Source organism: Niallia sp. 01092 (assembly GCF_052318935.1).
Lineage (GTDB): Bacteria > Bacillota > Bacilli > Bacillales > Cytobacillaceae > Niallia.
On record NZ_JBQRKO010000019.1, the window covers coordinates 57,672 to 109,265 of the forward strand.

Below are 51,594 nucleotides of genomic sequence, written 5' to 3' on the forward strand. Positions count from 1 at the left end.
TTTCTTCTGAATGGCTGGTGAGTCTTTTTCTTGCGTACCTTCAGGAAGAATAGAAACTTTGATCATATCCTCAGATAACATATGGATATAACCATCATAGTTTCCTAGATCAAATTTAACACCGTCTTTGATTTTTTCTGTATCATTCACAGAAAGTTTTTGTAAATTATTCTTATTTAAAGGTGTATCTGGCTCCGGCTGTGCAGCGGAAGCTGGTGATATTACAGTCGATAACCCCATGATTAAAGCAAGTGACAGAGAAGCGATAACTTTAATTTTTGGTTTTAGAATGGACAATGACATTTACCTCCAACGAAATATAATAAAAAAACTCCAAAGGGAACCGGTTACCTTGGCTTGCTCTTAAATTAGCAATTAATGGAGCCCGTAACAATCGGGAAAAACTCCTACGAATATTTGAATGCACTTTTACATCAAAAAATGCTAAAAAAGTAGTTTTAAATAAAAGCATCAAAAAACAACATAGACATTGATTGCGCCTTGTTTTTGTTAATCCATTTCCATGTGGCAGATCACGTCTAGTTTTTAATAAATAGAAAGGATAATTTCAGAAAAACATAGACCGAGAGTACTATAGGACTTTGCTCTTTGTTTATATTCGTTTGAATTGTCACCATTTTTCTTCTCGTGTTTCCCTAAAAATAATACACTTATAAAAAGTAAAATTACCATATTAAGTATTAAATTAAAAATAATGGGTTTTTATCATTCGATTTTATGTTCCATTATCAGTGTTCTATTTTTCTCTTTTTGTTCAAAATAGAACACTTTGACATATAGTTGAAAAAAAAATGATATGTTAATTTTAAATAATAGGATAGACAGACATATTTTCTACAAAACTTAATTGGTCAAATGCCCTTTTGACCATTACAATAAAAAAAGGAAGATATGAAAGGCGGGGTTTTATGGTAAAACAACTTTTATGGCGAAAAAGCTTTTCATCTAAGATTATCGTTGCCTTTCTGCTTGCATTTTTAATTCCGACACTGTTTACTTGTTTGTCTTTCTACTTGGAGTCTAATTCCATATTGAAGAATAATGTGCGGATATCGACCATACAAATTGCTAAACAAACAGCAGATTCTCTCTCTTCCATTTTAAACGTTGGCATGGATTCCTCTGATTTTATCAGCAGTGATCCAAATATTCAGGATGCCGCTTTACAATTGAAGTATACTTCAGCATCCGAACAGAGGAAGAATTCCAATTATATAAATTCGCTCTTAAATAATTATGTTTACTCCAACTCCTTTGTCAAAATTGTTTATGTATTAAACGAGAAGGGAAATGGTTGGGGAAGCGGTACTTTTTCTGAAAAAAACCTAAAAAGAATACAACTCTATAACCAAAGCTGGATCAAAGAAGCCAAACAAAAGGATGGTGCATTGGTTTGGCAAGGAATTCAGTATGATCCTTTCGACGGCGGTGGTATAAATACCGATTTAGTTCTTCCCGTCAGCAGGGTGCTTAAAAATTTTGATTCCATGAAAAATATCGGGTTTGTTCAAGTTCACTTGGATGGGAGAACGATTCTCAAAACGATTGGCCAATTGAAACTCGGCAAAACAGGAACGTTTTTCGTTGTTGATACGGAGGGAAGAATCATGATAGATTCTAATCTTCATTTAATCAACAAAAAGGTGGATAACCCTGATTTATATAGGTATGTAGTGCAAAAGGATGCTGAAGAATTTGAATTTAAAATAAATGGTGTTCCCTACTATGGTGTCAAACAGCTTCTCAGCAATGGCTGGATGCTTGTAGGTACCGTTCCCGTGAATGAAATCAGCGGACAGTTGGACAGTCTGCAAAATCGGATTTTATTCTACTCTGCTATTTTTTCCTTACTTGCATTCTGTATTGGACTTTTCTTTGCAGCAAGGGTGACAAAACCAGTAAAACAGCTAACAAAAAAAATGATGAGCGTGCAGCAAGGAGACTTAAAAGTAAGAACAGATGTCCAATCTTCTGATGAAATTGGCTTTTTAGGGGAACAATTTAACAAAATGCTTTATGAGATTGAAAATTTAATGCAGCAGGTGGAAATGGAGCAAAGTGAAAAATATCATGCGGAACTTCGAGCAGTTATGCATCGAATCAACCCTCACTTTCTATTTAATACACTCAGCACTCTCCGTTGGCTTATCGATTCGAAACAAAACGACCGTGCTTCTTTAGTATTATCAGCATTAACTCATCTATTAGAAGCGAATATGGGGAAAAGCGGAAGTATTATAACTGTAGAAGAGGAACTGAATATTATCCAAAAGTATTTGGTTATATTGGAGCTTCGCTATGAAAAAAACTTTCACCTTCAACTGCATTTGGAAGCGGGAATAGAACAGACTCCTATCCCCCGAATGCTTCTGCAGCCTATAGTGGAAAATTCCATCTTTCATGGCATAGTGCCAAAAAATATAGATGGAGAAATCACCATTTTGATTCGTTCCTATCATGTTGATGGATTAGAATTGCTTATAACCGATAACGGGCTAGGAATCAATAAAGATAAGCTGCAGGAATTGAATAACCCAAAGACTGCTTTAGAAAAAGGAAAAGTTGGAATCGGGCTGCGCCATATTTTTGATACGCTCCGACTATATTATCCAGATAATTGGGATTGGGCTATTTCAAGCTGTCCAAAACAAGGAACAACAATTCGAATCCTGTTAAAAAAATTAGCAGAGCAGGGGGAATAACATGTATAAAATTCTTATTGTAGATGACGAGCCTGTTATCCGTAAAGGAATCTCTTCTTTTATTGAATGGGAAAAAGAAGGCTTAACAGTTGATGACAACTACGCAAATGGCTTAGAAGCACTTGATGCTCTTAAAAAAAATTCATTCGATATTCTCATAACGGATATCAAAATGCCATTAATGAATGGGATTGAACTTATGAAGCAAGCAATGGAGCTTTATCCTTGGCTAAAGGTGATCCTAATCAGCAACTACAGTGACTTCGAATACGTAAAAGAAGGACTTAAACTTGGTGCTGTTGATTATTTGTTAAAATTAACACTTAAAAAAGATGATCTTATTACCGTTCTGCGGAAGTGTATTTCCTCTTTGGAGGAAGAACGAAAAAAGAATTCTGAACTCATTCATTACCAGCAAGACGCAATCTATCTAAACCGCAAAAGAGTCGAACAAGAGATTAAAAGATTGATTGTTCAAGAGAAGATTTCCTCCTCTGATACAAGTTGGGCCCCAGCATGGCTGGAACAGCAATATTCTTGTGTTTATCTTATTCTCGATGGCGCAGAGGAATGGAGAGAAAATCATGGCTATCTCTATGTACAGTTCCTTTTAGAGGAATTGCAAAAAATGTTTTATGAACAAATGGAAGAAGGAGTCGCATTGCTAGTGTCTGAAAGCGGCCTGTTTTTTATCATGCCTAACAGCGACGGAAATGCACAGCACCTCTTTCTCGAGTGGAAACAATTAATAGAAAAGACATGGAAAATTTCCATGTCTGGAGGCTTTGTGACAGAAAGGGAAGCAAGCCATATTCTTGAAGGATTTTCAAAAAGCCATTCAGTCTGCCAAAGACGCTTTTTTGAAGGATTAGGCAGCCTTTATTCTATCCATTCATCCGATTATTCCACGAAGAATACTGTAATTATCAAAAAACAACAAGATGAATGGAAGCCTTTCTTTGATATGATCCGCAATGGAGACCCTGTTTCCTCTGCGATTGAAATTGCTTTTGATCGCTGGAAAAGCGGAGCATTAAATCCAGAACAAGTCAAACAAGAGGCGTGCAACCTTCTTAAAAGAACTTACGAATTAAATGCAGATACCGAAATACTGCTTTCTGAGCAGTTTGAACTTCTTTGTCGTGCTGAAACGCTCGAAAACATGACAGCTATTCTGATTAGTCAACTAGAAGAAATTTGGACACCCATAATACCAAAATTAGCGGATAAAGATTATAATGAGCAGTTGATTATAAAGGCTTTGGAATATATAGCTTCCCATTATACGGAAAATTTGACCCTACAGAGCGTAGCAGATACTGTCCACCTCAGTAAAAGTTATTTCAGTCTTTATTTCAAAAAGAAAACTGGCCGAAACTTTGTTGACTATTTGATCGATCTTCGTATTAGAGAGGCAAAGCGGCTTTTGGTGGAAAATGAAAGCCGCATCTATGATATTGCAACGGCTGCAGGTTTTAATGACGCAAAATATTTTAGCAAATTGTTTAAAAAAGTAACAGGATTAACTCCAAATGCGTACAGGGAAAAGCACCAAGCAACAAAATTGTCGATTTAAAGAAAAGCGGAAGCGCCTTGCTCAGCCCCGAAGAAAAATGTTCGCATGACTCAAAAAGCGTTTTTTACTTTTAGAGGCATGGGGTTATTTTTCACAAGAGATAGGTGCTTGCACTAGACACTCATCTAAGTTGAAAATTTTATATTTTCTTATCTTCTAAAGAAAGGATGATTAACGTTATGTTTTGGCGGTATGTATCCTTCGTACTGATTATACTATTAATGACCGGATGCAGTAACTTTTCCATGATCTCGAATCCAAATAAAGTGCGTAAGCTTCATGACAGTGAAAAACAGATCATCACTTTTTGGCACACTTACAACGATAAAGAAACCGAAGTTTTGGAAGAGAAATTAATTCCTGCTTTTGAGAAGGAGTATCCAAATATTCAAGTACGATCAGTAAACCTAGCCTTTGATATTGAATTAAAGAACAGCTTAATGGCACGTTCCTTTTCCAACCGAGGTCCTGACGTGGTACGAATCAATATATCGTGGATTCCAGAGTTCTCACAGAAAGGTTTTCTAGAACCTTTAAATACGTTCCCAGACTTCGAAAATATCCATAACAGGTTCAATCCAAAATTCATAAATATAGGCTTACGTAATAATATTTATTATTCTATCCCACTCAATATCTACACGAAAGCTGCCATTTTTAATCGTGAAATTTTGGAGAAATTAGGATATTCCAAGCCGCCAAGTACAATGAATGAGGTTCTAAATCTTGCCAGGCAGCATCACTTTTCCATTGGAATGGCTGGTCTAAGTTCTTGGGATAGCTTCGCATACCTATACAGCCTTGGAGGGACTGTAACTGACAAGAACTTCCATAAGGCTTCCGGCTATTTAAATGGAGATAAAACCCTCCATGCAGTGAAGCAGTTAACAGAACTTTACAAAGATAAACTGATTGATCTCCCTGTAGACAAATTGAGTGCTAGAGAAAACTGGAATAGAATGGAATCCGGAAATATGCTAATGGTGGATGATGGACCATGGTTTTATAGTTTATTGAGTGATGCGAGTTTAAATCAGGCTCACAAGTTGACCTTACCTGTACCGTTTCCCAATAATAATCGTCCTGTATCCATAATTGGCGGTGAAAATCTAGTGATCATGAAAGGAAGCAAACATCCAGAGGAAGCGTGGATATTTATGAAGTGGATGACAGCAAAGAAAGCTCAGCTTCTTATGGCACAGACAGGATTGATTCCAACTAATATGGAAGCCGCAAAAATATTAGAAGAATCCGGTAAATCCTACCCTTATTCTTCTTATGTGGAAGCTATGAATTATGCCTTCCTTTGGATATCTGATAAAAATTGGTATAAAATTGATAAGGTGTACACCGATTATTTAATTAAAATATTCGCTGGTGAATTGTCAGTAAAAGAAGGATTAGACCGTGCAGCAGCTGAAATAGATGAGCTGTTAGCAGAATAGAAATATTTTTGGGAAAAGGAAGGATCCTTCCTTTTCCATTTGTTTATTTGTGATACGGTTCACCTTAACATCTCTGCACTGAAATTCCGCTGTCTCCACAAAAAAACCTCATAAAAATTCCATTTTAAAAAAGAATAGTACGAAATCTATAAATTAATACTTTCTACACTTTAACTTTTTGTTATAATATATCGGTAAATTATATGGAAACGTTAAAGACATGACAAACTAGTATTAATTTGTCGCTATAGTTTCAAGCTTAACGCTTGCCAATCCTTCAAAGATTGGTAGTTTTTTGTTTTAGGCTCTGTTAAATTCCCTTGTTGATTTTCAAAAGGTCAGGGAATCTACTCCCTTTCCATAAACAACATTATCGTTAAACAGAGCCTTGTTTTAAAAGAAGAAAAATAGGATAGATTTGGGAGAAGACTGCATGTTTCTAAAGAATGTAACATTGGCAAAAAGAATTAATTTACTTCAAAGTGTGATATTAGCATTAGGATTTATTGCACTAATCTTAACCATTCTAAAAGTTGTTTATGGAAGCAGCCTTCAGAAAGCGGAGCAATATGCCGAGCAAAACTCTCTTTATTATGCAAGACACGTCGAAAATGAATTTAATAAATCCAAAAGGTCACTGGAACAGGTATTAGATACTATAATGCTGCTGAGAGACGATCATTCACTTACACGCGAGCAAGCTAATCAGCTCCTGATTCAACACCTTAAAAGGAATGAGAATGTAGTAGATAACTATATGGTATGGGAATCTAACGCATTTGATGGAAAGGACGAGTTTTATAAAAACAAGCCAGGGTATGATGAGACAGGCCGATTTCTTCCATGGTGGAATCGAATGGACGGGGATATAAAGCAGCAGCCGATTCCTGATTACAATGATCCAAAAGCAGACTGGTACCAGATTCCTAAAAAAACGTTAAAACCTTATTTTTCAGACCCCTATTATTATCCTATTAATGGACAAAAAGTATTAGTTACTTCGCTTATCCTTCCAATTATCGATTCATCCGGAATGTACTTAGGAGTCATAGGCATTGATTACAAGATGTCTACCATTCAAAATATGATGACGGAAATTCGGCCAATGGAGGGTTTTTCAGGACTGCTGACATCTGAAGGAAAATATATTGCTAATAGCCACGATAAATATTTAAATGGACAAGTAAATCCCGTCATTAAGAAGATTTCTCCAGCTTTAAAAGAAGGAAAAACGAAGTATATTTATGATGACTTTGAAGGCAAATCCGTCCTTCGAGTCTATCGATTGATACAAGTAGCAGGAATAGACGATTACTGGCTCTTCGAATCGGTTATCCCACAAGAAAATATTATGAGCGATTTTAATCGTATACTGAACTGGTCTCTTTTCTATGCAGTGATCATTCTTACGATTATGCTAATGATGATTTCTTATTTCATTCGCCGTTCGCTTCTTCCATTAAAACATACCGTTTTCTTAATGGGCGAAATAAGCAAAGGGAATTTTCATGTCAAAATTGATCAAAATCAGTTTACAAAAGATGAGTTCGGTACATTAGCAAAATCCGCTGATAAAATGGCGCGAAACCTTCATGATCTCATTGAAAATTTAGAAGCCCAAAATGAAGAGATTATTGCTCAAAGCGAAGAAATACAAGAACAACAAAAACACAAAGATCAGATTCTTATGGAACTAACTCAAGCTAAAGAAAAAGCGGAGGCAGCCAGTCTTGCTAAAAGTGATTTTCTCGCTAGCATGAGTCATGAAATTCGTACACCGATGAATGCCATTATTGGAATGGCAGAATTATTATATGAAACATCTTTGACGGAAGAGCAGAGATTTTACGTGGAAACGTATAAAAAAGCAGGGGATAACCTTCTGAATTTGATTAACGATGTATTGGATTTCTCTAAAATAGAATCCGGATATATCAAGCTAGAGCAAGCACCATTTGACCTTGAGGAAATGGTGGGAAAAACAGCTGAAATTATGGCGATCCGTGCTCATGCTAAACAGTTGGAGATGTTGATCCACGTCGACTCTTCCGTACCAAAGTTTGTACTTGGAGACGCTGATCGAATACGTCAAGTATTGTATAATCTTATTTCCAATGCAATCAAGTTTACGGAGCACGGTGAGATTGTTGTTTCCGTTAAAAAAGTAGAAAATGAATACCTATTCTCCGTGACTGATACAGGTATTGGAATCCCGCAAGAAAAACTAGCGGCCATCTTTGATAGATTTACACAGGCAGATACGTCCATTACCCGTAAATACGGTGGTACAGGACTTGGATTATCCATTTCCAAAAAGCTGGTCGAGCTTATGGGTGGACACATCGGCGTAGAAAGCAAAGAAGGTAAAGGAAGTCATTTCTATTTTAAAATTCCTTTAAGTCAATCTAGTAGTGAAAAACCAAAATCACTTTTGGATGAAACGCAATTAAAGGGGATTAAAACGTTGATTGTCGATGATAATCTAACCAACCGCATTATTTTACGTGGCTTGTTGGAAAAGTTAGACATGGAAGTCGTTGAAGCTGCAGACGCAGAACAAGGTTTAGAACGATTAAAAACAGCTTCTCAAAATGGAGCTCCTTTCCAACTTCTTCTGTTGGATTATCATATGCCATACGTAAATGGAATTGAAATGTTTGAGAAGATCCAAAAAAATAAGATATCTAAGAATCTAGCTATTATGATGCTTACATCAGATGATCAGCATCAAACGATTAAATCCTGCAAGAAGATCGGCCTACATTCTTATCTCATTAAACCAATCAAAAAAGGCCCACTTATTCAAATGATAAGAGAAACAATCGGACAGCAAACGATTGAAACTAAACCGTTATTCATACCGCAGCCTTCCTTATTGCCAGACACGAAATCTAACTTGAAAATATTGTTAGTGGAGGATCATGAAGATAATCAACTATTATTTACGTCTTTCCTAAAGAAAACGAATCATCAAATTGCTATCGCGGAAAACGGAATTCAAGCTATCAAAATGTTTAAGGCTGATCAGTATAATCTTGTATTTATGGATATTCAAATGCCAACCATGGATGGCTATACAGCGACTCGAGAAATTCGCCATTGGGAACAAACTCATCGGAAATTTAGAACACCTATTGTCGCCTTAACCGCTCATACGTTAAAGGAAGATCGAGATCGCTGCATAGAAGCAGGTTGTGATGATTATTTAACAAAACCTATTAAGAAGAAAGAGCTTCTTGCGTTTATTGAAAAGGCTGTTTTCTAAAAGTTTGTTGTTTTTGATAATAAACATGACTGAAGCACTGAGCAGCCTGAATACACGTAGACTCCTGCTTAGAAAAGCGAGAAAGACGAGACTTGCGCAGGAGCATAGCGGCGAGGAAGCTCGGCACTCGTCCGCGAAAAGCGAAGTGTATTCAGGCTGCGGGGTAAATAACAACAATCTATACGAAAAGAGCCATTGCAAAACAAAGTCGAGGTGAATAAATTGGAGCTAACTAAAGAGCTTTATACAGTACATATAGATATAGATCTTGAAGCACTCATCCCAGGATATTTGGAAAAAAGACAAAAAGATATACAAACAATAGAGACAGCACTTCACTCCGATAACTTCGAAACGATTAGAATGATAGGCCACAGTATAAAAGGCAGTGGAGAAGGGTATGGTTTTGACCTGATCACGGAGATTGGAGCTCAAATCGAATTAGCTGCTATAGAAAAAAATCAAGTACTCATTCAGAAAAGTCTAGAAACTTTGGCAGATTTCTTACATCATGTAGTGGTGGTTTTTTATGAAGAGTAGTTATGAAAATTTAGATCAATTATTTAAGCATATCGAAAAAGCGAATCCTGCTCATGCGGTTTCCATGAACTCGCGTATCATATTAGTGGACGATGATGAAGACTTAAGAAAATTAATTATCCATAAATTTAAAAAATCACCGCTTATTATTGATGAATCGAGCAGTGTACAAGAAGCTAAGCATATGCTATATGAAAACGATTATGAGTTGATTCTTTTGGATCTTATGATGGAGCCCGAATCAGGATATTTCTTGTTCGACTTTTTGAAGCACGATCCTAAATTAAAGTGGATTCCATTGATTGTTTTATCTGGGAGCAACGATATTAAAGACAAAGTAAGATGCTTAAACATGGGAGCAGATGACTATGTAACCAAGCCTTTCCATTTTGAAGATCTAAACGCACGCGTACAACGCATTTTGGCCAGATCGAAGCAGTTTGAACAAATGGCCTTCTGCGACGCGTTAACTGGCATATACAATCGGAGATATTTTGATAATCAGCTTATTATTGAAATGGAAAGAAATAAAAGGTATCCGGCCCCTATCACATTAGCACTTATTGATATTGATCACTTTAAGCTAATTAACGATATATATGGCCATCCTATAGGAGATCAAGTTTTACAGAGATTAGCTTATCTATTAAAACAAAATCTGCGTAATTCTGATTTAATAGCCCGATATGGCGGTGAAGAGTTTGTCGTGCTGCTCTCTAATACCACAGAGGAGCAAGCCACAGTTCTCATGAATAGAATTCTTGAAAAAGTAAGAACATTTTGTTTTGCCGAGGTAAACACTGAAACGATTAATATTACCTTCTCTGCAGGTATTGCCCCTTTAAGTCAGGACCTCAAGGGTCAAGAATGGATAAAAAGGGCTGACACCATGTTGTATCAAGCAAAACAATTGGGACGCAACCGTGTAATGGCATGGAGTGAGCTTCCTGATCTACTATCCGAGGAAAAAGGGATCCTCCAGAAAAAGTTATCCAAAACGATTCTCATCATCGACGCTGCTTCGATGATACACTCTATCTTAGATGTAAACTTAAAAAATGACGCCTTCTCCTTAACGCTATTAAACGTTAAAAACGAGGAGAATGCGATGGTTTATTTAGAACAGTATAAAGTAGACCTTTGTATTATCGATATCGGTCTACCTCAGATGACCACTTTAACATTCTTAGAGAAGATTAAACATAATAGCAGATGGAAGCATATGAAAGTGATGGCACTCACTAGCAGATCTTTAGAACCTACACTTCACAACCTTTCCAACTGGGTAGATGATCATATGGTAAAACCATACTCGATACTAGAATTCAACTTACGATGCAATAAATTGTTAAATTTAATCTAAAATAAAAATGGCTGTTTCCCAATCCTATGGGAACAGCCATTTTCATCATTTTGCTTCTTTATTCTTTTCTCAGCCAAACCATTGGGCTCTCTTAGTAGAACAATTAAACAAAAATATTAAATTATTAGATAATAACACCATTACATCCCTGGATATGTATAATTACCTGACCCATAAACATTAACGTTGTCATATGGATTTGGCTCGTAAGGAGTCGGCTCATATGGATTATTGTTTTCTGGAGATTCTGGATTTTCCGGATATTCAGGTTCTTCTGGAACTGGGCTTGTTTCCTCCGTGCCATTTCCGCTAACGGTGATGGATTCACTCCATAATACTCCTGTGCCTGGGTGATCTTCTCGCTGATATGCTTTAAACATATAATTTCCATCTACAATCTTATCAGGGTTATAAGTTAAAACCTGTGTTTCTCCAGGCGCTAACGGTTGAACAACTCCTGAATAAACAATAACTCCATCCTTTGGATTTCCACTTTCTGACCAGTAAACTTCGTACCTTACTTCTCCTTGCATAGCTTCAGAATCTTCACCATTTTTAATGGAAGCAGAAATGCCATCTGGAGTTTCATCTGCTGTTGTAAAAAATAAGGAGCTTCTATCCCACACTGGTTGACCTTTTTGTTCCTTTTGTTGTTTATCTTTATGTAATTGTTCTTGCTTTGCCTTAGCCGCCAGTGCAGTATGTCCAGTTTGTACGAATGGAAAAACCAACAATGATGCCGTAAGAATTCCAGCCGTTACTTTAGATGCCTTTTTCATCATTCTCCCTCTTTTCATTTGGTTTGATTGAATGGTACTTATCTCTTCATTATTTGCGAGAATATAATAAAGTTAGCAACAAAAGTACTGTTTAACAATAGGAAATAACTCCTAGCAAATCCTTAAAATAGGCCATCATCCTTTTTGGAAACAATTACAATATCTTCCGAAAATAACCTTAAAACTAGCATCAGACTTCGTTTAACATGATGCTTATTATTTCTTTTTACGATACAAAATTCCCACCAGATCGATAACAAAAATAGTTCTATAGAACCAAATAATTTTTATATTGCCATTTCTGAAAGAAACTAGAAAGGCAAAAATCATAAACTAAAATAATGCTGCCTCAAAGAGGCAGCATTATTTTAGTTAAAGATTAGCACAAAAGACAGCCCTAATTTCCAAATGACTTCTATATCAAGTACCACAAAAAGTTCGGTAAGGGGTGGTTGATACAGGTACGGTACAATACTCGGCTTGTTCAGTGAAGTAGGCGTAAGGATTTGAAAGAACAGCCAAAAGCCTTTCCATCACGCTGTAGTCTCCTTTTTCCACTGCAGCTTCTAGCGCCTCTTCCACCCTGTGGTTACGCGGGATGATCGCAGGATTGGTGTTCCGCATCAATTCGTTAGAGGCGTCTTTCGATTCCTGCTGTCTCTCCAGTCTCTCCTGCCAGAGCTTATGCCACTCCGCAAATTCTGATGACCCAAACAAATCCGCATCCTTCAGCGTATTTAAAGTTAATGTGCGGAAGGTATTGGTATAGTCCGCACGATACTTCTTCATCATACTAAGGAGGTCATTAATAAGTGCTTCATCCTCTGCCTCTTCGTTAAATAGCCCCAGTTTTGCTCTCATTCCCGCTAGCCAATTAGATTGATACATTGCAGTAAAGTTTGAAATTATTTCCTGGGCAAGTTTTACTGCCTGATCCTCGTTATCATGCAACAGCGGCAATAAGGACTCAGCGAATCGAGCAAGATTCCATCCGGCAATTACCGGCTGATTGCCATAAGCATAGCGGCCTCGACGGTCAATGGAGCTGAATACCGTTTCCGGGTCATAAGCATCCATAAATGCGCAAGGACCATAATCAATCGTTTCTCCGCTAATCGTCATGTTGTCCGTGTTCATCACCCCATGAATAAAGCCGACCAACTGCCATTTGGCAATAAGCTCAGCCTGTCGCTTAACCACTTCCTCAAGCAGAGCAAGATATCTGTTTTCAGTGGCTTCCACTTCTGGATAATGGCGCTTTATCGTATAGTCAGCTAGGATTCGAATTTCCTCTACTGAGCCCCAGTTTGCAGCGTATTGAAAAGTACCTACGCGCAGGTGACTAGCAGCCACACGGGTTAGAATGGCACCAGGTAGTTCGGTTTCGCGAATTATGGTCTCACCAGTTGTCACCACCGCTAGACTGCGGGTCGTAGGAATACGAAGGGCATGCATTGCTTCGCTAATAATGTATTCGCGCAGCATCGGTCCAAGTGCAGCGCGGCCATCACCCCCGCGGGAATATGGCGTTCTACCTGGACCCTTAAGCTGAATATCCACCCGCTCACCTTGTGGGAGGATGTGCTCACCTAGCAGCACCGCGCGGCCATCACCCAACATATTAAAATGACCAAATTGATGTCCTGCATAAGCTTGAGCAAGAGGCGAAGCATCTTCAGGAATCTGATTTCCAGCAAAAACTGCTGTGCCATCTTCACTTTGCAGCGCCTCAACGTCCAAACCCATGGATGCTGCCAACTCATTATTAAAAATTATCAATTTCGGCAATCGCACAGGAGTTGGAAGAATGCTGGAAAAAAATAATTTTGGCAGACGGGAATAACTGTTGTCAAAGTTCCATCCTTGTTCTTTAGTATTTAGCATAGCTTCTCCTTTCTCTTTCATTTTTGAATACTAATTTTTTTATGTCTTATACATTCTATAAAAGCTTTAAACATCCCTTTTTAATATCTACTTCTGCCTATTTATTATACTATTTTTACATAAAGATAACGCCCTTTTTAGTTAGACTCTGTTAAACTTGCCTGTTGATTTCCGTTTCAGTCGTTCGCTTTCTACGGGCGGTCCGGGAGCATCCTCGACGCTGTGCGCCTGTGGGGTCTCCCTCTGACTCGCTTTTCCCGCAGGAGTCTCACGCCTTCCACTCCAATCAACATAGTGCCAAAATCAACAAGGAGCTTTAACATAGCCTTTAGTTAAAAAATAATCACTAGCATAATGACAATAGCCTAATTAAAAATCAAACAACATACAATTAATCATAACCCTTTCTAATTAGGAGGAAATGATGCATCCAAAACACCAGGTAGTGAAACCCTATTTAATAACACGTAGTTTACAACCCGAAAATCAGGAAACGCCTATTCAATTTGTTGAGACTGATACAATAAATCATCATTTATTTTATAGACGAAACCACTTTTCTTATCCAACAATTTCTTTTTCCAGTTATTTGATTCCAATTAACGGGCTTGTTTCAACACCAAAACTGTTTTCTATCCAAGATATCCTTCAATTCCCTTCGAAAACTTTTAAAGCAGTTCTCGAATGTTCAGGAGACAAACGTAGTTTATTTAAACCAAAAGTATTTGGGGAGCAATGGGAAAAAGGGGCAATCAGCCAAGGGTATTGGAAAGGAATTTCGCTGCGACTCCTTCTGGAACTATGTGGAATAAAAGAAGGGGCAAAAGAATTAGTTGTAGAAGGATATGATCATGGAAAAAGAACGGACTTACATAACGTTTATACTTATGCTAGGAGTTTGCCTATTGAAAAGGCACTTCATCCTGACACCATTATAGCTTATGAATATAATAATCAGCCTATCCCATTCAAACATGGTTATCCATTTAGACTAATCGTTCCACAGTGGTATGCTATGGCTTCGGTTAAATGGATTAAACAAATTACCGTTATTGACTACCCTTTTACAGGTCCCTTCCAATCCATCGACTATGTTTATTATCCTTATAAAGAATCTGACAAAGATACTCAGCCTGTTACAAGAATGAATGTGAATTCCACTATACAAAAACCTTTAGATATGGATATTCTTACTACTGGCAAGCACGTAATTAAAGGAATTGCATGGACTGGAAACGGTCATATAACAAAAGTTGAAATCAGTACAGATAATGGAAATACATGGGCAAGTGTAGAGGTCAATAATACAGAACAGGCAGGTTATGAATGGGTTTCTTGGTCTTATACATGGACAGTATTCAAGAAAGGTGAATATACAATCATGTCAAAAGCAACCGACTCATATGGTCGAGTTCAGCCAATAATGCCTCTTTGGAATAGAAAAGGCTATGGGTATAATGCCATCGATAATATTAAGGTTAAGGTAGTATCATAACATTCTTTAGTGTCCTTTTGTTTTAACTTTCCAATTTTATTTTCTTAAAAAAGAGAGACAATAAAATAAAATAAAACAAAAGGAGTAATTTATCATGAAATTTAAACATCTTTGTAGTATCTTCATTAGCATGCTTTTTCTGTTAACAGCTTGTAACATTAATGATAAAGAAAAAAACAACCATATTAACGAAAATGACACCATCTCCAGCTTACAAACAGGTTTGAGCAGTGATCGTTATCCTCATACTCAACCAGTAAAAGTGCAAGATGCTAAATATGACTTCGAACCCATAGAGAATGACCAAAACATGCAGCAAGATAATAGACAGCAGCCGTTACAAGCTGAAACTCCTCAGAATGTCAGCCAAAATCAAGGGGGAAGCGAATTTGTGACAGCTGTCATTGAATTAACGAATGCAGAAAGACAAAAAAATGGCCTACCTGCTTTAGAGGCATATCCTGAGTTAAGTAATGTAGCAAACGTAAAAGCACAAGACATGAATGAAAAAGGATACTTTTCTCATACGAGTCCAACGTATGGGTCACCATTTGATATGATCAGGGACTTTGGAATTTCCTATCAATCCGCTGGTGAAAACATTGCTCAAGGTCAACAGACACCGGAAGAAGTTGTAAATGCCTGGATGAATAGCGAAGGTCATCGTGCAAACATTTTAGACAATAAGTTCACCCATATCGGAGTTGGATTTGAAGAAGCGGATAATGAATGGGTACAGATGTTTGTAAAAAAATAGAAAACTGTTCATCATGGGGTATTGACCTTAGCCAAAAAATGTTGAACAAAATAAAAGCAGCTACCTATTAGCTGCTCAGATTGTCAAAAAAGTAAGACTGCAAACTTTCATGCTGATTGAAAGCGTTTATCTATCGAGGAACGACCCTTTTTGAGGAGCGGAGTTACCGTTTTTGGGGTAATGAGCACCGCAAAAAACGGGGAGTGACGAAGAGAGCGAACGTTTTTCAACAGCCTGAGCAGCTACTTATTAGCTGCTTTTATCTACATCATATACGATTATGAGAATCAGGTGTCTTATCGTACTACTTTTGGACCCACTAATACTTCTGGACTTTTCCCCATTACTAAAGCGCTTAGATTAGCGTATCCAATTTTTTCATAATCAGCCAGCAGCCTCTTTAAATCTAAAAATTTGCTTTCTACTTTTAGCTTTTCTATTTCTCTTTGATATAAAGCCAATACATAATCATCCTGAACGTTAGGAAGAAATTCATTTGGCTCTTCATCCATAATTAAGCAGCCCATATATTGAAATTTAAATTGTAGCTGACGTGTTAAGTTTATAACATGCAGAAAATTATCATAAATTATTGGCATTGTCTCTTTTAATTCATCAATCTCGCTTTTTGCGTTCATTAATTCACTAAAACTTGATGTTACTAGCATTTAACTTCCTCCTTCAATATAATAAATTATTCATCCCAAGGGCTATTAATAGAAAGTATAGCTACTAAATCTTTGTTTTGCTCTCGCTTAAGCTTTCGTATTTCCGCTCTCTCTTTTCCTGTTTCGAAAAGATATGTTTCTTCTTCTGATTCTGGAATAACAGGCGGCACATTGATTGGCTTTTTGTTTTCATCTAGTGCTACAAAGGTTAAGAAGGCAGTAGCAGCAATTTTTCGCTTTGCTGTAATCATATCCTCAGCAATTACCTTACAAAAGATCTCCATTGAACTTCTTCCTGTATAAACAACAAACGATTCAATACAAACAGAATCACTCTGCAGAATCGGTTCGATAAAGTTGACTGAATCTGTCGAGGCTGTAACACATTCTTTTACTCTTGCACATTTTTGAGCAGAAAGCGTTGCACAAGCATCTAGCTTCTTCATTAATACGCCACCGAATAAAGTATGATAATTATTCAAATCATTAATTAGAACTTGATCATTTTGGATAATACGAGTTTCTTTAATTTTTTTTGTTATCATAAAATTATCACCTTATCCTCGCATCTAATTTACAGTATTAACAACTTCCTTATATATAAAACTCTTTATTAACTATTATAGTGCGCATTTTAAGCGGAAGTACAATGCCAATAAAACATACAGTTCATACGAAAGTGTTATGTAATTGCTTTCAGCGTTAATTAGAAAAGGGGAAGCGCCTTGCTCAGGCCCGAAGAAAAATGTTCATTTGACTCGAAAAGTGTTTTTTACTTTTAGAGGCAAAGGGTTATGTTTCACAGGGACTGACTGCTTGCGCTAGACATTCATCTAACTTGAAACATATAAATTCTGATACTATGAAAGAAGGCTTCCTCCCTTTATGAGGAAACCTTCTTTTACTTAATTATTTTTTTAAAGTCTTTCTTTGAAGAATCGTATAAATTCCTTTGACACCTTTGATAACTGCTCGCCATTTTTCCATATGATAGAAAGATTCCAATCAATCTTTGGATTGGATAAATTTATTGCTCTAACATCAGCGGTCAAATCTGCAGACGTACTTTCAGGCAATAATGTTATTCCAAGATTGGAGGCGACCATTTCTTGAATAAAGTCTAATTGTGATGTTTCTGAAATAATGCTTGGCACAAAACCTTCCTTCTTACAAGCTGCAATAATCCAATCTCGAAGTAAAAAATCCTGATTAAACATGATAAAAAATTCATTCTTAAGTTCTGCCAAGGAAACTGCTTGCTTATTAGCAAGACGATGGGAAGGCGGTACAATAAGCTTTAACTCTTCTTTAACAAAAGAATAATAATCTAATAAATCATGATTGTCCGACACAACCACAACTCCAAGATCAAGCTTATCATTCAACACTTTTTCTTCAATTCGCTTGGATCCATCCTCCACCAATTGAAAAGTTATTTCTGGATATTTTTTATGAAAGGAAGCTATTAATTGAGAGAAAAAAAAGGAGTTAACAATAGAGGGAAGACCAATACGAATATGCCCTTTTTTTAGGCTGGTCAAATTATCCATTTCAGCTTTCAGCAACTGAAATTGCCTATCAAATACTTGTGCGTGTTTATAAAGAACGCGGCCAGCATCTGTTAACTCCAACTTTTTCCTGGAACGAATAAAAAGAGAAACACCCATCTCCGTTTCCAATGATTTAATGATTCTACTGATGGCTGGCTGTGTAATGTATAATTGATCCGCTGCACGGGTAAAGCTGCCTAAACGAGTAACCTCTATAAAATAGAGTAAATGCTTCATTTCCATATTTTCACCCACTTTTAGTTCATTTGGATATAGGTTACCATATTATTCCGAATTTTTCTGCTATTTTACTAGCATAAACGTTGATTAGTCTAGTAAACTTCGCGTAAATTCGGAAGTTTTAATCAGATACGAAGCAAATTTTTTTATCAAAAAACAGAAAAACTGCATAAATAGCTAACCTAGGATTAACTACATACACAGTCTATTATACCTCTAAAATTTCCTCTTAACTAAGTCCGACGCATATATGCACGTACCGTTAGTGGTGCGAAGATTGCCACAATGACAGCAGCGCCAATGAGGGAGACGGTTAAGTCCCAACCCATTGTTCCAGAGTTGGTCATTTCTCTGACGGCTGTTACAAGGTGCGAGATTGGGTTTATCTTCACAAACCACTGCAATGAGACTTGCCGCCAGATCCAATCGGCGACGCATACCGCCAGAGAAATTCTTCAACGGACGCTTCGCTGCTTCCGTTAAACCAAATTCCTCCAGTAATTCCGCGGCCTTACGTCGGTCGTGACTCAGCACGCCCCAGACCTAGTAGTCGGGAGAAGATAATCAGATTCTCCGTAGCGCTGAGGGACTCATCGACCGAGGCATACTAACCAGTCACCCCAATCAATTGACGTACAATCTGCGGCTCCTTCACCACATCGTATCCAAAGATCTTCGCAGAACCTGCGTCCGCACGAAGTAAGGTCGCCAGCATTCTGATTGTCGTGATCTTTCCTGCTCCATTTGGACCAAGCACACCGTAGATAGTACCAGCGCGTACGTTCAGATTTACACCATCAACCGCTCGATTATTGCCAAACGTTTTAACGAGTCCATGCGCTTCAACTGCCCATTCAACATTGTCTGGAACTGTTACTCTGCTGTGTACATAGTTCATTCCAATTCCTCCCTTTTTGTATAACTATAATTTGTATTTGCTATTTTAAAAATGAGCTTACGTTGGGGAATCCCTCCGTCTTACGGCGTATTTTTCATGTCAAACCAAAATGTTCGCCTGTATATGTCTATATAATACCGATTATATAGGAAGGATAGTCCATATTTATGAACTGAATATGAACAATGAATATTGTTGAAATGGATGCACTTCTTTTAATACAAAGAATCTGTCTGACCCCAAATGCATTAAAGTAATACAGAACAGGTAGGCATTCATATTCCCCGAAATCCAGGAACCCTATCAAATATGTATTCTTGTTAATTTGAAAATCTCTACACGCACACATTTCCATATTTCACATAAAATAAATTATCAACTTGACTCAAGGAAGCGTAGGGGAGAACATTGGACAAAATATCTATTGTAACGCCTTGCTATAATGCTGAAAAATATATTATGGAAACCGTTCAGTCGATCATTACGCAGTCGGCCGTAGAATCGGGAAGAGTTGAATTGGAATATATCATCTGTGATGGCGGTTCAACGGATAGAACGATTGAACTGATAAATAGTGTAAATAACGGATTAATTAAGATCATATCTGAGCCTGATACGGGGATGTATCAGGCCTTATCCAAGGGGTTCCAGCTCGCGACTGGAGACATCTGCGCGTATCTTAATGCTGGAGATTATTACTCCAAGCACGCCTTCGATGTTGTTCTCGATCTTTTCGAAACAAAACCAGTTAAGTGGCTTACAGGATTGAATGTAAGCTATAATGACCGTTCACAGTTTGCTTCGTCCTTCCTGCCTTTTAAATACAGAAAAAACTTGCTAAGCTGCGGATATTACGGCATGAAACTCCCCTTTATACAACAGGAATCCACATTTTGGAGCAGTGAATTAAATACGTTGATTGATCATGATTTTTGGCCGACATTCAAGTATGCCGGAGATTATTATTTGTGGCGGCAATTCTCGAAGGTCACCGAGCTAAAAATTGTCGATGCTTATTTGGGAGGCTTTCGTTTTCACGAGGGCCAGCTTTCCGAGAACCTTGAAGCGTATTTCGCCGAAATGCGGTCCATTGGAACGAAAGCCGGTATAAAAGAATTTATCACTCTTCAATTTGACCGGCTAATCTGGATGGGAGACGCGAAGTTAAAGAAACGGCTGAACCGTGATGGGCTGTTTCGGTATAATCATCAGCTGCAGAAATGGGAATGAAGACAGGGGGTGGTTATAATAAAATATATATCTGTTCAAGGTCTCGACAAATCATGTTCACAATTGGTTATAGGAACAGCAGATTTTTCCCGGAAGCGTTTGGATGCTGCATTTGAAATGCTCGACGCCTACGTCGAACGTGGCGGAAACACAATCGATACGGCAAATGCCTACGGGAACGGTGAAAGTGAGCTTGCGGTTGGCCAGTGGTTAAACTCCAGACAGCTTCGTAAAAATATCGTAATCATCGACAAGGGCGGCCATTTTCATGTGGATGCCCATCAAGCCATAGTAAACAGGCTGAATCCCCAAGCTGTTGCAGAGGATCTGGAGCGCAGTTTAGAGAGACTTCAAGTCGATTATATTGATATTTACTTGCTTCACCGTGATGACCTTTCTGTTCCGGTGCACGAAATAATAGATTTTCTTCAGGAGCCTATAAACTCCGGTCTGATTAAAGCTGTTGGAGCTTCCAATTGGTCGTATCAAAGGATAGACGAAGCGAATCGATATGCGGACAAAAAGGGCTATAACCGTCTAGTGGTCAACAGCCCTTCACTAAGCTTGGCAGCAATCAATGAGCCCCGCTGGCCTGGAACGGTGTACGTAGATCTAGCTTATCATGACTGGCAAAAAAAAACACAGATTCCATTATTTTCATGGTCAGCTCAAGCAGGCGGTTTCTTCTCAGGACGTTACGCGCCCGGGATTCGCTTAAGCGGGGACATCTTCCGAGTATATTACAATGATGATAACTGGGAACGATTCAATCGTGCGACAGAATTAGCCGCGCACAAGGGAAAGGGAATTACAGCAAATCATATTGCTTTAGCTTATGTACTAAACCAGCCCTACCCTGTTTGTGCAGTCATTGGACCTGAGTGCGCCGATGAATTAATCTCCAGCTTCAAAGTACTAGATATACGTTTGACTGATGAGGAACGTCTATGGCTTAACCTGGAACAAAGGTAGGGGGCAGGCTACTTCTCAATGCGGGTTTTTATTTAATGTATTTTGATAGGAGAAGTAAATGTGTGTTTTCTATTTCCTAAATGCCACTTTGAAGTCGTCTCCTAATCCCGATAAATTTCTGTTCTTTTACCTCAATTGTTTCATGGTCAGTATGGAAAATATAGTATTCACGAGAAGGGTCGGCTAAATGTAGTTTTTTGTATTCTTTCCATGCCAAAGTTGATTCGGGGAAATTTGATATGACTGATAGTTCTTCAAGATAGCGGATGGAATTTTTTGAGTAGGCAGAGATGGCTTCAACAAGTACCCATTGTTCTGGATAATGTTCACGAATTTACTCCCATTTCAATTTTTATATCCCTCCTACCCAATTCATGAGCGATATCTTGAAAATAGAAAAAGGTTCATATAACTCTAAAGCATCTTTATGAACCTTTTCATTTCCCCTACTATTTTTTCAGTGCCAAAATGGCCAGTCAGGAACAATACAGGTGCAGAACAAGTAATCCCCCCATCTAACTTAGCCTTTTGCCCGAATCCAATGATTTTGAATACCCTAACAAAATTCAGCTAGCACTGATAAATGGTTATGATTATGTAAAAGCATGAAGATTAAGCTGTTTTGGTTGATTTTCCGCATGAGTAAAAAAAGAAGCTATTTTGAAAATAATTAATCAAAATAACTTCTTTCTCTACTCATCTAGATAATATTTATACCTGTCCTATTAAGCTGCTGCAGACTTCTTAATAGAATCTATATAAGAATTTGCTTTTTCTTCATCAAATTGACCTTCCCATTTGGCAATAAAAACCGTTGCTACACAGTTTCCAGTCAAGTTAACAGCAGTACGCGCCATCTCTAAAATTCGATCAATACCCGCGATAAAAGCTAATCCTTCTACGGGAATGCCTACGGAACCTAGTGTTGCTAAAAGCACCACAAAGGATGTACCTGGAACAGCTGCAATTCCTTTTGATGTTAACATCAATACTAACATTAGTGAAATTTGCTCGGCGATAGATAAATGCACCCCATACATTTGGGCAATAAACAGCGCTGCTAACGCTTGATATAATGTTGCACCATCAAGATTAAATGTATATCCCGTCGGCAGCACAAATGATGTAATTCCTTTCGGACATCCATATGACTCTAACTTTTGCATTACCCGTGGCAAGACAGTTTCTGAACTTGCTGTGGAATAAGCGAGCAAGAGTTCATCTTTTACTAAACGCAGCAAAGGCATCAGTTTAATTTTGGCTATTTTACAAATCAATCCGAAGACTACCACAACTAAAAATAACATACTTGCATACACAAGTAGCGCAAACTTTCCTAGAGGAATCAGTGAAGATAATCCAAATTTAGAAACCGTTATCCCAATTAACGCAAATACACCAAATGGCGCTATTTTCATAATTTGGTTTGTCACCCAAAACATCGTGTCTGCAACACCTTGGAAAAAGGCTAAAACGGGTTTCCCTCTTTCTCCAATTGCTGCAACACCTATTCCAAATAGAACAGAAAAGAAAACTACAGCAAGCATGTCTCCTTGAGCGAAAGCATTAAAAATATTGGTAGGAATAATATTTACAAATGTATCTATAAAACTATGTTCTTCCACATTTTTTGTTGTTTCTACATAGGAAGAAATATCGGTTTTAGAGAGATGAGCCATATCGACTCCTGCTCCCGGCTGAAAAATATTCCCGAACAATAAACCTAAAATAATAGCGATTGTTGTAACAACCTCAAAATAAAGAATTGTCTTAAAACCTAGCTTCCCTATCTTCTTTAAATCACCAACACCTGCAATGCCAGCGATAATGGAAGAAACGACGATAGGCAGGACAATCATTTTAATAGAATGCATAAATATATCGGCAATTGGCTGTAAATAGGTAGATACAGACGGATTGCCGTAGTAAACAGCGCCAATAATAATCCCAAGGATCAACCCTACGAATATCTGCACTGCTAAAGAAAATTTTATTTTCTTCACCTTTTTCACTCCTTGCTTAAACAAAATATTTCATAATAAAATTAAAAATGGAATATATATTTCATAATAACCGTACCTTTACAAAAAAGAAAGGGGGTATCAAAATTTTTTGACATTTTAGAGTAGACGTTTAATATACACCAAAAACCAAATATCATTATTTTAGAAAAACAAAAAAACATAAGCCCATTAAAGACTTATGTTCATTGTTTTTTATAAAAAACATCTAAGTTTTCCCAAACATCTTCCAGCAAAGCCAGTTTATCTTGAAAATTTGTTTGGTTTGCTTTTGCTACAGCAATAATTAAGGCATTAATAAGACTAAACGGTGCAACAAACGATTCGATAAAACTTAGCATTTGACTGTTTGCCGTTAATGTTATATCTGCATGTGGAACAAGAGGAGACAGCAAGTTATCCGTAATCGCAATAGTGGTCGCTTTTCTTTTCTTTGCATAAGACAATACTTGTACCGTACTTTTCGCATACCGTGCAAAACTAATGCCAACCACAACATCCTCTTCACTCAAATCGTAAAGATGCTCTGAAGCAGTTTCGATCAGATGGATTAGTTCTACTTTTTCTAACATAAATTGGAGATAATATTGTAGAAAAACACCTAATGCCGTCGCACTCCTATTTGCTACAATATAGATGCTTTTTCCCTTAGCTAATGCTTCTACAGCTTCTTTAAAAGCTTCCATATCCAACTTTTCGATGGTGGCTCTAACATTTTCGATATCGCCTAAAAAGATATCGTATACTGCTTGACCTTCATCCACATACATCTTCTTTGACAATGCAAATTTTTCAGTTGAGGTAAGCTGCCGTTGTGCATTACTTTGCAGTTCCTGATGTAATTCTGGATATCCGGAATAGCCTAAATAGGTGGCAAACCGAATAACCGTTGCATGACCGACACCTGCAACTTGTGCCAATTTATCCGCCGTTAAAAAAGGAACTGTATTAGGATTTCCCAAAATATATTTGGCAATTTTTTGATAAGACTTGCTCATACTTGGAAAAAGCTCTGCGATGCGCTTATTAATATTTCCCATTAAATCTGTAATCTCCTTTTCCTATCATTGCTTTTATGTACTGAACTCCTGATCATATTTTCTTAATAATCTAAAAACTAAAACAGCAATATTTTTTATTTTAATATAATAATTTTCTTGTGTGTGTTTCCTAAAAACTAGTGATAAATAAAAATGTAGTACCAGAAATAGTAGTATACATTCTTTTTCCATTGCGATAACATATCGTTCTTCACAATATCATACCATAAAAATTTTGATAGATATAATTGCAAAAAGTGCCTGACCTCCAATGCATTAAAGCATTACCGTAACGAGGGCCAGGCTACTCTATTCATCTTCTAATTCATCATCAAAGTCATCATCATCTGCCACGTAAGGGTGGGGATTGTTTTGAATAAAGCGTACTGCATTTAACCCAATCATTTGAGCGGGTATGGATGTGTTGCCATCTGGCAAAATAGGAGAAATGGATAGGTCGGCTACTTTAAGGTTTTTTGTTCCGAAACATCGAGGAATTCATTGACAACTCCATCTTCAATGCATTTCGCCATTTTACATTGCCCCCCGTAATGGAAGAAATTCGAATAAGACGCTCTTACATAATCCCCAAGCTTTCTCCTTTTTTCCGCCTCATTAGGAATAGTAAAGATCTCTTCCGAAGGGTATACCACTTTATGAATACCGCTGTTATTTTTTCTAGCCTCTTTAATAATATTGTATATGTTGATATATTGATCAACCAAGAAATCTAAATCATTCGTATTTGACTGCAAAGGATTGAAGGAAAACGACGGAAGGGCCTCTGGATCGCTATGGGAGGCCATAATTGTACCCCTGCTTCCTGGGTTGAGATCTATAAGACCAAAACTCATAACATTGGTTTGCTTAGTTAAATCTAGATCCCACTCATTACTAGCTACATCAGGAGCAGGAATAAAGAGGGGTGCAGGAGCTCCTAGTATTTGAAGACGGCGGCCTTCCAAGCTATCCTTATGCTCTGATATAAAAGCACCCAAGGCAATAGGCTGATTTGGATCAGCTGCAACAATCGGTAATATCTGAGATGTATCCAGCTCAACTCCAAAGCCGGCATACGCTTGAGTTTGCAGATTGTAGCCTACGTTGGGATTTTCAATCATTGGTATAATTCCTGCATTAAACAAATCGCTGGATTTGCCAATTCCTGATCGTTGTAAAATGACAGAGGAAAAAAATCCTGCCGAAACGACAACACCTTTTCGGGCAAACGTTTTATGAGAAATACTATTCTTGACATACTGGACGCCAATGGCGATCATCTGCCCTTTCTTTTTCTTAAATAAGATTTTATTCACCGTCGTTTTAGCGAAAATGAACAGCTTTCTCTTCCCAGCCCCCAGTTCATCTGAAAAAAACTCATTACCCTGAGTTACAATCCCCTCATTCAAATATCCCGTTGCGGTCGATGATCGGGTAATGGTACCACCAACCTCCTTCTGGATAAATTGGTTTTTATAAAAGGTACAGTCTCGTACACCTGTGTTATAGTCCTCAACAATATCAATGTCTAATACTTCCGCTGTTGCATTTGTCAGCGATTCGATAAGTCCATTCGATGGTATATGCTGTTGCCTAACAAATATAGGTCCCTTTCTTCCCCTTTCACTCGGACTTTGTGTTTGTCCTGTATAGGTTTCATTTTCAATAAACAGACGACGGACTTGATCGTAGCTCCATTGGTCGTTGCCAACAAGAGCTGCCCATTCGTTATAAAGTTCTCTACTCCCGCGGACAGCATACATATCGTTAACTTCTGAGCTTCCACCAATGACCCGCCCATTGACCGTAACAAGCTGCCGTACAAGGGATGGCTCTAATCTAGAGATAAGGTTGAAGGCAAATTTATTGTTACTTGCCAAAGTAATAGCTTCTAAAATATCCGGACTGCTTAACTGATCCGTACTATTTATTCCCTGTTCAAGGACAAGGACGGAAGTACGTCGGTCATCCGTTAATTTTTTAGCTACTACCCCGCCCGCTGTTCCGGCACCAATGACAATATAATCAAAAACATCCTTTTTATGTCCCATAAATCTATCTACCTACTTTCATATTTAAATATTGACCTTATAGGTATCAAGATATGATATGTAGACAAGCTCTTTTTGTATAAATAGAGTTACTAAAGTGTATAACTCATTTTTAGCCCTATTCACCATTCAATATTGCTGCTACGGTTACCTTTAGCAAATGTTATTAATCTGCCATGACAAGACTCGGAAACATGCTTAGAACTAGAAAATGATTATTACTTATGATACGGTTCTCCGTAATGTGTCTAAAAGAGTTTTTATTTTTAAATACTAATGGATTAGATTATACTATTGATAAAGATGACACGATAAAGAAATTTTTAACATCTTAGAAACTTCAACGGTAAACACTTCATAATAATGACCAGCAATCCCTAAATCTTCTATGTTATTTGTCACTTCAAAGTTTAAGATCGTTTTGTACAACGGAGATAGACTCCATAGCCAATTGAGAAAACATTGATTGTAATTGAAAATTAAAATTTTACCATCAAAATTATTTTAAATACTATGCATTCTGAACTTACAAAAAATACCACAACTATTTTACAATGGTTATTAAAATAAATCACGATAAAATTACGTATAATAAAATTGAGTTTTATTCTTGACAAAACAATAAGATTTATATAATAATAAATTTGAAATTAGAATTATTATTTTTAACCAATAATAATAAAAAACAATTATTTTTGATTATTTATTGGTTATTTAAAGTTTTGACTATATGTCTAAACTTACTAATAAAAACACTAGGAGGAATTTATTATGTCTTTAATCGGAAAAGAAGTACAACCATTCAAAGCACAAGCTTTCCAAAAAGGTCAATTTATCGAGGTTACTGAAGAAAACTTAAAAGGACAGTGGAGCGTATTTTGCTTTTATCCAGCAGACTTTACATTTGTGTGCCCTACTGAGCTTGAGGATCTACAAAACCAATACGCTGCTCTAAAAGAACTTGGAGTTGAAGTATATTCTGTTTCAACGGATACTCATTTTACACATAAAGCATGGCACGATCATTCAGAAGCTATTGGTAAAATCGAATATATTATGATCGGCGACCCTTCACAAAAAATCTCTCGCAACTTCGATGTATTAAACGAAGAAGAAGGTCTTGCAGATCGCGGTACTTTCATCATCGATCCAGACGGCATCGTTCAAGCAGTTGAAATCAATGCAGGCGGCATCGGCCGTGATGCAAGCACTCTTGTAAACAAAATTAAAGCAGCACAATATGTTCGCAACAATCCAGGTGAAGTTTGCCCAGCAAAATGGCAAGAAGGTTCTGAAACACTTAAACCAAGCCTTGATCTTGTAGGAAAAATTTAAGGAGTACGATCAATGATACTAGATGCAGATATAAAAGCACAATTAGCCCAATATCTTCCATTGATGGAGGGCGATGTGCTACTTAAAGTAAGTGCAGGATCCGATGATGTATCTCGCGACATGGTGGCTCTAGTGGATGAATTAGCCACCATGTCATCCAACATTAAAGTGGAAAAAACACAATTACCGAAAACTCCAAGCTTCAGTGTAAATCGTATCGGCGAAGATACTGGAGTAACTTTCGCTGGAATCCCTCTTGGGCACGAATTTACTTCATTAGTGTTGGCTCTCTTGCAGGTAAGCGGCAGAGCTCCGAAGGTTGACCAGAAAGTAATTGATCAAGTGAAAAGCATTAAAGGCGACTATCACTTTGAATCTTACATTAGCTTAAGCTGTCACAACTGTCCTGATGTTGTGCAAGCACTGAACTTGATGAGCGTTCTTAACCCTGGCATTACACATACTATGATTGATGGTGCAGCGTTTAAAGAAGAGGTTGAAAGCAAAAACATCATGGCAGTACCAACTGTGTTCCTAAATGGGGAATCATTCGGCAGCGGTCGTATGTCACTAGAGGAAATACTTGCCAAGGTAGGTAGTACTCCAGATGCATCAGAATTTGCCGATAAGGATCCATTCGATGTGCTTGTTATTGGAGGCGGACCATCTGGTGCAAGTGCAGCAATCTATGCAGCACGTAAAGGTATTCGTACAGGCATTGTTGCTGAACGCTTTGGCGGTCAGATTATGGATACAGTGGGCATTGAGAACTTTATCAGTGTAAAGTACACCGAAGGTCCTAAGCTTGCAGCAAGCCTTGAAGAACACGTGAAAGAGTATGACATTGATGTCATGAATTTACAACGTGCTAAACGTTTAGAAAAGAAAGACTTAATTGAAGTTGAATTGGAAAACGGTGCTGTTCTAAAGAGCAAAAGCGTAATCCTTTCAACAGGTGCTCGTTGGCGCAATGTTGGTGTACCAGGAGAAGCCGAGTTTAAGAACAAAGGTGTAGCATACTGCCCTCATTGTGATGGTCCATTGTTTGCAGGAAAACGTGTAGCCGTTATTGGCGGCGGTAATTCCGGTGTTGAAGCAGCAATTGATCTCGCTGGAATTGTAAAACATGTAACAGTTCTAGAATTTAACTCAGAACTGAAAGCTGATTCTGTATTGCAAGAACGTCTTTACAGCCTGCCTAATGTAACAGTCATAAAGAATGCTCAAACAAAAGAAATTACCGGCACTGACAAAGTAAACGGCATTTCCTACATGGAACGTGATACAGAAGAAGTGAAACATATTGAACTAGAGGGTGTGTTTGTTCAGATCGGTCTTGTACCAAATACGGATTGGTTAGGTGAAACCGTTGAACGTACTAGAATCGGTGAAATCGTTGTAGATAATCATGGATCAACGAACATACCTGGAGTGTTTGCTGCAGGAGACTGCACAAATAATCCATATAAGCAGATCATTATTTCAATGGGATCGGGAGCTAATGCATCTTTAGGTGCCTTTGATTATCTCATCCGAAATTAATGGACGTTTATTATTTTACCTTATAAGATACGAATAAAACCCTCATTTAGGTTCACTGTTGATGTACCTAAATGAGGGTTTTTAATGTATTTTGATAGGAGAAGTAAATGTGTTTTTCTAATTCCTAAACACCTCTTTTTATCCCAATAAATTTCCACATTCTTTCAATCTTTCTATATTTGATTGTTCCTTTACCAGCAGGTCCAAGAAGTTTTTTAACTTTTTAACATTGTACTTGAGAAGTTGGATCAACCTCTTCATTCAGATGTAAGTACATCTCAATGCTGGAGTAATTTCGGTTAATCTTACATTATTGCTATTATCATAAGAAAGTTGTACTAAAACTCCACCCTTATCTATTTACGTTTGTTAAAATTCAAAGAGTAGTTTTTTAATACTCAAGCAGGTTACCTAAAGAAAAACTTAAAACAACTTGTACATCCAGGTATTGTTAAGGTATAACATTAACAGGATTTATGAAAGTAGGTAGTTTGAATGAAAACTGAAAAAGAAAAAATGTTAGCGGGAGAAATGTATAATCCTGCTGACCCAGAATTATTAAAGGACCGAAAAAATGCTAGAAGACTAGCTAGAATGTATAATCAAACTTTAGAAGACGAAGATGACAAACGACTTAAACTATTAAAAGAGTTATTGGGTTCGACTGGAGAAAACGTATATATGGAACCAAATATAAGGATTGATTATGGCTATAACACATATGTAGGAGATAACTTTTTTGCAAACTTTGACTGTACTATCTTAGATGTTTGTGAAGTACGATTTGGGGATAATTGTATGCTTGGACCTGGCGTAAATATCTACACTGCATCTCATCCTCTTAATCCAATTGAACGGAACTCTGGAAAAGAGTACGCAAAACCAATTACGATCGGAAACAATGTATGGATTGGTGGGAGTGCAATAATAAATCCAGGAGTTACGATAGGTGACAATGTTGTTATTGCATCAGGTGCAGTTGTTACTAAAGATGTGCCCGATAACGTTGTAGTTGGAGGTAATCCAGCTAAAGTAATTAAAAAAATTGAAATGTAAGTTATCTTTTATCGGGCATACTATAATAAATTAGGGAAACCTTTTGTAGTTCTGGTTTCCCTATTTTTTAAATTAAAGCTGTATAGGAATCTTATAATACTATAGTTCGCTTCCTTATAGAAAGACAACGGTCAATAAAACCTAAAGAAATTGCAAAAATATTTCAAGTTCATCCTAGGACTATTACAAAATGGGCAGAGACTTGGTTTAAACTGTTTCTAAACTACATCCACAGAATTAACTTTATTCGGCAAGTTTTCGCTTAGACCAAGTGCCTGCGCTGTTGAAGTATGAATTTCGTGGAAAAGCTCTGGGTTTTCCACTAGTGACACGCCATAAGAAGGAATCATTTCTTTTATTTTCGGCTCCCACTCTTTTATATGCTGCGGGAAGCATTTTTTTATTACCTCAAGCATGACGTGAACAGCGGTTGAAGCACCCGGTGAAGCGCCGAGCAATGCAGCTATCGAGCCATCAGCGGCACTAACAACTTCCGTACCAAATTGAAGCGTTCCTTTGCCGCCTTCAACAGTATCTTTGATAACTTGCACACGTTGGCCCGCTACCACTAAATCCCAATCCTCGCTTTTGGCATTTGGAACAAACTCACGTAATTCTTCCATGCGCTGTTCTTTCGATAACATAAGTTGCTGGATCAGGTATTTTGTCAATGGAATGTTTTTTGCGCCTGACGCCAACATAGTGACAAGATTATCCGGTTTTACGGAAGTTACCAAATCGAACATTGAACCAGTTTTTAAAAACTTTGGTGAGAAGCCAGCAAACGGTCCAAATAGCAACGATTTTTTGTTGTCGATATATCTTGTGTCAAGATGCGGAACAGACATTGGCGGAGCACCAACCGAAGCTTTGCCGTATACTTTTGCATGATGCTGCTCTACAATATCCGGATTGTTACACACCATAAATAGTCCACTTACAGGGAATCCTCCAATATGTTTCCCTTCAGGAATACCAGATTTTTGCAGTAAATGCACGCTTCCTCCCCCAGCGCCGATAAAGACGAATTTTGCAGTATGGCGTTCGACAGTACCGGTATCGAGATTTTTCACTTTCAATTCCCACAATCCGTCGCTAGTACGTTTAATATTATTAACACTATGTTTGTAGTTTATATCGACATTATTACTCTTTAAGTGGTCAAACAACATACGCGTTAAAGTGCCAAAGTTGACATCAGTTCCAGAATCGATTTTTGTTGCCGCTATAGGTTCATTTAAAGTTCGGTCTTTCAACATAAGCGGAATCCATTCCATCAGTTTTTCCGGGTCATCGGAAAATTCCATCCCTTGGAACAGAGGGTTGTTTGAAAGGGCTTCAAAACGTTTTTTCAAAAAATTCACATTTTGTTCCCCATGTACGTAACTCATATGAGGCAATGGCATGATAAAGTCCTGCGGATTACGTATCAAATTGCTATTTACAAGATAAGACCAGAACTGTCTTGAAAGCTGAAACTGTTCATTAATTTTTATAGCTTTGCTAATATCTACAGATCCATCCGCCTTTTCGACAGTATAGTTAAGCTCGCACAGTGCAGCATGCCCCGTTCCCGCATTATTCCATTCGTTAGAGCTTTCCTCTCCTGCGTCTGCGAGTTTCTCAAACACGGTAATTTTCCAGTTCGGTACTAGTTCTTTCAGCAGTGTCCCCAAAGTCGCACTCATGACTCCGGCACCAATTAAGATAACGTCTGTTTTAGTTTGTCTATTACTCATTTTTACCATATCCTTACCCTAAGATTTACAGAAAGGATGTAGACGCTCCTGCTTAAGCGTCACAGTAAGCCAAAACGCAACCTAGGAACACACCTTTTCTGTATCGATTATAACCTGATTATATAAGTCGCATTAATACGAATTATCTATTCACTTCTCTCAATCTTCATAAAACTATCTTCTCTAGTATTGTATGCCTTATTTTTTCTGGAGACTTAAAAACCTACTGTTTTTGCTCCTCAAATTTTTATTATACCATTATTAATCCATCAATTAAATCAAGCATAATTTACACTTATATCCAAAAACACACAAAGAAAAAACCATACCTTTTACAGTACAGTTTTATAAAAAAACTTATTTACTTGTGGTATGGTTCCCCCCGATTAATCCGAAACGCCCGATAAACCTGCTCCACCAATATCAACCTCATTAACTGATGTGGGAAAGTCATCTTACTGAAAGACAGTTTATCATCTGCACGCTTTAATACTTCGTCACTTAGTCCTAAAGATCCGCCGATAATAAAGGTGACTTTGCTTTTTCCGTATGTTGCGAGTTTATCTAATGTATCGGCCAATTCTTCGGAGGATTTTTGTTTTCCTTCGATGGCGAGTGCGATGACGTGGGCATCTGCCGCAACTTTGGCTAAAATTCTTTCTCCCTCTTTTTTCTTAACTTGTTCCATTTCGGCATCGCTTAGAATTTCTGGGGCTTTTTCGTCTGGGACTTCGATTATTTCTATTTTAGAATAGCTTGATAGTCGTTTTGTGTATTCTTCGATTCCTTGTTTTAAATATTTTTCTTTTAGTTTTCCAACCGTTATTATTGAGATATTCACATGTATTCCTCACTTTACGAACAACATATCCACATAAGTTATCCACATATCCACATTTCAAATCCACATATAGTGGCAGATCACTTGTTTGCCACCATATATATTGCAGTATTTTTGCAATATTCACAGGTTGTTGATAACTTTTCTTCGTCTGAAATTTTTTCTAATATCGGAAAGGTTTCATACTCATTTACTACCGTATCTATTGCTATATCTATATGTTCTTCACAACTATAAATCATTTTCCTACTCCTTTTTGCTTATATTTGTCGTTATTTTCTGATTATATTTGTGGATAACTTTATTTTTCTTTGTTTTAATACTTATCCACACTTCATCTTAACATTCCAGATAAAAACTGCAACTATTCCACAAAAAATTTATCAACAAATCAACAAAAGCGCAAGCGCCGGCCAGCTAAATGCGCCACGTCCTATGGTAATGCCGGCACTAGTACATCCTGTACGTCGGAGCTAGACAATTATCTAACTTGAAACATCTAAATTCTGATATTACGAAAAAACAGGAAGGAACTTCATCCTTCCTGTTCTTATGCAATTTACATCTTATCCTCTGACAGCTTTACCTCTGTCGTTTGCAGCTTTCCATTTCGATAAAATTTAATTTGTAAGGTGTCGCCTATTTTTTTCTTCGTATAAAGATGTTTGCGTAATTCAATTAAGTCTGGCATTTTTTCTCCATCTAACTGTACGATCACGTCTAATTCTTTTAAGCCTGCTTTTTGTGCTGGAGAATTAGGACTTACACCTTTAATCGCTACACCAGCTGTTACTCCTTCAGGCAGTTTTAATGCTTCTCTTTGATAATATCCTGGTATATCACTAACGGACTGAAGCTCTACTCCCATATATGGTCTTTTTACTTCTCCATGACGCTCTAAATCGTTGATGATTGGCTCCGCTGCGTTAATAGGAATAGCAAGGCCGATTCCTTCTACTGCTGATTCGGCAATTTTCATGCTGTTGATTCCGATAAGCTGGCCGGCAATATTAACAAGAGCGCCTCCGCTGTTTCCCGGGTTAATCGCTGCATCGGTTTGAATGACTTCTGATTGCCAATCGGTAACACCATCTTCATTAATATCCACAGGAATGGTTCGTTCTAATCCGGACACAATCCCTTGGGTAACAGAGCCGGAGAATGTCATGCCAAGTGGATTTCCAATCGCGATAACAGGCTCTCCTGTTTTTAGCGTATCCGAGTTGCCAAATTCAGCTATCTTGCTGATTTCTTTTCCGTTTACCTCTACTACAGCTAAATCGGTCCATACATCGCTGCCGACGAGTTTTGCACCTATTTTTTTTCCTTCTGCCAATGTTACCTCTAGCTCGGTAGCACCTTCAACGACATGATTATTCGTAACTATATAGGCTTTATCGCCGCTTTTTTTATAAATCACGCCCGAACCTGTCCCGGCTTCTTGTGCGGCCGTATCTTTCCAAAAGTTTGCCGATTGTAAATTGCTTATCGCAACTACCGCATCTGCGGCTTTATCGACTGCCTTCGTTACATCTGTTTCTACATTTAAGGAAACATTTTTTGTTTGTGTGCCATTTTCATCCGTTGTAATCGTATTTTCCTCTACTTGTCCATAAGAAAAAATGCCATACTCTGCTAACCAAGGTAGAAATAAAAGGACAAGCAATGCACCAATAATTGCTCCAATTAATCCAGAAAAGAAGTAGCCGCGCCTTCTTTTCGTTGGTTTTTCCCTACTATTATCATAATCGTAATCACCGTAAGGCATTTACATCATTCCTTTCAGACTAATTATTTTCTAGTATGTCCTTACCGAATAAGAAACAACAAAATAAAATCTTTATTATTTTTCCTAACTCGTTACAATTTCATGAACCTTTGGTCAACATTACATAAATTGCATCTTCATCCGGGGAAAATATGTTTCATGATAGAGCTTTTTTAAACATGTACTTCGATGAAAATGGAGGCTTCAATATAATGGACAAAAAAATGAATCTGATTGTGTTTAGTGGTGACTATGATAAAGCAATGGCTGCACTTATTTTGGCGAACAGTGCAAGGGAATTAGAAGTGGATGTAACGATTTTTTTCGCCTTTTGGGGTTTATCCTTGATACGAGACCCTGAAAAAATGAACAACGAGGACAAAACTGCTTATGAGAAAATGATCGCGATGCTGACGCCTAAAGGTCCTGAAGAGCTTTCCTTATCAAAGATGAACTTTGCTGGGCTGGGCAAAAAAATGATGCTTGAGATGATCGATGAGCACGATGCTCCACATCTGATTCATTTTTTAAAAGGAGCACGGAAAAAACAAGTGAAGTTCTATGCTTGTAAATTATCTGTTGAGATTATGGGATTTAAAGCAGAAGAGTTTATTCCTGAAGTGGAAATTGTCGATGCCAAAACGTACTTGCGTGATGCATTGGAGGCGAATATCCAGCTATTTATATAAAGATTATGGCAAAATGATGACATTTGCCCACATATATTAACCCAGATGCAGCTATGAACATACATTTACATCATGATATGGAAAGGAGATACTTCACATTGCTGCATGTAAAAATCGAAAATACTTCTTATGAATATTACGGCGAACTGGAAACGTATTTTGGGCAATTTAGAAAACATGTCATTGGCATCGATCAGCACTTTATTTCCCGACATGGAAGCAAAAAAATCATCTATGCGGATTGGACCGCCAGCGGACGGTTATATCGTCCGATTGAGGAAAAGATTATCAATCAGTTTGGCCCTTTCGTCGCAAATACACATACTGAAACGAATGTAACGGCTACGATTATGACGGATGCCTATAATCAAGCGAGAAAAATGATTAAGAATCATGTTGGTGCTGACGAAGATGATGTGCTCATTTCAGCAGGCTCCGGAATGACTGCGGCTATCAATAAGCTTCAGCGCTTATTAGGATTAAAAATTCCGGAAAAATTTAAAAAACGTATGAAGATTGCTGAAGAGGATAGACCTGTCATTTTCGTTACGCATATGGAACATCACTCCAACCAACTATCATGGATCGAGACGATTGGCGAAGTGGTTTGTCTTGAACCGGCTTCCGATGGCACCATTGATATCGGCCGTTTGGAACAATTACTACTGTTGTATAAAAACCGAAAAATGAAGATCGGATCATTCACCGCTTGTTCCAATGTCACTGGCATCCAAACTCCTTACCATCAATTAGCGAAAATCATGCATGAACACGGTGGAATCTGTTTTATCGACTTTTCGGCTTCTGCCCCATACGTTGATATCAATCTGCACCCTAAATCTCCTCTTGAAAAATTAGACGGCATTTTCTTTTCTCCCCATAAATTTTTAGGAGGTCCCGGCAGCAGCGGCATTTTAGTAATGGATTCAAAATTATGTCTAAGCAATATTCCTGATCATCCTGGAGGAGGTACTGTCTTATGGACGAACCCTTGGGGCGGCCATCGTTACCTCCCAGATGTTGAAATGCGTGAAGACGGGGGAACACCTGGTTTTTTACAGACGATAAAAACAGCGTTGTGCATAAAATTAAAAGAAACGATGGGAATTGACAACATCTTGCAAAGAGAAAAAGAAATATTGCATATTTTGCTGCCTCCATTGTCAGCGATTCCTGGATTGCATATTTTAGATGAGCTAATAGAAGATAGAATAGGGATTGTTTCATTTTATATAGAGAAAATCCATTACAATCTGTTGGCAAGGGTGCTAAACGACCGATTTGGCATACAAGTAAGAGGAGGGTGCTCATGTGCAGGAACCTATGGACATTATTTATTCGACATGAATAAAGAAAAATCAAAAGAATGGACCGATTTGATTGATCAAGGAGATTTATCATCCAAACCTGGCTGGGTGCGACTTTCCATCCACCCGATAATGACAAACGCAGAAATCTACTACATCATTAAATCCATTAAAGATACGATAAAGCATATCGATGAGTGGCAAAAGGACTACATTTATGAAAGAAAAACCAATGATTTTCACCACAAAGACTATCAAAAAAATGATAACATTCAAGATTGGTTTGAGATGAACCACTAGGTGTGATCTTTTTCATGTATGCAAGCCTCCCACGCAATAAAGGCGGCGCGAGCGAAGCCTCACCTTACTCTTACACAAAATATGAAGCACTCTATTTATTTACAATAGGCGTAGCTCCGCCCCTTTTCCACTAGCAAAAGACGATTGGGATGAATCCAATCGTCTTATTATAAAAACATTTAACGTAGTTTAACGATTAAAGCACGTATTCAAACTTCCTCTTAAATAGCTGTCAACACAGTAGGAACTTTAGGATCTGTATCATGTAAGGCTAGACCATCATGCAAGGAAATTCCTCTGCTTTCCAGCGTCTGGCTGACTGACATTCTTGCTAAATCCTTTATGTTGTTATCCTGGCTTAAATGAGCCAAATAAATACGTTTTGTTCGATCACCGATTACTTCGCTCATGGCGATGGCTGCATCTTCATTCGATACATGTCCAACATCACTTAGTATTCGTCTTTTAATATTCCATGGATATTTTCCCATCCGCAGCATTTGAACATCGTGGTTGCTTTCAAATACGTAAGAATCGGCATTAGTGATGATGCCTTTCATCCGGTCGCTGACGTATCCAGTGTCTGTAATCAGCACAAGCTTTTTATCCCCTTCATGAAAAACATAAAACATTGGCTCTGCCGCATCATGGGAAACTCCAAAAGATTCGATGGACAGATCGCCAAATGTTTTCACTGTTTCCATATCAAAATGGAATTTCTGTTCTAAAGGAATTTCCCCAATTAAAGGATTCATTGCGTTCCAAGTTTTTTCATTTGCGTATATTGGCAATTTATATTTACGAGCAACAATGCCAACCCCTTTTATATGGTCGCTATGCTCATGGGTTACTAATATTCCGGTTAACTTATCCATTTTTCGGTCGATTTGTTGAAACAGCGACTCCATTTGCTTGCCGCTTAATCCAGCATCCACTAAAAAAGAATATTCCCCACTTTCCACATAAATGGCATTCCCCGTACTCCCACTAGCGAGAACACTAAAATGCATTTTCTCTCACTCCAATTTATCTTGCTCGCTGTTTATTTTTATTATTTGTCTGTCAAATGCAAAAGCTTTTACAAATAAATTTTTCCCATTATCCCCTATAACCCGCCATGCTGGCGACAATACTTGTGTAGAAGAAGATTGTTGTTGTGAATAATAACCAAACTCTACATCTTTTATATCGCTTCCATTATCGATATAACTATTCATAAATAGCGTATAGATGGCATCCACAGGTCGACTAAGTGCTTCTTTTTCTCCTATTTCTTTAATATTTTCTAGATAAGTTTGGTTATAAGAAACTACTTTATTTTGTTGATTTAAAAAAAAGGTCAACTTCCCATTTGAATTTTGATAAAGCATTTTTTCATTATATTGTTGATAATAAGTTACAGTATTATCTGTTTTTTCCCAGTAACGATATTGATCTCCGTACATAACATGGTGATGAATAAAATCAGTTAAATCCTCTTGTTTAAACGGATCACTAAGACTTATCGGATTTTCTAAAATAGATTGCAGAATATTACCATCAATAATCGTAATCTCTTGTCCTTTTAAAAGTTCCTGTTTCCATTTTTTCACTTCTTCATTACTGAATATTTTGGATTTAGCAGCTAAATACTGATCCTTTAGTCCACTTTTTGACAAAGCACTAGCATTATACGATATATCATTTGAAGCCAATGTATTTTCAACAGAAGCTTCTTCTCGATTATCAAAATGCTGCGATTGTTTCAGATCTGTATATTCATAAATCAAATATATATCAAGAACAAAAAAGGCAATAATAAAGATCGTTTTAATTTTATTCCAATCCAATTTCTTTGCCCCCTAAGTCGCTTGATTCCACTTGATACCATTGATTGTTATATTTATAAAACCAACTCGGCTTTAAATTTATTATATTTTGGGAATCTACTACCATGTCATAGCCAATGGTTACATCCTGCAGCATAGCCTTGTTAAAACCTTTTATCTTCTCTAGATGGTCTTCTACAGCCTTTCCGGGCATTAATGTTGTTGAAGAAGAATCAAGGTCTGTCCAAAATGTACTGAGATCAAGATTGCTTGTATAAAATTTTTTGACGTCATTATTTTCCCACACTACCTGAATTTCAGATATGTTATTATCTAAATTAAAAATCGGATATCCTACAGAAGTATACAACCGAAACATCGTTTGATGCAAACTCTCGTTTTTACTCACATAACGATATTCGTTTATCCAGCCGCCATGTTGATTTACATACTCAATACTATTTTGAATCAACTGATTATTGAATGTTTTATTGGTTGTGACTCCAGAAGGCTTTAAAAAAGAAACAATATGTGTATCTTTATCTATTCGTAAAAGCCCTGTATCATCCGTAAACTCCTCTTTATTGGCAAGCAGACTTTTTTGTACTAAGCTTGGATCGTTGAAAAGTGCTCTTTTCAGTTTAGCAGACTCAATCGTTTCGTATAAGTATTTGTATTTTTTCATTTCACTTTCATTAATCGGCAAGTAGAAAAGATTATCTCCTGACACTTCATAAATAAAATGAACCTTATAAACTGTATTTTCAGCTGTAACATGATTCGTAAATTTTTTCAAATCATCAATATACGATGCTGAAACAATACTTTGATATACTTTTCCATTCGTTCTGGAGATAAAATAGACAATTCCTTCTTGATTTTTTGAAAGATCATAAGAAATAAGCATCGTGTCAAAATCAAATTGATTTTCTTCTTTCACATTTAAAATACTTTTATATAAAGTAAACGGTACCTCAGCAGGAAATCGAATCTCCATACTATGATTTTGCTGCTGAATAAAGGAAGCTACTTGATTGATTTCCATCTTTTTCACATGATGAAAATCCCATTTTTTAATTGTATTCACGACATGATTTATTTCACTCGAAGCAATCGTACCATAATGATCTCCGTTTAAATGCTGGTAAATTTTATCGGGTTTAACAACATCACTAACTTCCTTTTCTAAACCAATTTTCTCAAGTTCTATAGTGGAACCACCCTTTGAAGTCTGATAATTTCCTTGATGTGTCCATAATACATAATATAAAAGGAGGCTTACTAGCACAAGAACCGTTAATATGACAGTTTTTACGTTTTCGTATGTCATACCCAATCATCATCCTCTTCTGATTGAATATAAGGAAGGGTAAAAGAAACCTTTGTTCCTTTTCCTTCTTTACTTGTTGCCCATATTTTTCCACCATGCGCTTCTACCATTTCTTTCGCAATAGCAAGGCCCAGTCCTGTACCGCCAAGTTTTCGCGTCCTTGCTTTATCGACACGATAAAAACGCTCAAATACTTTATCTAAGTTTTCTTTTGGAATTCCGACACCTTTATCTGAAACACTGACAATAATTTGTTTCTCTTGCTCTTTAATTGCGAAAGTTATTTTTCCGCCTTCTGGAGAATACTTTAATGCGTTCGAAATAATATTGTCCAAAACTTGCGTTAATTTATCTTCATCAATTTCCACAAAAGCAGCATGATTTGGCAACTTCCGCTCAAACGTCACATTTTGCTCTTTTGTCAGTTCAAAACGGTCAATAATACGGTTATAGAATACAATAAAATCAACTAACTCCTTATTTAGCTGGTAGTCTCGGCTATCTAGCTTCGACAATTGCAGAAGATCATTGACCAATCGAATCATTCGCTCAGTTTCATTTTGAGTTACCTCTAAAAAGTTAGGCGCTAGTTCTTCATCCTGCCATGCCCCTTCCGATAACGCTTCAACATAGCTTCGCATCGTCGTTAATGGTGTACGCAGCTCATGCGATACATTAGCAACAAATTCTTTGCGCTCCATATCAATTTTTTCCTGCTCGGTAATATCATGCAGTACAGTGATAAGACCGTTGACAAAGCCTGTTTCCTTTTGAATGACTGAAATATTAGCACGAAGGATATACGGTTCATAATGTGTACTATAATCCAAAATAACGGATTCTCTTTCTTCTAACAACTCTTCAAACGTATACTTTCCCTCTAATCCCAGCAAGGTAATAACCGGCTCGGATAATACTGTTTCACGTGAAACATCCAGCATTTTCGCTGCCGGCTCATTAATTAAAATAATTCGTCCTCTTCTATCTGTTGCAATTACTCCATCTGTCATATAAGAAAGAACGGACGAAAGCTTTCTTCGTTCACTTTCTGTTGTAGCCTGTGACTCTTGAAGTTTTTTCGTTAAATTATTAAACGTTATTGCCAATTGCCCAATTTCATCAAAACCGTACACCTTAACTTTTCTAGAAAAATTCCCTTTCGAAAGAGCAAAGGCATGCTTTTGCATATCTGAAATCGGCCTTGTTATCGTTCTAGCCAGCAATACACCTAATATAGCTGTTACTACTAGCGTTATAATCGTTCCCTTTTGGAATATTTGATTGATTTCATCCAGTTGCTTGTATACATTTTCAATTTTTCCAACTAAATAGATTGCCCCGATTGTTTCTCCCCCTTGAGGTTTGATAGGGGTAATCCACACATAAATTCTTTTTTTCGTGTTTTCGTCAATCTTTTTAATAGGTTCAGAAGGTAGTGAAGAAGAATTAGCTAGTGTTCTTCTTACATCGGGATTGATCATTTTTTGTCCTACTAAATTTTGATTTTCTAGATCAGATGTTCCAATAATGATTGAATTACGGTTGACTACTCTAATTTCCTGAATATCGGTGCTGTTATTATCATCGCTTAACAGTCTTTTTACATCATCTTCTAATGTCGGATCCCCATTTTCAATAGACCGCTCTTTTAAAAATTGTTCTTCTAAAGAAATCGATAAAATATTCATTTTATCTTTAATGGATGTTTCAAAGTTATCCTCTAATGTATTTTCTAATGATCCTACAAAATAAACACCAATAATTTGAATAGAAATAAGAATAAGCAATACGATGATCATCACTAACTTTAAATGAATAGATCGAAAAAAACTAACTTTCTTCATCAATTTACTGTTACTCCTGTTCAGGGTTTCTTAAGTAGTAGCCAACACCTCGTCTAGTAACAATCCACGTTGGATGACTCGGGTTATCCTCAATCTTCTCTCTTAATCTTCGTACTGTTACATCTACTGTTCTTACATCTCCATAATAATCATAGCCCCATACTGTTTGCAGCAAATGCTCTCTCGTCATCACTTGTCCAATATGTTTCGCCAAATAATGAAGCAGTTCAAATTCACGATGGGTGAGCTCAATCATTTCTCCTCGTTTCGAAACGATATAAGCATCTGGATGAATCGTTAAAGATCCTACTTCAATTTCATTTGTTTCATTTTCTTCTTCTGCTGTGGATGGAATTTGTTGCTGCCTCCGCAAATTCGCTTTGACACGAGCAATTAACTCTCTTGTACTAAACGGTTTTGTTACATAATCATCTGCTCCAAGCTCGAGTCCAAGCACTTTATCAATTTCGGAGTCTTTTGCAGTCAACATAATAATTGGCATATCATATTTTTTTCGAATTTCCCTGCATACTTCCATACCGTCCCGTTGTGGAAGCATAATATCAAGCAGCACTAAATCTGGATGAATTTCCTCTACCTTTTCAATAGCTGCATTGCCATCATAAACACAATGGACTTCAAAGCCTTCTTTTTTTAAATTAAATTGTAATATATCTGCAATCGGTTTCTCATCATCGACAACTAGAATCTTCTTGTTCATACCATTTTGCTCCTTTATATAAAATATATCTATTGTTATATGTGTATTATTGTTTACTACTACTGTCTACTTTACCATTTTATATTTATATATTCACTTTTTTTCCTTTGACTAACCCTGAAAAGAAGTTCCGCAGCGTGAATACACTACGCTTTCCGCGGGCGAGCGCCGAGCCGCTTCGTCTCTACGCTCCTGCAGGGTCTCGGCTGTCTCGCTTTCCCGCAGGAGTCTTCGTGTATTCACGCTGCTCTGCGCTATAAATGTGGAGACTGCTTCTTTCCATGCACCATGGTGCGAATTTTATTAGCATGGAGGTTCTCTGTTAAACGATACTGTTGCAACGTGATTGACTCGCATCCTGCGAACAAGCACTTGTAAATCCTGTACGTTATATTAGACAATTATCTAAAGCCACTTATTAGCTAAGACTGCTTAATTTTGTTATTAAATGTATAATAACCCTCAAAAGTGAGGGTTATCCATTTGAATTTATTTAACTAGAAAACGACTTGGAACAATTTTTTGCAAGCTTTAAAACAAAAATGAAACTTTTTTGTATTCTAAAACGTCTTTATAGATGAGTTTCATTTTCCTTTACTTTAGGCAAGAGACAGCTTTTTAAATCTTTTTCACTTCTCTTGCCTCTCCTTTTTATATCAAATTATAAATTACTTATTCTTTTAACCCCATACTTATTAACTCTATCATATATTTTTTCCCAAAAAGCTTTTGTCTTTATTTTGTAATGAAATTGTATACGTCTATTAAAAGGAAGCTTATTCTTTTCATATACTTTTTATTACCTTCTGCAAAATAAACTTATCCTTATTTTAACAGGAATCCATTCTATAGTATTCATTTCTATGAAACTAGTATTTGTTTATATTCTACATCCCTATGAAAATCTTAGTAAATACAAAAAAAACGACTATGAGGTTCATAATCGTCTTTGGGAGTGGCTCAGGACGGAATCGAACCGCCGACACAAGGATTTTCAGTCCTTTGCTCTACCAACTGAGCTACTGAGCCATATTAAAATTTATTATCTGTATCTATATACTGCTTTTTCTTCAACCTGATTTTTGTTGATGTTTCTCTCAAGAAGAAAAAAATATATGTAAAATATGCTAGATGCATATAGAAAAAATATGGCGGTCCGGACGGGACTCGAACCCGCGACCTCCTGCGTGACAGGCAGGCATTCTAACCAACTGAACTACCGGACCATATATTTTAAAGTGACCCATACGGGATTCGAACCCGTGTTACCGCCGTGAAAGGGCGGTGTCTTAACCGCTTGACCAATGGGCCAAAATAATAGAAATGGTGAGCCATGGAGGATTCGAACCTCCGACCCTCTGATTAAAAGTCAGATGCTCTACCAACTGAGCTAATGGCTCGTTTTTTTATTTAATGTTTTATCATTTGCGACGCTTCTTATAATAGCACAGGTTTTAAATAATATGCAATACTTTATTTTAATTTTTTTTAAAAAAGTTATTTTAATTCATTTTAAGGCTTATTAGTAGCTTTATTCATTTTCAAGATTTGCATAAAAAATGTCTAAATAAAGGGTCTATGCCCCTTATTTAGACACCCTATCAATTAATTATTTTAGTCTCCAAGGACTATGCACTACATTTGTTTGAGAACGATCTGGTCCTACAGAGAAAATAGAAAGTGGAATACCAGTAAGCTGGGACACTCTTTCTAAGTAATGACGAGCATTTGCTGGAAGCTCACTTAGTGATTTGCAGCCAGTGATATCTTCTGTCCAGCCTGGAAGCTCTTCATAAACTGGCTCACACTGTGCCAGTATTTTTAAGCTGGCAGGGAATTCTTCGATTACTTCCCCGTTATACTTGTATGCTGTACAAATCTTTAATGTTTCAATTCCTGTTAACACGTCAATTGAATTTAAAGAAAGATCTGTTATACCGCTAACTCGGCGAGCATGACGAACAACAACGCTGTCGAACCAGCCAACACGTCTTGGTCTGCCTGTAGTTGTTCCATATTCGCGGCCAACCTCACGAATTTGATTTCCAATTTCATTATCTAATTCTGTTGGGAAAGGTCCGTCTCCAACTCTTGTTGTATAAGCTTTTGATACCCCAACAACATGGTTGATTTTTGATGGACCGACACCTGAACCAATTGTTACTCCACCAGCCACTGGGTTAGAAGAGGTAACGAATGGGTACGTACCTTGGTCAATGTCTAACATAACACCTTGTGCACCTTCAAATAGAACACGACGGCCTTCATCTAATGCATCGTTTAATACAACAGACGTATCGCAAACATACTGCTTGATTTGTTGTCCATATTCATAATACTCATCAAGAATATCTTCAATTTTAAAGCCTTCTGTTTCATAGATGCGCTCTAATAGACGGTTTTTCTCTACTAGATTTCGAGCTAATTTTTCTTCAAAAACTTCTCTGTCTAATAAATCAGCAATACGAATTCCCGTTCTTGCAGCTTTGTCCATATAAGCAGGGCCGATTCCTTTTTTCGTTGTACCGATTTTATTGTCGCCTTTGCTTTCTTCTTCCACTTCATCTAGTTTTAAATGATATGGCAAGATAACATGTGCACGATTGCTGATTCTAAGATTGTCAGTTGTAATACCACGATCATGTAAGTACTTTAATTCAGTAATAATGGCTTTGGGATCAACAACCATTCCATTGCCCACTACACAAATTTTATCACTATAAAAAATCCCAGATGGAATTAAGTGCAATTTATATGTTTCACCATTAAACTTGATTGTATGTCCTGCATTATTACCGCCTTGGTAACGCGCGATCATTTCTGCATTTTCAGATAAAAAGTCTGTAATCTTACCTTTTCCTTCGTCTCCCCATTGTGTTCCTACCACCACTACTGATGACATTATCCGAGCACCTCCAAAGGTTACTATCATATTTTATATACTTAATCAAACATTCCTATTTTATCAATACATTCAGGTAAAAGTCAATCAAACACGAACAATCAAAATAAAAAATATATTTTATGTTCGTAACTACTCTTTTAATATAGTTATTTATTGATTTTTTTCTTATAATCAAAGGATTATTTACAAACTTTTTGACTAGCTTAATTGAACTTGGACAGAGAAAAGGAAGTTCTGCGAGCATTAAAATAGAACTTCCTCTTTACCTAAAGCTGTTTTCTTAAAGTTTGTTTTTTTACGTAAAAAAATGGGAGAAGAAGTACTCAGCAGACGGAATACACGTAGACTCCTGTGGGAATGCGAGAAAGACGAGACCCCACAGGAGCGTATGCGACGAGGAGGCTCGACGCTCGCTAAACGGACGAAGTGTATTCAGGCTGCGAGTTTAAAAGCAACATTCTATACGAAAACTGCCTTATCTAACTATATACTTTCCCAGCTTAAGCGCCAGGTGGTATGGCCCCATCATCAAAACGCCGTTCTAAGTTCACAAATTTATTATATTCTTTCACAAATGCAAGCTGAACAGTGCCAGTCGGGCCATTACGCTGCTTTGCAATTATTATTTCAATAATATTTTTGCTCTCCGATTCTTTATCGTAATAATCATCACGATATAAAAATGCTACAATGTCCGCATCCTGCTCAATACTTCCTGATTCCCGGATATCTGACATCATCGGGCGTTTATCTTGACGCTGCTCTACGCCACGGGATAGCTGTGATAAAGCAATTACAGGCACTTTTAATTCCCGTGCCAACGCTTTTAAGGAACGGGAAATTTCGGAAACTTCCTGTTGTCTGTTTTCTCCTGATCTTCCGCTTCCTAAAATCAATTGCAAGTAATCAATTAAGATCATGCCAAGTCCATGCTCTTGTTTTAAACGACGGCATTTCGAACGAATATCGGTGATTTTGACACCAGGTGTATCATCAATAAAAATACCTGCATTTGATAAGCTCCCCATCGCCATCGTTAGTTTTCCCCAATCATCATCCGTTAAGGAACCTGTCCGAAGACGCTGTGCATCAATATTTCCTTCTGCACAAAGCATACGCATAACCAGCTGCTCAGCCCCCATCTCTAAACTGAATATAGCTACATTTTCTTGCGTTTTTACAGCTACATTTTGTGCAATATTTAGGGCAAATGCTGTTTTACCAACAGAAGGACGGGCCCCAACAATGATAAGATCATTTCGCTGAAATCCTGCAGTCATCTTATCAAGCTCTGCAAAACCTGTTGCGATGCCAGTAATATCCCCACTGCGATTATGCATTTCCTCAATATTATCGTATGTGCGGACCAATACATCTTTTATATTATGAAAGGCACCTGCATTCTTGCGTTGAGCAACTTCTAAGATGCTTTTTTCCGCTTCACTTAGCAGCACTTCCACTTCATCTTCTCGCGTAAATCCATCTTGTGCAATGCCCGTTGCAGTACGAATCAACCTGCGAAGCAATGATTTTTCTTCCACAATTTTTGCGTAATACTCGATATTGGCAGCAGTCGGAACAGAACCCGCCAGCTCACTTAAATAGCTAACGCCCCCTGTGTCTTCCAAGTTCTTGCCTGCAGCAAGCTCTTCCGTTACTGTAATTAAATCCACTGCTTTTCCTTGATCATTCAATTTTAGCATTACAGAGTAAATACGCTGATGAGCACCACGATAAAAATCTTCTGGTATCAGAATTTCAGAAGCCAATGTTAGGCTTTGCGGATCTAAAAAAATCGCTCCTAACACCGCTTGTTCTGCTTCAATATTTTGCGGTGGAACTTTATCTGTTAATAATTCACTCATTTTTAAGAAACCTCCTTTTATAGGAAAAGGGGGCGGAGCTTCGTCTACTTTTATAAAAATAAAAACGAAAGATAGTGTTCTATCGTTTGTTTTTTATCCTTATGAAGGTTGGAGTAGCTTCGCTCACGCCGCCTTTATTAGGTTTGTATCTGCCCTCATTTCCCTTTTTATATGGAAAAGACGAGGTAGGAGTCTCCATTGGAGTTTTGTATGAAAAGGACAATCTATCATAAAACATACTATATCATGTAAATGAAAAAATGTGACCAGCATTACCTGAATCACATTTTTTCAGAACTATTCTATTTTAACATTTTTATAGAGAATTGGTACTTCCAATATTAGCTTAATTCTTTCACATGTACATTAAGTGTTGCTGTTACCTCTTGGTGAAGCTTCACAGGCACTTTTGTATAGCCTAATGTACGAATAGCATCTTGTAATTCAATTTTACGTTTATCGACCTTAATTTGCTGTTTTTTATTTAGTTCTTCTGCTATTTGTTTACTTGTTATGGAACCAAATAGTCTTCCGCCTTCACCAGATTTTGCAGAAAGTTCTACTGTAATTTTTTCCAGCTTTTCTTTTAATTGTTTTGCTTCATTTAATTCTTCAATTGCTAATTTTTCTTCTTTTTTCTTTTGAGCATTTAACGTACTAACTGCACTTGTATTTGCTTCTACAGCCAATCCTTGTTTCAGTAAGAAGTTATGTGCGTATCCATCCGCAACATTTTTTACTTCTCCTTTTTTCCCTTTCCCTTTAACATCTTTTAGAAAAATTACTTTCATTCCATTTTTCTCCCTTCAAAATATTCATCAATCGCACTCTCAAGCCTAGATACAGCTTTATCTATCGTTGTATTGGACAGCTGTGTTGCGGCATTTGTTAAATGACCTCCGCCTTCAAGACTTTCCATAATTAATTGCACGTTTATATCTCCCAATGAACGAGCGCTAATGCTAATAAATCCATCCCCTCTATGGGAAATAACAAAGCTTGCAATTATTCCGTCCATTGTGAGCAGTGTATCTGCCGTTTGTGCAATTAATACGCCATTATATATTTCATTATTTTGGGCTTTTGCTATGGCAATTCCAGGTTTATAGAACTTTACACTTTGAATTAATTTTGCTCGTTTTATATAGTTATCAATATCTTCTTTTAAAAACTTTTGTACGAGTACGGTATCTGCTCCTTGCCCTCTTAAATAAGAAGCAGCATCAAAGGTTCTTGCGCCAGTCCGTAAAGTAAAGCTTTTTGTATCTACAATAATCCCCGCTAATAATGCCGTTGCCTCTAACATATCAATTTTAACATTTTTCGGCTGATATTCCAGTAATTCGGTTACTAGTTCTGCAGTGGAAGAAGCATACGGTTCCATATAAACGAGCAATGGATTTTCAATAAAATCTTCTGCTCTTCTATGGTGATCGATCACGACGACATCTTCAATTTTATGCAGCAAGCGGTCATCAATAACTAACGAAGGCTTATGTGTATCAACAATAACTAATAACGTATCTTCTGTCGCCATTTCTAACGCTTGTTCTGGTGTAATAAATTTTTTATATAAGCTTTCTTGTCTTTTTATTTCTTCTACAAGTCGTTTTACACTGTTATCAATTTCTTGAAAATTCACGACAATAAAGCCTTCTTTTTGATTCATCTGCGCTACTTTTTGGATCCCGATTGCGGCGCCTATTGCATCCATATCAGGATTTTTATGCCCCATTATAATGACTTTGTCTCTTTCAACAATCAATTCCTTCAGCGCATGAGATATTACCCTTGCTCTTACCCTCGTTCGCTTTTCAACTGGATTCGTTTTGCCGCCATAAAACTTTACTTTCCCATTTGTTTGTTTAATGGCAACTTGATCTCCGCCTCTTCCTAAAGCTAAATCAAGACTAGACTGGGCAATTGCTCCTAATTCCGGCAAGGAGGATACACCTGATCCAACCCCAATGCTTAATGTTAATGGAACATTTTGTTTTGACGTCATTTCTCTTACATCATCTAATATCGTAAACTTGCCTTTTTCAAGATTTTGCAAAATATGTTCATTAAAAATCGCTATGAAACGATCAGATGATATTCTTTTTAACAAAACACCATTATCTGTCGCCCATTTATTTAATATGGACGTGACACTATTATTTAAACTGCTTCTTGTTTGATCGTCCATACCTTGGGTTAAATCATCATAATTATCTAGAAATATGGTAGCAATGGCAGTTCGTTCATCTTCATATAATTTCTCAATTTCTGTTTGCTCCGTTACATCAAAAAAATAAAGGAGGCGTTCTTCTCTTTTATGAATAACCCGAAATTTACGTTCATGCAACGTGATAATATCTGTCTCTACTTCTTGTTTTATTAATGGAATGACAGATTCAGCTACATCATACAGTGATCTCCCTAAAAGGGTATCCTCTGTGAAACAAGATGCTAAAAAAGGATTTGTCCACTCGATATAATACTCATCATTTATTAGCATAATCCCGATAGGCATTTCCATTAGCGCCTCTTCTCCTACTTTTTTCACACGGTAGGAGAGGGTCGTTATATATTCTTCTGTTTCCTTCCTTTGTCGAATATCCATTCTTAAAATAAAATAAAAAGGAATAACAGAGAAAACTAACCCTAATAAGGAAAATAGCCAATTATAATAGGAGAGGATACCAAGAAGGATCATTGTAATACCTATTGAACAAATTAACGGATACCTGATTGACCCTTTTTCTAAAAACGCAGGCATATTTTTCAACTCCTAATAACATGTCATTTTATGAGGATGTTCAAAAAGTCATTCAATTAAAGCTTCTAATTTATTACCTTTTTGAACACACATATTAAAATTACTAAACTTGTTTACGATGGAAAAATTTTCTCCAATCTGTTCCTAAATCAATAACCCCTAACATTTTTAATAGAAAAGAAAAGGTTGGATTAAGAAACAAGATAATCGTTACAATGATAGCAATACCTTTTGATACATTATATTGGAAACATACAAAAAAAAGAAAAGATATACCTTGTAGTAAAAGCAATAATTGCAGTATGTAATACATATTCACAAATACAATATATGCAAGGCTGCCTTCTTGTTCGGGAATTAGAAAAGAAATTCCTATCACTACTAAAAAAATCCATAGTATATAGCGAGGTAGCCTCCATGATCTTATAGGCTGCCATGGTTCTGCTTTAATACCGAATCGCTTAATTATGGGAACCGAAACTGCTTGAATTACTAATACAGTAAATATAGCGCCTAATACAAAGATACTTGGAATAATCATTTTAACCATATGAACAGCATCATTTAATTGGGTAATACCTTCTTGAGAAGCCTTCTGATCAAACATTTTCATTATAGATTGACTTTGATCAAGTGCTTCTTTTTGTAGTTGCATCGTTTCTTGAATATAATCAATCTGAAAAAAAAGAACAGAAATCCAGTAAAATAAAACAAGATTAATGAAAAGCGCAAAAGATGCCCCTAAAATCATTCTAATTCTGCTTTTATTTCTTATGATATAATCCCCTAATATGATCCCCGTTATTCCATAGAAAACGGTTAGTGGAATAGCATATACAGACCCTGCGATAAAGGATAGGAAAATAGCTGCAATAAAAAAAAGCCCTGTTGCTTTTCGATTAAATCTTCCTCTAAATAAAATAAAAGGAAGAGCTAAAAACAAGTTTGTTACAATATTAAGAACTGGTATGTAAAGGGTAATAAAAAGCAGTACAGTGTATATAGCTAATAAAACTGCACCTTCAGTTATTATTCTTGTTTTCCTCATCTACACCTTCCCCTCTGCTATATACATATTCTACTATCTTATAGCTATTCATTCAATCTTTCCTTATTTTTCGTAATCTATATCGGTATATCACGTTTTCTATAAATTTAACAAATCATATTCGGCAATACAGTTAAATGAAAAGAACATCCTGAATAAAGAAAGGGCTGTTTTCGTATAGATTGTTGCTTTTAAACTCGCAGCCTGCATACCCTTCGCTTTCCGTGGGTGAGCGTCA

At 37.1% G+C, this 51,594-nt stretch carries 38 protein-coding genes, 4 tRNA genes and 3 pseudogenes (1 of these 45 cut by a window edge); 15 read left to right on the top strand and 30 right to left on the bottom strand.

Annotated features, from left to right (window positions below; genetic code table 11):
* Positions 1–297 carry the start of a glycoside hydrolase family 31 protein gene (locus tag ACTXGU_RS16970; protein WP_443482719.1) on the bottom strand. It extends 2,229 nt beyond the left edge of the window, so only the first 297 of its 2,526 coding nucleotides appear in the window; its start codon is at positions 295–297; the stop codon falls past the left edge of the window.
* A 632-nt stretch (positions 298–929) separates the two neighbouring features.
* Here ACTXGU_RS16970 and ACTXGU_RS16975 point away from each other — a divergent pair.
* The 6 genes from ACTXGU_RS16975 to ACTXGU_RS17000 all read left to right on the top strand — a co-directional run bounded on the left by ACTXGU_RS16975 (position 930) and on the right by ACTXGU_RS17000 (position 10,912).
* The gene (locus ACTXGU_RS16975) at positions 930–2,723 is read left to right on the top strand and encodes a cache domain-containing sensor histidine kinase (RefSeq protein ID WP_443482720.1); all 1,794 of its coding nucleotides are present in this window, start codon (positions 930–932) and stop codon (positions 2,721–2,723) included.
* Between the two features lies 1 nt (position 2,724).
* On the top strand, positions 2,725–4,299 hold the full coding sequence (locus tag ACTXGU_RS16980) for a response regulator transcription factor (protein WP_443482721.1): 1,575 nt from the start codon (positions 2,725–2,727) through the stop codon (positions 4,297–4,299).
* 245 nt (positions 4,300–4,544) lie between these two features.
* Positions 4,545–5,744 carry an extracellular solute-binding protein gene (locus ACTXGU_RS16985; RefSeq protein ID WP_443482722.1) on the top strand — a complete coding sequence of 400 codons (1,200 nt, stop codon included), beginning with the start codon at positions 4,545–4,547 and terminating at the stop codon, positions 5,742–5,744.
* A 433-nt stretch (positions 5,745–6,177) separates the two neighbouring features.
* Positions 6,178–9,009, top strand: a complete 2,832-nt coding sequence (locus ACTXGU_RS16990; protein ID WP_443482723.1) for a response regulator — start codon at positions 6,178–6,180, stop codon at positions 9,007–9,009.
* Positions 9,010–9,231: 222 nt separating this feature from the next.
* Positions 9,232–9,549, top strand: coding sequence for an Hpt domain-containing protein (locus tag ACTXGU_RS16995; protein ID WP_443482724.1), 318 nt, complete (start codon positions 9,232–9,234; stop codon positions 9,547–9,549).
* Positions 9,539–10,912 (top strand): diguanylate cyclase, encoded by a 1,374-nt coding sequence (locus ACTXGU_RS17000; protein ID WP_443482725.1) that lies wholly within the window; start codon positions 9,539–9,541, stop codon positions 10,910–10,912. The genes ACTXGU_RS16995 and ACTXGU_RS17000 overlap by 11 nt, the downstream gene beginning before the upstream one ends.
* 140 nt (positions 10,913–11,052) lie before the next feature.
* On the opposite strand, the gene ACTXGU_RS17005 is transcribed toward ACTXGU_RS17000, so the two are convergent.
* Both ACTXGU_RS17005 and ACTXGU_RS17010 read right to left on the bottom strand, forming a co-directional pair.
* Positions 11,053–11,691, bottom strand: coding sequence for a hypothetical protein (locus ACTXGU_RS17005; protein WP_443482726.1), 639 nt, complete (start codon positions 11,689–11,691; stop codon positions 11,053–11,055).
* A gap of 420 nt (positions 11,692–12,111) precedes the next feature.
* On the bottom strand, positions 12,112–13,575 hold the full coding sequence (locus ACTXGU_RS17010; protein WP_443482727.1) for a protein adenylyltransferase SelO: 1,464 nt from the start codon (positions 13,573–13,575) through the stop codon (positions 12,112–12,114).
* A gap of 421 nt (positions 13,576–13,996) precedes the next feature.
* Here ACTXGU_RS17010 and ACTXGU_RS17015 point away from each other — a divergent pair, with 421 nt between their 5' ends.
* Positions 13,997–15,070 carry a sulfite oxidase gene (locus ACTXGU_RS17015; protein WP_443482728.1) on the top strand — a complete coding sequence of 358 codons (1,074 nt, stop codon included), beginning with the start codon at positions 13,997–13,999 and terminating at the stop codon, positions 15,068–15,070.
* Positions 15,071–15,164: 94 nt separating this feature from the next.
* Positions 15,165–15,827 (top strand): CAP domain-containing protein, encoded by a 663-nt coding sequence (locus tag ACTXGU_RS17020; RefSeq protein WP_443482729.1) that lies wholly within the window; start codon positions 15,165–15,167, stop codon positions 15,825–15,827.
* 296 nt (positions 15,828–16,123) lie between these two features.
* Here the strand turns inward: ACTXGU_RS17020 and ACTXGU_RS17025 are convergent, their stop codons facing one another.
* From ACTXGU_RS17025 to ACTXGU_RS17045, 5 genes and pseudogenes are all read right to left on the bottom strand, one after another.
* On the bottom strand, positions 16,124–16,495 hold the full coding sequence (locus tag ACTXGU_RS17025; protein WP_443482730.1) for a hypothetical protein: 372 nt from the start codon (positions 16,493–16,495) through the stop codon (positions 16,124–16,126).
* Positions 16,496–16,521: 26 nt separating this feature from the next.
* Positions 16,522–17,040: an acyl-CoA thioesterase gene (locus ACTXGU_RS17030; protein ID WP_443482731.1), complete on the bottom strand. Its 519-nt coding sequence runs from the start codon at positions 17,038–17,040 to the stop codon at positions 16,522–16,524.
* A gap of 372 nt (positions 17,041–17,412) precedes the next feature.
* A complete protein-coding gene (locus tag ACTXGU_RS17035; protein WP_443482732.1) occupies positions 17,413–18,288 on the bottom strand; it encodes a LysR family transcriptional regulator in 876 nt (291 codons plus the stop codon).
* A gap of 230 nt (positions 18,289–18,518) precedes the next feature.
* A pseudogene (locus tag ACTXGU_RS17040) lies at positions 18,519–18,689 on the bottom strand (ABC transporter permease); the annotation flags it as partial.
* Positions 18,616–19,183, bottom strand: a pseudogene (locus ACTXGU_RS17045) (ATP-binding cassette domain-containing protein); the annotation flags it as partial. The pseudogenes ACTXGU_RS17045 and ACTXGU_RS17040, both read right to left, overlap by 74 nt.
* A gap of 408 nt (positions 19,184–19,591) precedes the next feature.
* Between ACTXGU_RS17045 and ACTXGU_RS17050 the strand changes: the two are divergent.
* Positions 19,592–20,413: a glycosyltransferase gene (locus tag ACTXGU_RS17050; RefSeq protein ID WP_443482733.1), complete on the top strand. Its 822-nt coding sequence runs from the start codon at positions 19,592–19,594 to the stop codon at positions 20,411–20,413.
* A gap of 9 nt (positions 20,414–20,422) precedes the next feature.
* A complete protein-coding gene (locus ACTXGU_RS17055; protein ID WP_443482734.1) occupies positions 20,423–21,385 on the top strand; it encodes an aldo/keto reductase in 963 nt (320 codons plus the stop codon).
* Between the two features lie 725 nt (positions 21,386–22,110).
* Here ACTXGU_RS17055 and ACTXGU_RS17060 read toward each other — a convergent pair.
* The 4 genes and pseudogenes from ACTXGU_RS17060 to ACTXGU_RS17075 all read right to left on the bottom strand — a co-directional run bounded on the left by ACTXGU_RS17060 (position 22,111) and on the right by ACTXGU_RS17075 (position 26,926).
* On the bottom strand, positions 22,111–23,388 hold the full coding sequence (locus ACTXGU_RS17060) for a cation:dicarboxylate symporter family transporter (RefSeq protein ID WP_443482735.1): 1,278 nt from the start codon (positions 23,386–23,388) through the stop codon (positions 22,111–22,113).
* A 203-nt stretch (positions 23,389–23,591) separates the two neighbouring features.
* Positions 23,592–24,446, bottom strand: coding sequence for a MurR/RpiR family transcriptional regulator (locus ACTXGU_RS17065; protein ID WP_443482736.1), 855 nt, complete (start codon positions 24,444–24,446; stop codon positions 23,592–23,594).
* Between the two features lie 309 nt (positions 24,447–24,755).
* Positions 24,756–26,497 (bottom strand): annotated as a pseudogene (locus ACTXGU_RS17070) (GMC family oxidoreductase).
* Between the two features lie 291 nt (positions 26,498–26,788).
* Positions 26,789–26,926: a hypothetical protein gene (locus tag ACTXGU_RS17075; protein ID WP_443482737.1), complete on the bottom strand. Its 138-nt coding sequence runs from the start codon at positions 26,924–26,926 to the stop codon at positions 26,789–26,791.
* A 342-nt stretch (positions 26,927–27,268) separates the two neighbouring features.
* On the opposite strand from ACTXGU_RS17075, the gene ahpC reads away from it, so the two are divergent.
* The 3 genes from ahpC (at position 27,269) to ACTXGU_RS17090 (ending at position 30,430) form a co-directional block, all read left to right on the top strand.
* A complete protein-coding gene (gene ahpC / locus ACTXGU_RS17080; RefSeq protein WP_443482738.1) occupies positions 27,269–27,832 on the top strand; it encodes an alkyl hydroperoxide reductase subunit C in 564 nt (187 codons plus the stop codon).
* A gap of 12 nt (positions 27,833–27,844) precedes the next feature.
* Entirely contained in the window at positions 27,845–29,374 is a 1,530-nt protein-coding gene (ahpF, locus tag ACTXGU_RS17085; RefSeq protein WP_443482739.1) for an alkyl hydroperoxide reductase subunit F, read from the top strand.
* A gap of 495 nt (positions 29,375–29,869) precedes the next feature.
* Complete coding sequence (locus ACTXGU_RS17090; protein WP_443482740.1) at positions 29,870–30,430, top strand: sugar O-acetyltransferase; 561 nt, start codon at positions 29,870–29,872, stop codon at positions 30,428–30,430.
* Between the two features lie 218 nt (positions 30,431–30,648).
* Here the strand turns inward: ACTXGU_RS17090 and ACTXGU_RS17095 are convergent, their stop codons facing one another.
* The 4 genes from ACTXGU_RS17095 to ACTXGU_RS17110 form a co-directional block, all read right to left on the bottom strand.
* Positions 30,649–32,169: a malate:quinone oxidoreductase gene (locus ACTXGU_RS17095; protein WP_443482741.1), complete on the bottom strand. Its 1,521-nt coding sequence runs from the start codon at positions 32,167–32,169 to the stop codon at positions 30,649–30,651.
* Between the two features lie 361 nt (positions 32,170–32,530).
* Positions 32,531–33,010 (bottom strand): 23S rRNA (pseudouridine(1915)-N(3))-methyltransferase RlmH, encoded by a 480-nt coding sequence (rlmH, locus tag ACTXGU_RS17100; protein ID WP_443482742.1) that lies wholly within the window; start codon positions 33,008–33,010, stop codon positions 32,531–32,533.
* An 80-nt stretch (positions 33,011–33,090) separates the two neighbouring features.
* Entirely contained in the window at positions 33,091–33,252 is a 162-nt protein-coding gene (locus ACTXGU_RS17105; RefSeq protein ID WP_443482743.1) for a CxxH/CxxC protein, read from the bottom strand.
* 317 nt (positions 33,253–33,569) lie between these two features.
* Positions 33,570–34,778: a S1C family serine protease gene (locus ACTXGU_RS17110; protein WP_443482744.1), complete on the bottom strand. Its 1,209-nt coding sequence runs from the start codon at positions 34,776–34,778 to the stop codon at positions 33,570–33,572.
* Between the two features lie 212 nt (positions 34,779–34,990).
* On the opposite strand from ACTXGU_RS17110, the gene ACTXGU_RS17115 reads away from it, so the two are divergent.
* Together ACTXGU_RS17115 and ACTXGU_RS17120 are read left to right on the top strand one after the other, a co-directional pair.
* Complete coding sequence (locus tag ACTXGU_RS17115) at positions 34,991–35,467, top strand: DsrE/DsrF/DrsH-like family protein (RefSeq protein WP_443482745.1); 477 nt, start codon at positions 34,991–34,993, stop codon at positions 35,465–35,467.
* Between the two features lie 77 nt (positions 35,468–35,544).
* Positions 35,545–37,074, top strand: a complete 1,530-nt coding sequence (locus ACTXGU_RS17120) for an aminotransferase class V-fold PLP-dependent enzyme (RefSeq protein WP_443482757.1) — start codon at positions 35,545–35,547, stop codon at positions 37,072–37,074.
* Between the two features lie 221 nt (positions 37,075–37,295).
* Here ACTXGU_RS17120 and ACTXGU_RS17125 read toward each other — a convergent pair whose 3' ends face one another.
* The 14 genes from ACTXGU_RS17125 to ACTXGU_RS17190 form a co-directional block, all read right to left on the bottom strand.
* Positions 37,296–38,084 carry an MBL fold metallo-hydrolase gene (locus ACTXGU_RS17125; RefSeq protein ID WP_443482746.1) on the bottom strand — a complete coding sequence of 263 codons (789 nt, stop codon included), beginning with the start codon at positions 38,082–38,084 and terminating at the stop codon, positions 37,296–37,298.
* Positions 38,085–38,090: 6 nt separating this feature from the next.
* Entirely contained in the window at positions 38,091–38,903 is an 813-nt protein-coding gene (locus ACTXGU_RS17130; RefSeq protein WP_443482747.1) for a two-component system regulatory protein YycI, read from the bottom strand.
* Positions 38,890–40,212 carry a YycH family regulatory protein gene (locus tag ACTXGU_RS17135; protein ID WP_443482748.1) on the bottom strand — a complete coding sequence of 441 codons (1,323 nt, stop codon included), beginning with the start codon at positions 40,210–40,212 and terminating at the stop codon, positions 38,890–38,892. Before ACTXGU_RS17135 ends, ACTXGU_RS17130 begins: the two co-directional genes overlap by 14 nt.
* A complete protein-coding gene (gene walK / locus ACTXGU_RS17140; RefSeq protein WP_443482758.1) occupies positions 40,209–42,056 on the bottom strand; it encodes a cell wall metabolism sensor histidine kinase WalK in 1,848 nt (615 codons plus the stop codon). Before walK ends, ACTXGU_RS17135 begins: the two co-directional genes overlap by 4 nt.
* A gap of 10 nt (positions 42,057–42,066) precedes the next feature.
* Positions 42,067–42,777, bottom strand: coding sequence for a response regulator YycF (gene yycF, locus ACTXGU_RS17145; protein WP_443482749.1), 711 nt, complete (start codon positions 42,775–42,777; stop codon positions 42,067–42,069).
* A gap of 956 nt (positions 42,778–43,733) precedes the next feature.
* Positions 43,734–43,806: transfer RNA gene (locus ACTXGU_RS17150), tRNA-Phe, on the bottom strand.
* 120 nt (positions 43,807–43,926) lie between these two features.
* Positions 43,927–44,003, bottom strand: a tRNA-Asp gene (locus tag ACTXGU_RS17155).
* A 13-nt stretch (positions 44,004–44,016) separates the two neighbouring features.
* A tRNA-Glu gene (locus tag ACTXGU_RS17160) sits at positions 44,017–44,088 on the bottom strand.
* A gap of 13 nt (positions 44,089–44,101) precedes the next feature.
* Positions 44,102–44,177, bottom strand: a tRNA-Lys gene (locus tag ACTXGU_RS17165).
* Between the two features lie 209 nt (positions 44,178–44,386).
* Positions 44,387–45,679, bottom strand: coding sequence for an adenylosuccinate synthase (locus tag ACTXGU_RS17170; protein ID WP_443482750.1), 1,293 nt, complete (start codon positions 45,677–45,679; stop codon positions 44,387–44,389).
* A 503-nt stretch (positions 45,680–46,182) separates the two neighbouring features.
* Positions 46,183–47,547: a replicative DNA helicase gene (gene dnaB / locus ACTXGU_RS17175; protein WP_443482751.1), complete on the bottom strand. Its 1,365-nt coding sequence runs from the start codon at positions 47,545–47,547 to the stop codon at positions 46,183–46,185.
* 341 nt (positions 47,548–47,888) lie between these two features.
* Entirely contained in the window at positions 47,889–48,338 is a 450-nt protein-coding gene (gene rplI, locus ACTXGU_RS17180) for a 50S ribosomal protein L9 (RefSeq protein WP_443482752.1), read from the bottom strand.
* Positions 48,335–50,308, bottom strand: coding sequence for a DHH family phosphoesterase (locus ACTXGU_RS17185; RefSeq protein WP_443482753.1), 1,974 nt, complete (start codon positions 50,306–50,308; stop codon positions 48,335–48,337). Before ACTXGU_RS17185 ends, rplI begins: the two co-directional genes overlap by 4 nt.
* Before the next feature lie 103 nt (positions 50,309–50,411).
* The gene (locus tag ACTXGU_RS17190) at positions 50,412–51,356 is read right to left on the bottom strand and encodes a YybS family protein (protein WP_443482754.1); all 945 of its coding nucleotides are present in this window, start codon (positions 51,354–51,356) and stop codon (positions 50,412–50,414) included.
* Between the last annotated feature and the right edge of the window lie 238 nt (positions 51,357–51,594).

What these genes read in the sequence shown, in the direction of transcription:
- ACTXGU_RS16975 (WP_443482720.1), top strand. Translation starts at nt 930, where the DNA reads ATGGTAAAACAACTTTTATGGCGAAAAAGCTTTTCATCTAAGATTATC.
- ACTXGU_RS16980 (WP_443482721.1), top strand. Translation starts at nt 2,725, where the DNA reads ATGTATAAAATTCTTATTGTAGATGACGAGCCTGTTATCCGTAAAGGA.
- ACTXGU_RS16985 (WP_443482722.1), top strand. Translation starts at nt 4,545, where the DNA reads ATGATCTCGAATCCAAATAAAGTGCGTAAGCTTCATGACAGTGAAAAA.
- ACTXGU_RS16990 (WP_443482723.1), top strand. Translation starts at nt 6,178, where the DNA reads ATGTTTCTAAAGAATGTAACATTGGCAAAAAGAATTAATTTACTTCAA.
- ACTXGU_RS17000 (WP_443482725.1), top strand. Translation starts at nt 9,539, where the DNA reads ATGAAGAGTAGTTATGAAAATTTAGATCAATTATTTAAGCATATCGAA.
- ACTXGU_RS17005 (WP_443482726.1), bottom strand. Translation starts at nt 11,691, where the DNA reads ATGAAAAAGGCATCTAAAGTAACGGCTGGAATTCTTACGGCATCATTG.
- ACTXGU_RS17010 (WP_443482727.1), bottom strand. Translation starts at nt 13,575, where the DNA reads ATGCTAAATACTAAAGAACAAGGATGGAACTTTGACAACAGTTATTCC.
- ACTXGU_RS17015 (WP_443482728.1), top strand. Translation starts at nt 13,997, where the DNA reads ATGATGCATCCAAAACACCAGGTAGTGAAACCCTATTTAATAACACGT.
- ACTXGU_RS17020 (WP_443482729.1), top strand. Translation starts at nt 15,165, where the DNA reads ATGAAATTTAAACATCTTTGTAGTATCTTCATTAGCATGCTTTTTCTG.
- ACTXGU_RS17025 (WP_443482730.1), bottom strand. Translation starts at nt 16,495, where the DNA reads ATGCTAGTAACATCAAGTTTTAGTGAATTAATGAACGCAAAAAGCGAG.
- ACTXGU_RS17030 (WP_443482731.1), bottom strand. Translation starts at nt 17,040, where the DNA reads ATGATAACAAAAAAAATTAAAGAAACTCGTATTATCCAAAATGATCAA.
- ACTXGU_RS17035 (WP_443482732.1), bottom strand. Translation starts at nt 18,288, where the DNA reads ATGGAAATGAAGCATTTACTCTATTTTATAGAGGTTACTCGTTTAGGC.
- ACTXGU_RS17065 (WP_443482736.1), bottom strand. Translation starts at nt 24,446, where the DNA reads ATGGGAAATATTAATAAGCGCATCGCAGAGCTTTTTCCAAGTATGAGC.
- ahpC (WP_443482738.1), top strand. Translation starts at nt 27,269, where the DNA reads ATGTCTTTAATCGGAAAAGAAGTACAACCATTCAAAGCACAAGCTTTC.
- ahpF (WP_443482739.1), top strand. Translation starts at nt 27,845, where the DNA reads ATGATACTAGATGCAGATATAAAAGCACAATTAGCCCAATATCTTCCA.
- ACTXGU_RS17090 (WP_443482740.1), top strand. Translation starts at nt 29,870, where the DNA reads ATGAAAACTGAAAAAGAAAAAATGTTAGCGGGAGAAATGTATAATCCT.
- ACTXGU_RS17095 (WP_443482741.1), bottom strand. Translation starts at nt 32,169, where the DNA reads ATGAGTAATAGACAAACTAAAACAGACGTTATCTTAATTGGTGCCGGA.
- ACTXGU_RS17105 (WP_443482743.1), bottom strand. Translation starts at nt 33,252, where the DNA reads ATGATTTATAGTTGTGAAGAACATATAGATATAGCAATAGATACGGTA.
- ACTXGU_RS17110 (WP_443482744.1), bottom strand. Translation starts at nt 34,778, where the DNA reads ATGCCTTACGGTGATTACGATTATGATAATAGTAGGGAAAAACCAACG.
- ACTXGU_RS17115 (WP_443482745.1), top strand. Translation starts at nt 34,991, where the DNA reads ATGGACAAAAAAATGAATCTGATTGTGTTTAGTGGTGACTATGATAAA.
- ACTXGU_RS17120 (WP_443482757.1), top strand. Translation starts at nt 35,545, where the DNA reads ATGGAAAGGAGATACTTCACATTGCTGCATGTAAAAATCGAAAATACT.
- ACTXGU_RS17125 (WP_443482746.1), bottom strand. Translation starts at nt 38,084, where the DNA reads ATGCATTTTAGTGTTCTCGCTAGTGGGAGTACGGGGAATGCCATTTAT.
- ACTXGU_RS17135 (WP_443482748.1), bottom strand. Translation starts at nt 40,212, where the DNA reads ATGACATACGAAAACGTAAAAACTGTCATATTAACGGTTCTTGTGCTA.
- walK (WP_443482758.1), bottom strand. Translation starts at nt 42,056, where the DNA reads ATGAAGAAAGTTAGTTTTTTTCGATCTATTCATTTAAAGTTAGTGATG.
- yycF (WP_443482749.1), bottom strand. Translation starts at nt 42,777, where the DNA reads ATGAACAAGAAGATTCTAGTTGTCGATGATGAGAAACCGATTGCAGAT.
- ACTXGU_RS17170 (WP_443482750.1), bottom strand. Translation starts at nt 45,679, where the DNA reads ATGTCATCAGTAGTGGTGGTAGGAACACAATGGGGAGACGAAGGAAAA.
- dnaB (WP_443482751.1), bottom strand. Translation starts at nt 47,547, where the DNA reads ATGAGTGAATTATTAACAGATAAAGTTCCACCGCAAAATATTGAAGCA.
- rplI (WP_443482752.1), bottom strand. Translation starts at nt 48,338, where the DNA reads ATGAAAGTAATTTTTCTAAAAGATGTTAAAGGGAAAGGGAAAAAAGGA.
- ACTXGU_RS17185 (WP_443482753.1), bottom strand. Translation starts at nt 50,308, where the DNA reads ATGCCTGCGTTTTTAGAAAAAGGGTCAATCAGGTATCCGTTAATTTGT.
- ACTXGU_RS17190 (WP_443482754.1), bottom strand. Translation starts at nt 51,356, where the DNA reads ATGAGGAAAACAAGAATAATAACTGAAGGTGCAGTTTTATTAGCTATA.